The sequence below is a fragment of the Nonomuraea sp. NPDC059023 genome, assembly GCF_042740095.1.
GTDB lineage: Bacteria > Actinomycetota > Actinomycetes > Streptosporangiales > Streptosporangiaceae > Nonomuraea.
Map to the genome: position 1 here is coordinate 171,235 of NZ_JBHYIO010000008.1, position 56,209 is coordinate 227,443.

52 protein-coding genes and 1 tRNA gene (2 of these 53 running past the window's edge) are annotated in these 56,209 nt (G+C 70.8%); 20 read left to right on the forward strand and 33 right to left on the reverse strand.

Annotated features, from left to right (window positions below; all coding sequences use genetic code 11):
- Positions 1–398 carry the 5' portion of a spermidine synthase gene (locus tag ACFWYW_RS16390; RefSeq protein WP_379610465.1) on the reverse strand. It extends 424 nt beyond the left edge of the window, so only the first 398 of its 822 coding nucleotides appear in the window; it begins with the start codon at positions 396–398; its stop codon lies off the left edge, out of view.
- Between the two features lie 53 nt (positions 399–451).
- On the opposite strand from ACFWYW_RS16390, the gene ACFWYW_RS16395 reads away from it, so the two are divergent.
- From ACFWYW_RS16395 to lat, 5 genes are all read left to right on the forward strand, one after another.
- The gene (locus ACFWYW_RS16395) at positions 452–1,990 is read left to right on the forward strand and encodes a penicillin-binding transpeptidase domain-containing protein (RefSeq protein ID WP_379610381.1); all 1,539 of its coding nucleotides are present in this window, start codon (positions 452–454) and stop codon (positions 1,988–1,990) included.
- A gap of 41 nt (positions 1,991–2,031) precedes the next feature.
- On the forward strand, positions 2,032–2,679 hold the full coding sequence (locus tag ACFWYW_RS16400) for a hemolysin III family protein (RefSeq protein WP_379610379.1): 648 nt from the start codon (positions 2,032–2,034) through the stop codon (positions 2,677–2,679).
- Positions 2,676–3,041 carry a PPOX class F420-dependent oxidoreductase gene (locus ACFWYW_RS16405; protein WP_379610378.1) on the forward strand — a complete coding sequence of 122 codons (366 nt, stop codon included), beginning with the start codon at positions 2,676–2,678 and terminating at the stop codon, positions 3,039–3,041. The genes ACFWYW_RS16400 and ACFWYW_RS16405 overlap by 4 nt, the downstream gene beginning before the upstream one ends.
- Positions 3,042–3,087: 46 nt before the next feature.
- On the forward strand, positions 3,088–3,615 hold the full coding sequence (locus tag ACFWYW_RS16410) for an HdeD family acid-resistance protein (RefSeq protein WP_379610377.1): 528 nt from the start codon (positions 3,088–3,090) through the stop codon (positions 3,613–3,615).
- An 82-nt stretch (positions 3,616–3,697) separates the two neighbouring features.
- Positions 3,698–4,969 carry an L-lysine 6-transaminase gene (gene lat / locus ACFWYW_RS16415; RefSeq protein WP_379610376.1) on the forward strand — a complete coding sequence of 424 codons (1,272 nt, stop codon included), beginning with the start codon at positions 3,698–3,700 and terminating at the stop codon, positions 4,967–4,969.
- A 7-nt stretch (positions 4,970–4,976) separates the two neighbouring features.
- On the opposite strand, the gene ACFWYW_RS16420 is transcribed toward lat, so the two are convergent.
- A complete protein-coding gene (locus ACFWYW_RS16420; RefSeq protein ID WP_379610375.1) occupies positions 4,977–5,780 on the reverse strand; it encodes a helix-turn-helix domain-containing protein in 804 nt (267 codons plus the stop codon).
- 86 nt (positions 5,781–5,866) lie between these two features.
- Between ACFWYW_RS16420 and ACFWYW_RS16425 the strand changes: the two genes are divergently transcribed.
- Positions 5,867–6,199: a nuclear transport factor 2 family protein gene (locus ACFWYW_RS16425; protein ID WP_379610374.1), complete on the forward strand. Its 333-nt coding sequence runs from the start codon at positions 5,867–5,869 to the stop codon at positions 6,197–6,199.
- Between the two features lie 123 nt (positions 6,200–6,322).
- Here the strand turns inward: ACFWYW_RS16425 and ACFWYW_RS16430 are convergent, their stop codons facing one another.
- The 10 genes from ACFWYW_RS16430 to ACFWYW_RS16475 all read right to left on the reverse strand — a co-directional run bounded on the left by ACFWYW_RS16430 (position 6,323) and on the right by ACFWYW_RS16475 (position 17,860).
- Positions 6,323–6,550, reverse strand: a complete 228-nt coding sequence (locus tag ACFWYW_RS16430) for a helix-turn-helix transcriptional regulator (RefSeq protein WP_184960057.1) — start codon at positions 6,548–6,550, stop codon at positions 6,323–6,325.
- A 159-nt stretch (positions 6,551–6,709) separates the two neighbouring features.
- Positions 6,710–6,782, reverse strand: a tRNA-His gene (locus ACFWYW_RS16435).
- Positions 6,783–6,849: 67 nt separating this feature from the next.
- Complete coding sequence (orn, locus tag ACFWYW_RS16440) at positions 6,850–7,443, reverse strand: oligoribonuclease (RefSeq protein WP_379610373.1); 594 nt, start codon at positions 7,441–7,443, stop codon at positions 6,850–6,852.
- A 22-nt stretch (positions 7,444–7,465) separates the two neighbouring features.
- A complete protein-coding gene (locus ACFWYW_RS16445) occupies positions 7,466–8,845 on the reverse strand; it encodes a DUF2510 domain-containing protein (protein ID WP_379610372.1) in 1,380 nt (459 codons plus the stop codon).
- 37 nt (positions 8,846–8,882) lie between these two features.
- Positions 8,883–10,196 carry a hypothetical protein gene (locus ACFWYW_RS16450; RefSeq protein WP_379610371.1) on the reverse strand — a complete coding sequence of 438 codons (1,314 nt, stop codon included), beginning with the start codon at positions 10,194–10,196 and terminating at the stop codon, positions 8,883–8,885.
- Between the two features lie 24 nt (positions 10,197–10,220).
- A complete protein-coding gene (locus tag ACFWYW_RS16455; protein WP_379610370.1) occupies positions 10,221–11,984 on the reverse strand; it encodes a serine/threonine-protein kinase in 1,764 nt (587 codons plus the stop codon).
- Positions 11,985–12,072: 88 nt separating this feature from the next.
- Positions 12,073–14,364 (reverse strand): serine/threonine-protein kinase, encoded by a 2,292-nt coding sequence (locus tag ACFWYW_RS16460; RefSeq protein WP_379610369.1) that lies wholly within the window; start codon positions 14,362–14,364, stop codon positions 12,073–12,075.
- 293 nt (positions 14,365–14,657) lie between these two features.
- Entirely contained in the window at positions 14,658–15,428 is a 771-nt protein-coding gene (locus ACFWYW_RS16465) for an SDR family oxidoreductase (RefSeq protein ID WP_379641003.1), read from the reverse strand.
- Positions 15,425–16,456, reverse strand: a complete 1,032-nt coding sequence (locus ACFWYW_RS16470) for a phosphotransferase family protein (RefSeq protein ID WP_379610367.1) — start codon at positions 16,454–16,456, stop codon at positions 15,425–15,427. The genes ACFWYW_RS16465 and ACFWYW_RS16470 overlap by 4 nt, the downstream gene beginning before the upstream one ends.
- Before the next feature lie 9 nt (positions 16,457–16,465).
- Entirely contained in the window at positions 16,466–17,860 is a 1,395-nt protein-coding gene (locus ACFWYW_RS16475) for a PLP-dependent aminotransferase family protein (protein WP_379610366.1), read from the reverse strand.
- A 72-nt stretch (positions 17,861–17,932) separates the two neighbouring features.
- On the opposite strand from ACFWYW_RS16475, the gene ACFWYW_RS16480 reads away from it, so the two are divergent.
- A complete protein-coding gene (locus tag ACFWYW_RS16480; protein ID WP_379610365.1) occupies positions 17,933–18,571 on the forward strand; it encodes a pyridoxamine 5'-phosphate oxidase family protein in 639 nt (212 codons plus the stop codon).
- Between the two features lie 615 nt (positions 18,572–19,186).
- On the opposite strand, the gene ACFWYW_RS16485 is transcribed toward ACFWYW_RS16480, so the two are convergent.
- Positions 19,187–19,573 carry a hypothetical protein gene (locus tag ACFWYW_RS16485; protein ID WP_379610364.1) on the reverse strand — a complete coding sequence of 129 codons (387 nt, stop codon included), beginning with the start codon at positions 19,571–19,573 and terminating at the stop codon, positions 19,187–19,189.
- Entirely contained in the window at positions 19,570–22,578 is a 3,009-nt protein-coding gene (locus ACFWYW_RS16490) for a glycosyltransferase family 2 protein (protein ID WP_379610363.1), read from the reverse strand. The genes ACFWYW_RS16485 and ACFWYW_RS16490 overlap by 4 nt, the downstream gene beginning before the upstream one ends.
- 448 nt (positions 22,579–23,026) lie before the next feature.
- Between ACFWYW_RS16490 and ACFWYW_RS16495 the strand changes: the two genes are divergently transcribed.
- On the forward strand, positions 23,027–24,097 hold the full coding sequence (locus ACFWYW_RS16495) for a helix-turn-helix domain-containing protein (protein ID WP_379610362.1): 1,071 nt from the start codon (positions 23,027–23,029) through the stop codon (positions 24,095–24,097).
- A gap of 32 nt (positions 24,098–24,129) precedes the next feature.
- Here the strand turns inward: ACFWYW_RS16495 and ACFWYW_RS16500 are convergent, their stop codons facing one another.
- Positions 24,130–25,212, reverse strand: coding sequence for a glycoside hydrolase family 26 protein (locus tag ACFWYW_RS16500; protein ID WP_379610361.1), 1,083 nt, complete (start codon positions 25,210–25,212; stop codon positions 24,130–24,132).
- A 55-nt stretch (positions 25,213–25,267) separates the two neighbouring features.
- Positions 25,268–26,446 carry a DegT/DnrJ/EryC1/StrS family aminotransferase gene (locus tag ACFWYW_RS16505; protein ID WP_379610360.1) on the reverse strand — a complete coding sequence of 393 codons (1,179 nt, stop codon included), beginning with the start codon at positions 26,444–26,446 and terminating at the stop codon, positions 25,268–25,270.
- Between the two features lie 62 nt (positions 26,447–26,508).
- Here ACFWYW_RS16505 and ACFWYW_RS16510 point away from each other — a divergent pair, with 62 nt between their 5' ends.
- Positions 26,509–27,447 (forward strand): glycosyltransferase family 2 protein, encoded by a 939-nt coding sequence (locus tag ACFWYW_RS16510; RefSeq protein WP_379610359.1) that lies wholly within the window; start codon positions 26,509–26,511, stop codon positions 27,445–27,447.
- Here the strand turns inward: ACFWYW_RS16510 and ACFWYW_RS16515 are convergent.
- The 8 genes from ACFWYW_RS16515 to ACFWYW_RS16550 form a co-directional block, all read right to left on the reverse strand.
- A complete protein-coding gene (locus ACFWYW_RS16515) occupies positions 27,385–28,731 on the reverse strand; it encodes a lipopolysaccharide biosynthesis protein (protein WP_379610358.1) in 1,347 nt (448 codons plus the stop codon). The genes ACFWYW_RS16510 and ACFWYW_RS16515 overlap by 63 nt on opposite strands.
- Positions 28,724–29,518: a polysaccharide deacetylase family protein gene (locus ACFWYW_RS16520; RefSeq protein WP_379610357.1), complete on the reverse strand. Its 795-nt coding sequence runs from the start codon at positions 29,516–29,518 to the stop codon at positions 28,724–28,726. Before ACFWYW_RS16520 ends, ACFWYW_RS16515 begins: the two co-directional genes overlap by 8 nt.
- Positions 29,515–30,444 (reverse strand): glycosyltransferase family 2 protein, encoded by a 930-nt coding sequence (locus tag ACFWYW_RS16525; protein WP_379610356.1) that lies wholly within the window; start codon positions 30,442–30,444, stop codon positions 29,515–29,517. The genes ACFWYW_RS16520 and ACFWYW_RS16525 overlap by 4 nt, the downstream gene beginning before the upstream one ends.
- Positions 30,445–30,460: 16 nt before the next feature.
- Complete coding sequence (locus ACFWYW_RS16530) at positions 30,461–31,294, reverse strand: glycosyltransferase family 2 protein (protein ID WP_379610355.1); 834 nt, start codon at positions 31,292–31,294, stop codon at positions 30,461–30,463.
- Between the two features lie 149 nt (positions 31,295–31,443).
- A complete protein-coding gene (locus ACFWYW_RS16535) occupies positions 31,444–32,562 on the reverse strand; it encodes a GNAT family N-acetyltransferase (RefSeq protein WP_379610353.1) in 1,119 nt (372 codons plus the stop codon).
- A 415-nt stretch (positions 32,563–32,977) separates the two neighbouring features.
- Positions 32,978–34,513, reverse strand: coding sequence for a sigma factor-like helix-turn-helix DNA-binding protein (locus ACFWYW_RS16540; RefSeq protein ID WP_379610352.1), 1,536 nt, complete (start codon positions 34,511–34,513; stop codon positions 32,978–32,980).
- Positions 34,514–34,621: 108 nt separating this feature from the next.
- The gene (locus ACFWYW_RS16545; protein WP_379610351.1) at positions 34,622–36,280 is read right to left on the reverse strand and encodes a substrate-binding and VWA domain-containing protein; all 1,659 of its coding nucleotides are present in this window, start codon (positions 36,278–36,280) and stop codon (positions 34,622–34,624) included.
- A 252-nt stretch (positions 36,281–36,532) separates the two neighbouring features.
- Positions 36,533–37,168: a cation transporter gene (locus ACFWYW_RS16550; protein ID WP_379610350.1), complete on the reverse strand. Its 636-nt coding sequence runs from the start codon at positions 37,166–37,168 to the stop codon at positions 36,533–36,535.
- A 120-nt stretch (positions 37,169–37,288) separates the two neighbouring features.
- On the opposite strand from ACFWYW_RS16550, the gene ACFWYW_RS16555 reads away from it, so the two are divergent.
- Positions 37,289–38,050: a DUF4184 family protein gene (locus ACFWYW_RS16555; RefSeq protein WP_379610349.1), complete on the forward strand. Its 762-nt coding sequence runs from the start codon at positions 37,289–37,291 to the stop codon at positions 38,048–38,050.
- Positions 38,047–38,862 (forward strand): TrmH family RNA methyltransferase, encoded by an 816-nt coding sequence (locus ACFWYW_RS16560; protein WP_379610464.1) that lies wholly within the window; start codon positions 38,047–38,049, stop codon positions 38,860–38,862. The genes ACFWYW_RS16555 and ACFWYW_RS16560 overlap by 4 nt, the downstream gene beginning before the upstream one ends.
- On the opposite strand, the gene ACFWYW_RS16565 is transcribed toward ACFWYW_RS16560, so the two are convergent.
- Positions 38,859–39,698 carry a D-alanyl-D-alanine carboxypeptidase family protein gene (locus ACFWYW_RS16565; RefSeq protein ID WP_379610347.1) on the reverse strand — a complete coding sequence of 280 codons (840 nt, stop codon included), beginning with the start codon at positions 39,696–39,698 and terminating at the stop codon, positions 38,859–38,861. The genes ACFWYW_RS16560 and ACFWYW_RS16565 overlap by 4 nt on opposite strands.
- Positions 39,699–39,815: 117 nt before the next feature.
- Here ACFWYW_RS16565 and ACFWYW_RS16570 point away from each other — a divergent pair, with 117 nt between their 5' ends.
- Positions 39,816–40,007: a YegP family protein gene (locus tag ACFWYW_RS16570; RefSeq protein WP_379610346.1), complete on the forward strand. Its 192-nt coding sequence runs from the start codon at positions 39,816–39,818 to the stop codon at positions 40,005–40,007.
- 56 nt (positions 40,008–40,063) lie between these two features.
- Here ACFWYW_RS16570 and ACFWYW_RS16575 read toward each other — a convergent pair whose 3' ends face one another.
- Positions 40,064–40,579 carry a DedA family protein gene (locus tag ACFWYW_RS16575; RefSeq protein WP_379610345.1) on the reverse strand — a complete coding sequence of 172 codons (516 nt, stop codon included), beginning with the start codon at positions 40,577–40,579 and terminating at the stop codon, positions 40,064–40,066.
- A gap of 161 nt (positions 40,580–40,740) precedes the next feature.
- On the opposite strand from ACFWYW_RS16575, the gene ACFWYW_RS16580 reads away from it, so the two are divergent.
- Entirely contained in the window at positions 40,741–41,244 is a 504-nt protein-coding gene (locus tag ACFWYW_RS16580; protein WP_379610344.1) for a hypothetical protein, read from the forward strand.
- Here the strand turns inward: ACFWYW_RS16580 and ACFWYW_RS16585 are convergent.
- The 3 genes from ACFWYW_RS16585 to ACFWYW_RS16595 all read right to left on the reverse strand — a co-directional run bounded on the left by ACFWYW_RS16585 (position 41,213) and on the right by ACFWYW_RS16595 (position 46,515).
- Positions 41,213–44,581 carry a BTAD domain-containing putative transcriptional regulator gene (locus tag ACFWYW_RS16585; protein WP_379610342.1) on the reverse strand — a complete coding sequence of 1,123 codons (3,369 nt, stop codon included), beginning with the start codon at positions 44,579–44,581 and terminating at the stop codon, positions 41,213–41,215. The genes ACFWYW_RS16580 and ACFWYW_RS16585 overlap by 32 nt on opposite strands.
- A gap of 63 nt (positions 44,582–44,644) precedes the next feature.
- Positions 44,645–45,697: a YbhN family protein gene (locus ACFWYW_RS16590; RefSeq protein WP_379610341.1), complete on the reverse strand. Its 1,053-nt coding sequence runs from the start codon at positions 45,695–45,697 to the stop codon at positions 44,645–44,647.
- A complete protein-coding gene (locus ACFWYW_RS16595) occupies positions 45,697–46,515 on the reverse strand; it encodes a PIG-L deacetylase family protein (RefSeq protein WP_379610340.1) in 819 nt (272 codons plus the stop codon). The genes ACFWYW_RS16590 and ACFWYW_RS16595 overlap by 1 nt, the downstream gene beginning before the upstream one ends.
- A 39-nt stretch (positions 46,516–46,554) precedes the next feature.
- Between ACFWYW_RS16595 and ACFWYW_RS16600 the strand changes: the two genes are divergently transcribed.
- The gene (locus ACFWYW_RS16600) at positions 46,555–47,640 is read left to right on the forward strand and encodes a glycosyltransferase family 4 protein (RefSeq protein WP_379610339.1); all 1,086 of its coding nucleotides are present in this window, start codon (positions 46,555–46,557) and stop codon (positions 47,638–47,640) included.
- A 9-nt stretch (positions 47,641–47,649) separates the two neighbouring features.
- Here ACFWYW_RS16600 and ACFWYW_RS16605 read toward each other — a convergent pair whose 3' ends face one another.
- From ACFWYW_RS16605 to ACFWYW_RS16615, 3 genes are all read right to left on the reverse strand, one after another.
- Entirely contained in the window at positions 47,650–48,438 is a 789-nt protein-coding gene (locus ACFWYW_RS16605; protein WP_379610338.1) for an NAD-dependent epimerase/dehydratase family protein, read from the reverse strand.
- A gap of 252 nt (positions 48,439–48,690) precedes the next feature.
- Entirely contained in the window at positions 48,691–50,139 is a 1,449-nt protein-coding gene (locus ACFWYW_RS16610; RefSeq protein WP_379610337.1) for a DUF2079 domain-containing protein, read from the reverse strand.
- 85 nt (positions 50,140–50,224) lie between these two features.
- Positions 50,225–50,605: a hypothetical protein gene (locus ACFWYW_RS16615; protein ID WP_379610336.1), complete on the reverse strand. Its 381-nt coding sequence runs from the start codon at positions 50,603–50,605 to the stop codon at positions 50,225–50,227.
- Positions 50,606–50,714: 109 nt separating this feature from the next.
- Here ACFWYW_RS16615 and ACFWYW_RS16620 point away from each other — a divergent pair, with 109 nt between their 5' ends.
- The 4 genes from ACFWYW_RS16620 (at position 50,715) to ACFWYW_RS16635 (ending at position 54,257) form a co-directional block, all read left to right on the forward strand.
- Entirely contained in the window at positions 50,715–52,067 is a 1,353-nt protein-coding gene (locus ACFWYW_RS16620; RefSeq protein WP_379610335.1) for an APC family permease, read from the forward strand.
- A 68-nt stretch (positions 52,068–52,135) separates the two neighbouring features.
- Complete coding sequence (locus tag ACFWYW_RS16625) at positions 52,136–52,672, forward strand: hypothetical protein (RefSeq protein WP_379610334.1); 537 nt, start codon at positions 52,136–52,138, stop codon at positions 52,670–52,672.
- Entirely contained in the window at positions 52,657–53,079 is a 423-nt protein-coding gene (locus ACFWYW_RS16630) for a hypothetical protein (RefSeq protein ID WP_379610333.1), read from the forward strand. Before ACFWYW_RS16625 ends, ACFWYW_RS16630 begins: the two co-directional genes overlap by 16 nt.
- A gap of 74 nt (positions 53,080–53,153) precedes the next feature.
- Positions 53,154–54,257, forward strand: a complete 1,104-nt coding sequence (locus ACFWYW_RS16635) for an aromatic ring-hydroxylating dioxygenase subunit alpha (protein ID WP_379610332.1) — start codon at positions 53,154–53,156, stop codon at positions 54,255–54,257.
- Here the strand turns inward: ACFWYW_RS16635 and ACFWYW_RS16640 are convergent.
- Entirely contained in the window at positions 54,227–54,775 is a 549-nt protein-coding gene (locus ACFWYW_RS16640) for a DUF1707 domain-containing protein (RefSeq protein WP_379610330.1), read from the reverse strand. The two genes, ACFWYW_RS16635 and ACFWYW_RS16640, sit on opposite strands and share 31 nt — an antisense overlap.
- 180 nt (positions 54,776–54,955) lie before the next feature.
- On the opposite strand from ACFWYW_RS16640, the gene ACFWYW_RS16645 reads away from it, so the two are divergent.
- Both ACFWYW_RS16645 and ACFWYW_RS16650 read left to right on the forward strand, forming a co-directional pair.
- Complete coding sequence (locus ACFWYW_RS16645; protein ID WP_379610329.1) at positions 54,956–55,876, forward strand: anti-sigma factor RsbA family regulatory protein; 921 nt, start codon at positions 54,956–54,958, stop codon at positions 55,874–55,876.
- Between the two features lie 29 nt (positions 55,877–55,905).
- Positions 55,906–56,209, forward strand: partial view of a low temperature requirement protein A gene (locus ACFWYW_RS16650; RefSeq protein ID WP_379610328.1) — the beginning only. The gene runs 848 nt beyond the window's last position; the window shows 304 of its 1,152 coding nt (coding positions 1–304); the start codon lies at positions 55,906–55,908; its stop codon lies beyond the right edge, outside the window.

The following is a 56,209-nucleotide window of genomic DNA, read 5'->3' on the forward strand; positions in this document are numbered from 1 at the left end:
GCGCTCTCGTCCCAGACCTTCTGGGTGCCCTCCCTGCCCCCGGCGACGATCACCTTGAGCTTGGGGATCGAGCGCAGGTCGAGTTGCTCGCGCACGAGGTTGACCAGCAGGCCGTCGGGCTCGAGGACGATGTGGCGGGAGCCGGGGCGGGTGGCGGAGACGTAGCGGGGGATGGAGCACGCGCCGCCGCCGACGTGCAGACAGCTGATCGGCCCGTCGTCCATGACGTCGATCACATCGGCCATAAGCCGCACATATTCAAATTCCAGGAATGTGGGGTCTTGTAGGTCGATATATGACTGAGGTACGCCATCCTTGGACAGCACCCAGCCATCCTGCCTGTCCAGATCCCGGAGAAGCTCGACTTCACCGAACGTCACCGGGTACCGGCCGGGCATCGGCTCCCGCTGTCCACGTGCCACTTTCTGTCCCCTTTCCTGGGAGAAACGGTATGCGACGACGAAGGCTGATTGTCCTCCTTATTGCGCTTCTGGCGGTGATGGGGGCGGGAGCCTTCGCGGTCCTCGCGGCCAACAGCACGCACGGAAGCCCGGAGAAGACGGCCGAGTCGTACTTCACCGCCTGGCGCCGCGGCGACGTGCAGGCCATGAGCAGGCTCGTCTTCCAGGTGCCCGACGATTTCATGGCACGGCACCTGTCCCTGTCCAGTTCGCTGCGCGTGGACGCCATCGAGCTGACCCCCGGCACCCTCACGATGACCGGTGAGGAGAGCGCCGAGGTGCCGTTCACCGGGCGACGGAAATTACGCGAGCTCGGCTGGTGGGAGTTCCAGGGCACGCTGAGGCTGGCCGTACGCGAGAAGGGGTGGCACGTCCTCTGGGCCCCGGAGACCCTGCACCCGCTGCTCAAGGACAACGGCATCCTGGAGCTGGCCTCGGTGCAGGCGCCCTCGGTCGAGCTGGTCACCAGCGAGGGCGAGCGCTTCCCCGAGAACAGCTACGCCGAGTACTACCTGGAGAAGCTGGCCGACGCGTACCCGCACAAGAAGGGCACCGCGCTCCAGGCGATCCTGCCGGACGACAGCACCCAGACGCTGATCAGCAAGGTGTCGAAGCCCAAGGCGCAGAAGACCACGCTCTCGCGCGCCGTGCAGGCCGCCGCCGCGCGGGCCCTGGACGGCGTCTCGGACGCGGCCATCGTGGCGATCCGGTCGAGCACCGGCGAGATCGTGGGCGTGGCCGACCGGCTGGAGGGCGGCAACAAGGCGTTCACGTCGTTCTTCCCGCCCGGCTCGACGTTCAAGACCGTGGTGGCCGCGGCGCTGATGGGGACGGGGCTGTCCGGATCGTCGCAGGTCGAGTGCCCGGCCACCTATCAGATCCCCGGCTTCAGGTCCTTCAGGAACGCCGCCGCCGCCGACCGGGGCACGATCAGCTTCACCGAGGCGTTCGCGCACTCCTGCAACACCACCTTCGTCGAGGAGGCCACCACCCGCATGGAGCCCGGTGACCTGATCGAGGCGGCCGCGCCCTGGGGCTTTCGCGGCCTGCGGCTGCCCACCGGCGCGGGCGGCTCCTGCGGTCAGATCCCCGAGCCGGAGAAGATGAACCTGGACTGGTTCGGCGAGGCCGTCATCGGCCAGGCGAGCGTGCAGGCCACGCCGCTGTGCATGGCCGCCGTCGCCGCCGCGGTCGAGAGCGGCGTGTGGCGCTCGCCCCGGCTGCTGCCCGCCGACGAGGCGGCCGACCTGGAGGGCCCGCCCCTGCGCGACATCGAGCTGGACGCCGGCGTGGCCGAGGGGCTGCGGGAGATGATGCGGGCCGTGGTCGAGTACGGCACCGCCGCCGGCGCCGGCCTGCCCGAGGGCGTGGCGGGCAAGACCGGCACGGCCGAGGTGGACACGGAGAACGAGCACGGCTGGTTCATCGGCTACCGGGACGACCTGGCCTTCTGCGTGTTCGTCCGCAACGGCGGCTCGGGCCGCTCGGCCGCGGTCCCCATCGCGGCGCGGTTCCTGCAAGGACTGTAGGGGTTGCTAAGGGGTACCTAACCTACGGTACCGTAGGTTATATGACGACCGCTTTCGTGAAGCCCAGGCTGCGCGGCTGGTTGCACACGGGGGCGCTGCCCGTGACGCTCGTCGCGGGATTCGCGCTCGTGGCACTGGGCCCGACGCTGCAGGCACGGCTGGCCTCGGCGATCTACGCCGTCACCTCGGGGCTGCTCTTCGGCATCTCGGCCACCTATCACCGCGGCACGCTCGGCCCCAGGCTGGCGGAGGTGCTGCGCCGGTTCGACCACGCCAACATCTACCTGATCATCGCCGGCACCTACACGCCCTTCGCCCTGCTCGCCCTGTCCGGCGCCGCCCGCATCGCGGTCGTCTCGGTCATCTGGGGCGGAGCGCTGATGGGCGTGCTGTTCCGCGTCTTCTGGATGGGGGCGCCGCGCTGGCTCTACACCGTCCTCTACCTGGCGCTCGGCTGGGCCGCCATCTTCGTGATGCCCCAGCTGCTGGAGGGCGCGGGCCTCGCCGCCGTCGTGCTGGTGGCCGTGGGCGGCGTCTTCTACAGCGCCGGAGCCATCGTGTACGGCCTGCGCCGCCCGGACCCGTCACCCGCGTGGTTCGGTTTCCACGAGGTCTTCCACGCCTTCACCCTCGCCGCGTACCTGGTCCAGTACATCGCCGTCTCGATCGTGGTGTACTCCCACGTGTGAACCTCGGTGATGAGCAGTACGTGTCGGTGACCTCCTTCAAGCGCGACGGCACCCCCGTAGCCACCCCGGTCTGGTGCGCCCGCGACGGCGAGGCGGTCGTGATCTGGACGGTCGCCGACTCGTGGAAGGTCAAGCGCATCCGCGCCAACCCGCGCGTGACCGTCGCCCCGTGCGACCTGCGCGGCAAGGTGAGCGGCCCGGCCGTGGACGGCAAGGCGGAGATCCTCCCGGCCGGGGAGACCGAGCGGGTGCGCGGCCTGCTGCGGCGCAAGTACGGCCTGATCGGGCGGATCACCCTGCTGGGCAGCCGGCTCAGAAGGGGCGCCACCGGAACTCTTGCCATCCGGATCACCGATATTTGACCCCATCAGGGTCTCCATGAGTGATCTTTCTGGAAAGCATCGGGGCATGGAGCAAATCGCGCGCACGTGGTGGCTCGTACTCATCCGAGGCATCTGCGCCATCATCTTCGGCATCCTCGCGCTGGTCTGGCCGGGGATCACGCTGTACGTCCTGGTGATCTTCTTCGGCGCCTACGCGATCGTCAGCGGCCTCTTCTCGCTCTTCGCGGCCTTCGGCCACAACGTGCAGTCGAGGGCCTGGCTCATCATCTCCGGCATCATCGGCATCCTGGCCGGCATCGTGGCCTTCGCCTGGCCGGGGATCACCGCGCTCGCCCTGCTCTACGTCATCGCCTTCTGGGCGATCTTCACCGGCATCGCCGAGATCGTCGCCGGCATCGCGCTCCGCAAGGAGATCGACAACGAGTGGATGCTCATCCTGGGCGGCGCGCTCTCGGTGCTCTTCGGCATCCTGCTCATCATCTGGCCGGCCACCGGGATGCTCACGCTGACCTGGCTGCTCGGCATCTTCGCGATCATCTACGGCATCGCGATGGTCATCCTGTCCTTCAAGGTGAAGAAGCTGGCGCCGTGAAGCGGTGGGCACGGAAAGTTTACGGGTATTTACGGCATCTATAGGGAAGGTATGTCGTGTCTGGCTCACCCGGGAGGAAGACATGGATGTACTCGACCGCCTCGCCCGCCATCTCCTCGTCGACGGCTACCGGCTGGTGCTCGACCTCGAACGCAGCCAGGGCTCCTGGCTCACCGACCTGCGCACCGGCCGCAGGTACCTGGACTTCTACACGTTCTTCGCCTCGGCTCCGCTGGGCGTGAACCCCCCGTTCGACGCGGAAACGGCCCGGCTCCTGGGCGAGGTGGCGCGTAACAAGCCCGCCAACCCGGACATGTACACCGAGCACCTGGCCGACTTCGCCGACACCTTCAGCCGCGTGCTCGGCGACCCGGAACTGCCCCACCTGTTCTTCGTCGAGGGCGGGGCGCTGGCCGTCGAGAACGCGCTCAAGACCGCCTTCGACTGGAAGAGCCGGCGCAACGAGGCGGCCGGGCGCGGCCGTACCCTCGGGACCAAGGTCCTGCACCTGACCCGCGCCTTCCACGGCCGCAGCGGCTACACACTCAGCCTCACCAACACCGACCCGGCCAAGACCGACCGCTTCCCCACCTTCGGCTGGCCGCGCGTCGAGGTCCCCGCGATCCACCACGGCGATGTGGAGGCCGCGGAGGCACGCGCACTCGCCCAGGCCCGCGCCGCGTTCGAGGCCCACCCGCACGACATCGCCTGCTTCATCGCCGAGCCCATCCAGGGCGAGGGCGGCGACAACCACATGCGCCCGGAGTTTCTGCGGGCGATGCAGCACCTGTGCCACGAGTACGACGCGCTGTTCGTCCTGGACGAGGTGCAGACCGGCGCCGGGACCACCGGCACCCCCTGGGCCTACCAGCAGCTCGGCCTCGAACCGGACATCGTGGCCTTCGCCAAGAAGGTCCAGGTGGGCGGCATCATGGCCGGGCGCAGGGTGGACGAGGTCGCCGACAACGTCTTCCGCGTCAGCAGCCGGATCAACTCCACCTGGGGCGGCGGCCTGGTCGACATGGTCCGCTCCCGCGCGCTCCTGGAGATCATCGAGCGCGACGACCTCATCGCCCGCGCCGCCACGCTCGGCGAACAGGCACTCGAAGGCCTCACCAAGATCCAGGCCGAGCACCCCGACCTGATGTCCAACGCCCGCGGCCGCGGCTTCATGATCGCCTTCGACCTGCCCGACCCGGCCCGGCGCGACGCCCTGGTCGGCCGGCTGAGGGAGGACGAGGGCGTCCTGGTCCTGCCGTGCGGCGAGCGGTCGGTACGCCTGCGCCCCGCCCTGAACATCCCCGAAGAGGACCTGGACCACGGCCTCAAGGCGATCGCACGAGCCCTGACCTGAGCGCCCGCTATAGCCCTGGTTTGAGCGCCCGCCCGTGCTCTGGTTTGAGGGCCCGCTCGCGGAGGGCTGTCGCGGTGGCCGCGTCGGCCGGCAGGAACGCCTCCAGGTGCAGCTCGGCGACGGTCACGTCCATCGCGGTGGCGAACGAGGTGATCGTGGTCAGCAGACGTAGCTCGCCGTCCCGTGAACGCAGCCGCAGCGGGACGGCGAAGCCCAGGTGCTCGGGCCCCGGCGCCGCCACGGGCAGGTACGACTCCAGCTCCCCGATGTAGACGTCCAGCCGCGGATCCGGGCTGCGCAGCAGCTGGGCCCGCAGGTTCTCCACCACGTGCCGCCCCCAGTCGGCCAGGTTGGCCACCCGCGCGCCCATGCCCCGCGGATGCAGCGCCAGCCGGAACAGGTTGACCGGTGGCTCCAGCAGCTCCGGCGCCGCGCCCTCGGCGAGGACCTCGAAGGCCGCGTTGGCGGCGAGCAGCTCGCCGTAGGGCCGAACCACCACGGCCGGGTACGGCAGGTGCCCCTCCAGCACGCGCTCCAGCGCCTCTCTGACCGGCTCCAGCGCGGGATCGTCCAGGCTGGACTCCGGGAAGGCCGGAGCGTATCCAGCGGCCAGCAGGAGCCCGTTGCGCTCGCGCGGCGACAGCCCGAGCGAGTCGGACAGGCGGACCACGATCTCCCTGCCGGGCCGAGAGCGCCCGCTCTCCATGAAGCTGAGGTGCCGCTGCGTCGTGCCCGCGCGCCCGGCCAGCTCCAGCTGGCTGACCCGGCGGACGCCGCGCCAGTGCTTCAGCGCGCTTCCGAATCGTTCCACAAGCACTTTCTAGCCCAAACCGGGCGCTAGCCACGATTCCCTGCCGGGAATTGCCGCCCCCCGCGCCGCCGAGCACGATCGTCGGCATGACGAAGAACGTGATCGACGGTTTCAACGCCGCCTTCCGCACCCACGACCCCTCCGGCCTGCCCGCTTTGGTGGCCGATGACTGCGCGCTTGAGAACGTGGACGGCGCCGCCTACACGGGGCCGGGCGAGGCGCTGCGCTTCTGGTCGGCGCTGGCCGAGGACGAGTCGCTCACCTGGACGGTCGAGGACGTCAGCGTGCTGGGCGACGAGGCGGTCATCCGGTGGCGCTTCGCCTCGGGCGGCGCCGTCACCAGAGGCCTCAACCTCATGCGGCTGCGCGACGGTCTGATCGCCGAGGCGACCGGCTATCTGAAGGTGGGCATGGGGTGACCACCCGGCCGGTGCGCGGGCGCGCGTCACGGCGGTCAGGCGGTGCGGCGGAGGAGCGTCAGCCTGGAGGGCCCCCAGCCCTTGTGGCGGTTTGGGGTGGGGGCGGCTCTGCCGTACGGGGGACTAGTCGTCAGACCTTGAGTTCCACAGGCCTATGGCGGTGACGCGGGAATCCACGCCGAGTTTGGCGTAGATGCGATTGACGTGGTTCTTCACGGTCTTCTCGCTCAGGAACAAGCGCTGCGCTATCTGGCCATTGGACTGACCTGTGGCTATCAGATCCATGACCTCTGCCTCGCGCTTGCTTAAGGATGTGAACACTCCGCCGAAGGCGGTGTCGTCGACTCTCATCCGGCCTCCGTGGGCACGATGTCAGTCTGATCGCCGAGGGACCCCCGTGCTTCCGGCGCTAGCGGTAGACAGCGAGCATAACTCGCAAAGTCTTGGTTTGGGGACGATGCCGGAGAAAACGACGATGGCCGGTCCCTCAGGACCGGCCATGTCACCAAGGGTGAGTGACGGGACTTGAACCCGCGACATCCAGGACCACAACCTGGCGCTCTACCAACTGAGCTACACCCACCATGCGTGCCACATCGCGGCGGCACAGGAAAAGTGTAGCGGTGTTCGGGAGTCTTTACGCCACCCGATTAACCGCTGACACGTTCGGCGAGTCCACGGGCCGTCACCGAATCGGGACCGGGCTGGCCGACGAACACCGCCGCCCGATAGTAGCGCAGTTCCCTGATCGACTCGGTGATGTCCGCGAGCGCCCGATGGCCGCCCTGCTTCTCCGGCGCGGCGAAGTAGACCCGCGGGTACCAGCGGCGCACCAGCTCCTTGATCGACGACACGTCGATCATCCGGTAGTGCAGGTACGCGTCGACCGCGGGCATGTCACGCGAGATGAACGTGCGGTCGGTGCCGATCGAGTTGCCGCACAGCGGCGCCTTCTTCGACTCCGGCACGTGGCGGCGGATGTACTCCAGCACGAGCGACTCGGCCTCGGCCAGCGTGACCCCGCCGGCGAGCTGTGGCAGCAGGCCCGAGGCCGTGTGCATCTCGCGCACCACCTGCGACATCTGCTCCAGCGACTCTGGCGGGGGCTTGATGACCACGTCGACGCCCTCGTCCACCTGGTTGAGCTCGCTGTCGGTGATGACGCACGCCACTTCGACGAGCGCGTCACGACCCAGGTCGAGGCCGGTCATCTCGCAGTCGATCCATACGAGCAAGTCACTCATGGGCTCAGCCTAGTGCCCCTGCTCAGGCGGGCTTGAGCGAGCCGATAACCTTGTCCACCACATCGGTGCCCAGATTGTCGGGAACGGAGATGTAAATCAGCGCAGGACGCTCGCCCGGACCCCGGTCCATGAGCACCACCGCGCCGTTCTCCTTCTTCCACTTGTACTTCTTCTCCGCGGAGATCTTGGAGAAGTCGAGCTCGAACTGCAACACCCAAGCGTCCTTGTCGCCGATCTTGAGCGCCTCGTTCTTGACGATCTTGCGGGTGTGCGTGAGCTGGTAGTAGTTGCTGAACGAGGCCAGCACCGCTCCGGCCGCCGTCTGCAGGCTCTGCCCGTTCTCATAGGGGTAGAGCTCGTTCAGCGCGCCGGTGTAGACGTTGCCGATCCAGTTGGACTCGCCGTTGTACTTCTCGTGCGAGACCGCCTCGACCGCGCTGCTCCACCTCTGCTGCGTCGGGTCGGTGCCGTTGACCCGGTCGGCCGGGGGGACGGTCCAGCCCTCGGGCGCCTCGAAGGACACGCCCGCCTGGGGGTCGGTGATGCGGCCGTCCTGGATGCCGGGCATCTGCGAAGGCACCGGGTCCGGGGTGGGCGTGGTGCCCGGGTCCTCGGTCTCGGTGGGGCTCGGGAAGATGTCCGAGGAGGGCGGCGGGGACTCCTGGGCGGTCGTGCCGCCGGTCCTGTTGACCACGACGACCGCGGCCACCACGATCAGCGCCACCACGACCAGCACGCCCACTCCGCCGAGGATCCAGGGCAGGGGGCCGCCGGACTTCTTCGGCGGCTGGCCGTAGGCGGTGGGGCCGGGGAGCTGGCCGTACTGCCCGTACTGGGCGGTGGGCTGCTGGCCGTAGGGGGGTTGCTGGCCGTACTGGCCGGGCTGTTGGCCGTACTGGCCCGGCTGCTGGGCGTACTGGCCGGGCTGCTGGGCGTACTGGCCGGGCTGTTGGGCGTATTGGCCCGGCTGTTGCTGGGCGTAGGGGTTCTCGGCGTGTGACGGCTGCGCGTACTGGTTCGCGCCGGACGGGGGCTGGCCGTACGGGTTGGCGCCCGAGGACGGCTGGCCGTACGCGTTTCCGCCGGAAGGCGGCTGTTCGTAGGCGTTCGCGCCGGATGACGGCTGGGCGAAAGGCGTGGACCCGGGGGGCGGCTGCGGGTTCGGGCCGGACGACGCCTGGGGGTCCGGCTGGCCGTACTGGCTCTGGCCCTGCGTGGGCTGGCCGAACTGCAGCGTGGGGTTGGCCGGGTGGGCCGACCAGTCCGTGCCGCCCTCGACAAGGGTCGGGGGCGGCTGTTCCTGCGCGTGTGTGGCATCGGTCCACTGGTTGCCGTCCCACCAGCGGAGTTGGGGCGATCCGTAGGGGTCGGGGTACCAGCCCGCCGGGGTCTGCGAGGTCATGTCGCCAGAGTAGTAAGAACTGCTATGAGATGCATTGTCAGCACTTGTAGGTGAAGCTCGCCTTGTCCTGCAGACGCTGCGGCGAGACGACCGTCAGCGTCGCCGTGAGCTTGGCCGTGCTCTTGCCCGACACCTTCCACTTCAGCGGCACCGTGTAGGACGACTTGTCGGAGGTGATGCGCTGCGTCTGGCGGATCTTCTCCTTCCTGTCGCTCTGCGCCCACTCGTAGACGATCTCCCCTGAGGAGCCATTGGTGACGATCTTGCCGCTGATCAGCACGTCCGCGTCGCAGCCCTGCGCCTTCTTCGGCGCCGTCACGTCGACCGAGGTCACCGCCAGCGGCGTCGATGGCCCGCTCAGCCGGAACCACGCCAGCAACGCCCCCGCCACGATCACCGCGAACACCGCGGCGGCCAGGATCGTCCGCCGCCGCCGGGCCCGCGCGGCCCGCCCGCGCCGCTTGCCCGGTGTCCCGGCGGCGTCGGCCCGGCCCTCCCGCCAGATCCGCTCCGCCGTGGTGCCCAGGGACGGCGACACCCCGGGCCCGAAGTGCTGCTGCTCCAGCGCCGGAACGTGCAGCAGCGTGACGATCTCGCCCTCGTCGCGGTCCGGGATCGGGTTGACGCCGATCTCCAGCGTCGTCCGGTTACGCACCTCCTGGGCCAGCCGGTCGCGGGTGATCTGGCCGCCGGGCAGGACCTCGCGCTGGCCGAGCAGCACGTCCCTGGCCGCCGCCAGCCCGTGGAGCGTGGCCGTGGCCGCCGCCCGGTCGAGCAGTTGCGCGGACGGCGCCGGGCAGTCCGCGCCCAGCGCCCTGGCCAGCGACGCCCACGCCGCCACGTCGCGGTCCGGCTCGGCCCGCAGCCCTCTGATCGCGTCGGCCAGGCCGCGCTCGATCAGCACCGCGGAGCCGTCGTCCCCGATCACGATCGTGCCCGGGTGCAGGGCGCCGTGCGCCAGTCCCGACGCGTGCAGGGCCTGCAGCGTCTGCGCCGTCTCCACGAGTACGGCCGCCGCCCCCGGCGGATCCACCGCCCGCGCCGCCATGAGGTCGCCCAGCGACGGGCTGACCGGTCCGGCCGTGAGCAGCCACACCTCCTCGCCCGCCGCCACCACGTCGGCCACCTGCACCAGGCCGCTCAGCCCGTTCTGCGTCAGCGGCCGGTCGGCCACCACCGTGGCCACGACGCGCTCGCGCACGCCGGGCAGGCCGACCACGCCGCTGTCGAACCGCAGCGCGCCCGCTCTGCGGCCGGACGGCGTGATCGCGTCGAACCAGGTGCCGAGCTCGGTGATGCGGGTGTGGTCCGTGAGCCGGTAACCGGCGATGGACTCGCTCGCGTTGCTCATCGCCGTCGTAACCCCCGGGGTCTCCTAGCGCCTCCTGCGGTGCCTGCCGGACATGCGGCGCTTCACCGCAAGTGTGACGGGAACCGCGCCGGACGTCACCAGCTCGAAGGCCAGCACCGCCGCCACACCTCCTCCGTCGAACCCTTCCGAGGCGACCCCCTCCAGGGCCGCGTCACCGTCCCGCGACGTGCCGTCCTCCTGGGCGGCGGCCCGGGGCGCCGGCTGCGCCTGGGAGCCGGCCTGCTGGGAGTCCGTGTCCCGCTGGGAGCTCGTGTCCTGCTGGGCGTCGCCCTTCTCGCCGCGGGTCGGTTCGCCCTCAGGCGGCTGGGTCGTGGCCGGTGGGGTGGTGGACGGGCGGCCGGTGGGCGGCTGGCTCGTGGGCGGCCGGGTGGTCGGCGGGGCCGAAGTGGCCGGGGGCGACGAACTGGGCGGCGGCGAGGTCTCGTCGGCGCTGGAACGTCCCGTGATGCCCTCGTCCGGTGTCTCGCTCGGCGACGGCGTCTTGGTCGGCTTCTTCGTCTTGGTCGGCGTCGGCTTGGGCGTGGGTGTGGGCTTCGGGGTGGGTGTCTTGGTGGGCGGCTTCGTCGTCTGCGCCACGGGCGGCGGCGCCGCGGTCACCGTGTCGGACGGCTCCGGCGTCGGCTCGGGCGTGGTCACCTCGGGTGTCGGTTCCTCGGTGGTCTCCTCGGGGAGCGGCACGTCGAGCGATGACACGCTGGCGGTGGGCGTACTGCGTGCCGCCTGGAGGGTGGGCTCGTCGTCGGAGGAGTTGACCACCACGATCGCGACGGCCACGAGGACACCGGTGCAGACCGCGCCGATCGCGACCTTCGCCCCCAGCTTGCTCATGAGCTTGGCCGCCGGAGTCGCGAGGTCGGTGCGCGCCATCGACGTCGCGACCTCCGCCACCTCCTCGGGCGGGGTCGGGAACATGAGCAGCAGCAGCCCGGCCAGCCTGGCCAGACGCCGGTGCCCGCGCTCCTCCCAGCCCGGCCCGTACGCCTCGACCGCCACCGCCTCCAGCTCCGCCAGCAGCGCGTCGGCCGTCTCGGGACGCTCGGCGGGATGCTTGGCCAGCCCCCGCTCGACCAGTCCCCGAAGCGGCTCGGGAACCTCCTCGACCGGTGGCGGCGTGCTGTGGTGCTGGCGGGCCAGCGCGGCCAGGTTGGTCGCCCGGTAGGGCCGGGCGCCGGTCAGGCATTCGAAGAAGACGATCGTGGCCGCGTACACGTCGGTCGTGGGGGACGCGGGCGCGCCCGACCACTGCTCGGGCGCCATGTACGGCGGCGTGCCCGACGTGTTCGCCCCTTGCCCGGCCCGTACGGCGATGCCGAAGTCGACCAGCTTGCTGGTGCCGTCGCCCTGGACGATCACGTTCTCGGGCTTGAAGTCCCGGTGGACCACGCCGACCGCGTGGGCCTCGGACAGGCCGAGCAGCGAGCCCTTGAGCACCGTCAGCGCGGCCTCGGGCCCCGTGGGACCCTCCGAGCTGAGGACCTCGCGCAGGGAGACGCCGTTGACCAGGTCCATGATGATGGCGGCGCCCTCGCCGGTCTCGACGTAGTCGATCAGCCGGGCGTTGTACGGGCTGCGCATGGTGCCCAGCAGCCGGGCCTCATGGCGGAACCGCGCGACGAACGTGACGTCGGCGCGCAGCTCGTCCGACAGGTACTTGATGGCGACCTGCTCGCCGTCATGGTCCCGCGTGGCCAGGACTACGCGTCCCGACGCACCGGCCCCGAGTTCGCGTACCTCGGTGTAGCCGGGAACCCCCCAATGCCCATACATAACGCCTCTTCTCTGGAGTCGTCAGGGCCCCCACCCACAGCAGACGCTCGGCAGTGTAACCCGTCTTACTCCAGAGAAGTCGGATATTTCATCGTTCCGGTTTGGGGGTTTCCGACGTCTTCTCGGCGGGTTTCTGTTCTGTTGGCGTCTCCGACGGGCTTTCGGAGGGTTCGGAGGGGCAGGCGGGGGTTTGTCCGCTCGCGCTGTCCGCCTTGCCTCCGGCCGACGCCGTCACCGACCACCGGGACCCGCAGGGCGTCTTCCCGGCCGCGAACGAGACTGTTCTGGTGTAGGCGGTCTCACCGGCCAGGTCCATGGCGTCGCTGCCGATGGTCCGTCCGGCCACGGTGAACGTGACGCTCAGCCGTACCGCCTGCTCGTTGAGTGTGGTGACGGCGACCGTCGCGCTCGCCAGGCCGCGCGCGCCGAGCGCGGCGCGCAGCACGCTGATGCGCTGCACGCCCGCCGGACAGCCGACCGCCGCCCGTGAGGAGGCCTGCCGGTCGCCCGCGGTCACGGTGACGGTCAGCGTGCCGCCGCAGGGGCGCTTGGCGAAGCTGTGGCTGTAGGCGCGGGTGTAGGACGTGTCGCCGGACAGCGTCGTCTCCCGGGTCAGGACCGGCTCGCCGTTCAGGGAGAGGCTGGCGCGCATCGGGATCGCGGCCGTTCCGCTGGCCGCGGCCGAGATCCGCATGCTCACCGAACGGCCGGGGGACTCGGCCACCGACAGCGCCACGCGCAGGCGGGTGACGTCCGTGGGGCAGTCGGGGACGTTCACGCTCGCGCTCTTCGCCCCGCCCGTCGCGGCGGGCGAGGTGGAGACGGTCAGCGTGACCGTCTCGCCGCACGCGCCGTCGTCCAGGGTGTGGCTGAAGGAGCGGGTGTAGCTGAGCGCGCCGCTGAGGCGGGCCGTCGTGGTCTTGACGACCGCGCCGCCCACGGTGAAGCGGGCCGTCAGCGTGACCGGGCCCTTGCTCGTGGCCCGTACGGTGGCCGTTCCCGCGGCCGCGTTCCCGTTCGAGGAGGAGAGCGTCAGCTTGCCCAGGCCGATGCCCGAGACCGTCGCCGGGGGAGTGGGCGTCTTCGTGGGTTTCGGGGTGGGCGTCTTGGTGGTCGGTTTGGTCGTTGGCTTGGTGGTGGTGGGGGTGTTCGTGGTGGGTTCGGTGGTCTCGGCGGGTTCGGTGGCGTCCGGGCTGGATGGGCCGGACGCCGACGGGATCACCGCTATCGGCACGGAGGCCACCGCGCTCGGATCGACCACCTCGGGCGTTTCCGGGAGCGTGGTCGTCGGCGGCGTGCCCAGCTGGGCCGGGCTGAGCGGCGCCGGAGTCTGCGAGGCCGCGACCACGTCCACCGGAGTGGTCGACGGGCCGCGCGAGCTCAGGATCACCACCGCGGCGACCGCCACCGCGACCGCCAGGCCCGTGCCCACGCCCATCCTGACCGCGTTGTGCCGCATCGCCTTGAAGACCGTCCGCGTCACGGACGTGCCCACCTCAGGCATCGCCACCGGTTGCGGGACCGGCCAGAGCGCCGCCAGCAGGGCCACCAGCGCGGCCAGGCGGCGTTTGCCGCGTTCCTCCCAGTCCTCGCCGTAGCCCGCCCTCGCGGCCTCCTCCAGCTCGGCCACGAAGTCCGCCGCGCTGGCCGGGCGCTGGTCGGGATGCTTGGCCATGCCTCGGGTCACGAGGTCGCGTACGGGCTCCGGCGCGTCGTGGACCGGGATCGGCGCGTGCAGATGCTGATAGCCCAGCACGCTCGGCTCGGTCGAACGGTAGGGCCGGTGCCCGGTCAGGCACTCGAAGAAGACCGCCGTCGCCGCGTAGACGTCGGTGGCGGGGGAGGCGGGCCCGCCCGCCCACATCTCCGGCGCCATGTAGGGCGGCGTGCCCTCGGGATGGGCGGCCGTCCCCTCCCGTACGGCGATGCCGAAGTCGACCAGCTTGCTGACCCCGTCCTCGCGGACGACCACGTTCTCCGGCTTGTAGTCCCGGTGCACCAGCCCGATCGTGTGCGCACGGGCCAGCCCCAGCAGCGAACCCTTCAGCACGACCAGGGCCGCCTCGGGGCTCGTGGTGCCGTTCTCGCGGAGCAGGGCGCGCAGTGACACGCCGTTGACCAGCTCCATCACGATGGCGGCGCCGCTGGGCTCCTGGATGTACTCCCACATGGTCGCGATGTGCTGATCGCGTAACGTGGTGAGCAGCCGCGCCTCCGACTGGAACCTGGCCAGCGCGGCCGGATTCTGTCTGAGCCGTTCGGCCAAATACTTGATCGCGACTTTGACACCGGTGTCGTCATGCTCGGCCAAGACGACCCGGCCACTTCCGCCCGTACCGAGCTGTCGGATCTCGGTGTACCCGGGGGCACTCCACTCCATCGCCAACTCCCATCAGGAGGCGGCCCACCAGATTGGACGTGCGATCTAGCGGTCAGGTTTTCATGAAACTACTGCCATCTCCGGATGTGAACGGCTTTACCGATACCTTCTCTAACCGGTCCGCCCACCCACCCCCCTGACCAGGCCCAACCCCACCCCGCCCCGGTCACCCTCCGCACGGGCACCCAGGCTTTCCGTGACGCCCCCGCTCGCCCACCCGGGCTCCTCGCGTCCCGGCCCGCAAGGCACGGGCTCCCCACGGCTCCGGGGTTCTCCAAGGTTCCTGGATCCCGTCAGCCGCGGAGTGAGGTAGCGGGTGGGGTGGGCGGGCGTTCGCCGCCTGCCGGGCCCGGTACGCCGGCGAACCGGTAAGGGACGGGGGCGCGCCCTGGCTGGACGACCAGGATGGCGCCGGGTTCCTCGGAGTAGAAGGCCGACTCCACCGCCGCCGCCACGTCCTCCGCGTCCAGCAGCGGGAACCCGGCCCCCAGGAACACGTCCCGCATCCCGGCCACCAACGGCGTGTCGGTGAAGCCGGGGCACACCGCCCCGATCCGCACCCCGGACGCGGCAAGAGGCTTGGCCAGCCCTCTGACCAGCCCCACCACCGCGTGCTTGGTCATCGTGTACACCGGGTCCCCGTCATAGGCGACGAGCCCGGCCAGCGACGAGGTGACCACGATCGCGCCGCCGCCCCCGCGGGTGAGGGCGGGCAGGGATTCGGCCACGCCGTACACGACGCCGTCGATGTTGACGCCGACGGCCTTGCGGTACTGGTCGGGGTCGAACGCGGTCAGGTCCACGCCGCTGGAGATGCCGGCGTTGAGGTGGACGAGGTCGAGCCGGCCGTACGCGCGCTCGGCCGTGGCGACGGCCCGCGCGGAGGTCTCGCGGTCGGTGACGTCGCCCGCCACCGCGGTGCCGCCGAGCTCTTTGGCCAGCCGTTCCGCGCCGTCCGCGTCGACGTCGACGAGCACGCAGCGGGCGCCGCCGCGGGCCAGCCGCCTGGCGACGGCCGCGCCGATCCCGCTGGCGGCTCCGGTGATCAACGCGACCGTACTCATGGGGCCTCCTGGTCGAGCATGCGGTGGGCGCGGGCGATCAGCGTGGGTACGGCGGCGCCGATGCCGTCGAAGCCCTCTCCCACGGTCTTACCCTGCCGGAACCGGGCATGGATACCCTCGACGATGACGGCCAGCTTGAAGTTGCCGAACGCCACGTAGTAATTGATGTCGGAGATATCGCGCCCGGACACCTTGGCGTAGCACGCGGCGAACTCGGCCGCGTTCAGAAACCCCGGCGCCAGCGTGACATCCCCCGCCACGGGCACGCTCGCACGTTCCGCGTCGCCCGGATCCTGCCAGTACGTGAGCGTCAGCCCCAGATCGGCCAGCGGATCGCCGAGCGTGGACATCTCCCAGTCGACCACCGCCAGGATCTCCGGCGGATCCCGCCTGACCAGCGTGTTGTCCAGCCGGTAGTCGCCATGCACGAGCGTGCTCTCCGAGCGCGACGGCATGCGTTCGCGCAGCCGCCCCACCAGCCGGTCGTACTCGGGAAGGTCGGCCGCCTTCGATCGCTCCCACTGTTGTTCCCACCGGTTCAGCTGCCTGGCCAGGTACCCCTCCGGCCGCCCGAAGTCGCCCAGCCCCACCTGCCGGTAGTCGACGTCGTGGATGGCGGCGAGGATCTCCGCGAGCCGTTCCGACAGCCGTCGCGCCTGCTCGGGCGGCGGGTCGCCGAGCTCCGCCCGGGTGCGTACGGCGGCGCCGTCCACCTGCCCCATCACGTAGAAGGGCGCCCCGATGACCGCCTCGTCGGCGCAGAAGGCGAGCGCCTCCGGCACCGGAACCGGCGTGCCGTTCAGCGCGGAGATCACCCGCCACTCGCGGCGCATGTCGTGCGCGGTCGGCAGCACGTGCCCGAGCGGCGGGCGGCGCAGCACGACCGGCCTGTCGCGGCATTCGACGAGGTAGGTGAGGTTCGACTTGCCGCCGGAGATCAGCGATGCCGAGAGCGCCTCACCCGCGCCGGGCACGTGGGTGGCGATCCAGTCGGTCAGTCGGGGCCAGTCCAAGCCGGGAACGGTCATGGGACCACATTAGAACCTTGCTCTGGTCGGCGGCGCAATGAGGTCCGCGACAATCGCGCAGCCCTTGCGGACGTCGGCCAGCGACGCGGAGCCGTACCCGATGACCAGTCCGTGCACCCGCGGCGCGCCGTGGTGGTGGCGCTCCACCGAGTCCAGGCGCACGCCGCGCGCGGCGGCCTCGCGCATGATCTCCGGCACCACGTCCTCGGGCAGTTCGGCCAGGACGTGCAGGCCCGCCGTGTCGCCGTGCAGGCGGCACACCGGGCCCAGGATCTCGACCACGGCGGCCCGGCGGCGCGCGTACTCCAGGCGCATCCGCCGCAGGTGCCGGTCGAGGTCGCCGTGCTCCAGCAACGTCCCGACCGCCTGCTGCACCGGCCCGCTGGTACGGTCGCCCAGATCCTTCCTGATGCCCGCGATCCTGGCCAGAAGGTCCCGCGGCCCGACCAGCCAGCCGACGCCGACGTCCGGGGCGAGCGACTTCGACAACGTCCCCAGCAGCACCACCCGCGACGGATCGAGCCCGTAGAGCGCGGGCAGCGGCGCCACGTCGTAGCGGAACTCGGCGTCGTAGTCGTCCTCCAGGATCATCGCGCCGGTCCGCCTGGCCCACGCCAGCAGCCGCTCCCTGCGCGGGATCGGCAGCCGCCCGCCCAACGGGTACTGGTGCGCCGGGGTCGTGTACAGCACACTCAGATCCTCCGGCAGCCCCTCCACGATCACGCCGTCGCTGTCCACCGGGCACGGCACCACCTCGACGCCGCGCCCGGCGAAGACGTTCCGCGTGACCCGATAGCCCGGATCCTCCACCCCCGCCCGTCCGCCCCGCCCGAGCAGCGCGAGCGTGACGAGGTCCAGGCCGTTGGCGGTGCCGCGGGTGACAAGGACGTTCTCGGGCCCGACCGCCACGGCCCTGGTCCGTCTGAGGTGCGCGGCGAGCAGTTCTCGCAGGTACGGCAGGCCGTACGGGTCGGGGTCGTCGCCCGGTGGCAGATCGGCCGCCTTGCGCCAGGCCCGCTTCCACGCGGCACGGTCGAAGTCCCGCACCCAGGGCTCACCCGGCGCCAGATCGATCACCGGTTTCGCGGCGGCGGCGGGTGGCGGGGCCATGGTGGTCATGGGGGCGTCGACGGCCGGCGGAGGCGCGTACAACTGGGCCACGAACGTCCCCGACCCGTGCCGCCCGTCCAGCCATCCCTCCGCGTAAAGCTGCTGGTAGGCCTCCGTCACCACGGTACGGCTCACGCCAAGCTGCGCCGCCAGCCCCCGGCTGGACGGCAGCCGCTCACCCGGAGCGAGCGTCCCGCCCCGCATGGCCTCCCGCAGCCAGGCGGTCAGCTGGGCGGCAAGCGGCTCCGCCGAACCTCGGGAAAGAGCGACGGGCAGGTCAACAAGGCTGCGCACAGGAAGTGGTCTCCATGAATCGGCATTTAGTGGCCCTAATCTACAAGTCCACTTCCGAGCAGTATGGACCGCATGCTCTCCACCACACCCCGCACCACGCTCGGCCGCGAGAAGCACCGCGCCAGCACCGACCGCGCCGACCTGTACGAGGTGCTCGACACCGGGCTGATCTGCCACCTGGGCGTGGTGCACAACGGGCACCCGATGGTCGTCCCGACCGGTTACGGCCGCATCGACGACACCCTGTACCTCCACGGCTCCACGGGTGCCAAGTCGCTGCGCTCCGGCCAGGACACGGAGATCTGCGTGACGGTGACGCACGTGGACGGCGTCGTCCTGGCGCGCTCGGTCTTCAACCACTCGTTCAACTACCGCAGCGCCATGATCTACGGCACCGCCCGCCTGGTCACCGACCCCGACGAACGCATGGCCGGCCTCCGCGCCCTCACCGACCACCTGGCCCCCGGCCAGTGGGACTACGCCCGCCAGCCCAGCCGCAAGGAACTGGCCGCCACGTCGGTCCTGGCCCTGAGCCTGACCGAAGCCTCGGTAAAGCTCCGCACCGGCCCCCCGAGCGACGAGGACTACGACTACGCCCTCCCGATCTGGGCCGGCGTCCTCCCCGTGGTCACGACCTACGGCACCCCCATCCCCGACCCGGTCCTGGACCCCACCACCCAGCCCCCCACCCACATCCGCTCCCGCCACTAACCCCAACCGACCAGCGCACCCCGGAGAGCCAGCCCCGAGGAAGCCGAGGGTTCCCCCGAGACCCGAAAACCCGGGGGACTACCCGAAACCCGGGGGACCGATGGCTTGGGGAGCGGCGCTCAAAGGGAGGAGGTCCCCAGAGGGCGGGGGAGGCCCCAGGAGGAGGCTCGCGCGGGGCTGACCGCGGGACGCTAGGACCGGGGGACCGGGGGACCGGGGGACCGGGGGACCGAGAGGCCGAGAGGCCGGGGGACCGAGAGGCCGGGGGACCGCGAGGCCGGGGGACCGCGAGGCAGGAAGGCCGCGAGGCCGGAAGGCCGAGGTTGAGGGCCGGGAGGCCGGGAGGTTGAGAGGCCGGGAGGTTGAAGGGCGGGGAGCCGGGAGGTTGAGGGGGCTTTTCCTGGGCTTGTCCCCGCGCCGAGACGGCGGGACGGGGGACGGTGGTGTCCGGCGCGTTGTCGCGGCGGGCGGCGTGGGCCACGGGCAGTGGTCAAACATGCGGCGTAACGGCGAGCAACCCCGTCCGACTGCCGGCCGGCCTCGCACGGGTGCGAGCCCGCGACGGCGGGAGGCGCCCACCCGGCTTGCCGTAACGGATAGGAGAGAAGAAGACGATCACAGCCGACGACGGATGCCCTCGCGGCGCGCGCGGGAGGTGGTGATGAGGGCGGCGAGCGCGGCGGCGGAGGTGATGGCGGCGAGGGTGATCAGGGCGCGGTCCATGGTGAACGTCGAGGTGAGGAAGTACGCCTCGCTGACCAGCATCCCCAGCCCCACGCTGATCGCGAACGCCAGCGCCCCGCTCTCCATCGCGTCACCCGTGTGGTCACGCCGCCCCAGCAGTGGCCGGACCAGCCCCAGCACCGCCGCCCCCGGGCACAGCACCAGGAACAGGATCGTCACCACCACCCGCACGGCCGACCCCGCCGCCAGATGGCCGACCAGGACGGCGACCCACCCGGACAGTCCCAGCAACAACAACGACACCCGCGAGAACGTCATGATTTCTCCGGCAGCAGTTCGTAGACGTCCCCACCGGGATTGCTCAGCACCTTCTTGAACCGCTTCGACGCCTCCACCTCCCGTTTGAGCCGGTCGATGGTGCCCTTGGGCAGGATGCCGGGCGTCTCGGTCGCGGGGCGCTGGGTGCGGTTGAGCACGAGGTAGCCCTTGGCGCCGGGCGGGAGCTTGGACATGAGGTTGATCAGCGACGGCGCCGGCTTCTTGACGAACTCGGCGAGCGTCGGCACGTACGCGGGCAGGTTGGGCAGGGCCTCGCGCGAGGGCGGAAGTTCGTCGAGCCAGCTCTGGTCGAAGCGTTCGTACTGGTCGTAGGCGCCGGGCAGGAAGAAGGTGGGCGCGACGATGAGCGAGTTGACGGGCGCGATCCGGTGGAGTTCCTTGACCAGCTCGACCTCGTCGAGGGTGAAGTAGTTGCCCTGTTCCTTGCCGTAGTTGCCGAAGAAGAAGCCGGCGACCATCAGCAGCAGGACGACGGGCAGGATGGCCAGCCGTACGAAGGCGCGCTTGCTGGGCAGGAAGACGGCGGCGGCCAGGAACGCGGTCATCGGCAGCGTGAACAGGTAGACGCGGAAGAGGATCTCGCCGCCGTAGCTTCCCGCGGCGAAGAAGACCAGCGGCGCCAGCCCGATCATCAGCAACGGCAGGCCGGGGCGGCGCAGCCACTGGCGGCGCAGCACGGCGCCGGCGATGGCCAGCAGCCACAGGCCGACGGACAGGGCGCGGTCGGCGTAGGCGACGATCACCTGGCCGGGGGCGACGTCGCCGAGTGCGACGAGCCCGGCGTCGAGATTGCCGCCGGCGTCGCCGAGCGAGCCGACGATGAAGTTGATCTTGCTTTCGAGCACCTGCCAGGCGATGCCCATGGCCCAGCCGGCCGCCAGCGCCGCGCTCACCATGAGGATGCCGAAGTTGCGGTAGCGGCGCAGGATGAACAGCAGGCCGAGCGTGGCCACCAGCATGAGCGGCGTGAGCTGGTGGGAGGAGGCGATCGCGGCGATCGGGATGATCAGCAGCAGCGTCCAGGTGAGCCGCGCGTACGTCGTGGTCATGGGCGGCGGCTCGGCGGCCAGCCCGTGCGGGTCGTCACCGGCCCGGATGGGCCCGCGTCTGAACCTCCGTACGACCACGGCCAGCACGATGAGGTAGAGCACCAGCGTGGTGGCCTGCGGCGAGAAGTAGTCCTGCCCGACCCACGAGCAGGAGAAGTACACCCAGATGCCGCCCCAGATGAGCTGCCTGTTGCGGGTCACGGTCCTGAACAGCAACAGCAGCGGCAGCAGAGTGGCCACGTTGAAGACCAGCGGGCCCCACTTGGCGATGTCGAGCGCGTTCTCCAGCCCCGCCGCCTCGGTCATGAGCGCGAAGAAGGAGAAGAAGCCCGGCCACTGGTGGTAGGCCGACAGCGAGCCCGCGGCCGGGTCGGTGGCGCCGTGCCTGATCAGGTAGTCGATGACCGAGACGTGCTTCCACGCCCACGGATAGCGCAGCGTGGGATAGAGCAGGCTGGGCGTGGCGTGCAGGACCGCGATGAGGATGAGCGCGTACCCGGCGTGCCACAGCTCCAGCGCGTGCCGGTCGTTGAGCAGCGCCACGAACCCGACGATCATGACCACGATCGCGATCCAGAACGTCGCGGGCAGGACCGTGAGCAGTCCGAGGTCGGTCATCTGGTCGAGGTTGACCCGGCGCAGCGACAGCCCCCACAGGATCGTGGAGACCGGCAGCGCGGTGCGGGCCACGAACCAGGTCAGGTTCCCGGCGGCGGGGATCAGGTCGGCGCGCGTGGAGTCCATGCGGCCGCTCATGTAGCCGATGACGGTGGCGATCATCGCCAGCAGCCGGGTGATCAGCGCCTGCCCCGGCCGGACGTTGCCGGGCCCGGTGACGGTGATCGCCTGGAAGGTCGTGCGCGGCAGCGAGGACTTCACCTGCGCCAGGTGCACGCTGAGCGCCCGCCGCCCCCGCCCGCGGTGGGGGACCGCCGCCAGCGACTTGCCCTCGGCGACGCAGCGGGAGATCACGTACGCGCGCGTGGCCCGCCGGGCGGAGATGCCGGCGCGCAGGTGCGCGGAGGGTTCGTAGTGGACCCTGCCGTTGGGGTTGAGCTCCTTGAGCAGGTGGAACAGCTCGGCCTTCACGCCCCCCGGCGGCTCGGCGAGCACGTCGCCCGCCTGGTGGTCGAGGTCGGCGGGGAAGCCGCCCGCCTCGGCCAGCGCGGCACGGCGGAAGGCCACCCCGGCGCCGTAGAGGTCGTCGATCGGCCCGGCCTCCTCGGGCGAGCCGGTGCACGAGCCGCCCATGATCCAGGCGAGTTCCTCGGGGAACCATCTCGGCCGCCCCGCCACCCACCGCAGCGTCAGGTTGCTCCGCACGGCCAGCACCCGCCGCTCGTCGAAGGCGCGCAGCAGGCAGGTGGACCAGTCGGGCTCGGCGGCGGTCTCGTCGTCGTGGAAGGCCACGACGTCACCGGTCGCGGCCGTCAGGCCGAGGTTGCGGGCGGCGGCCACGCCGCGCTGCCCCTCGTTGTGCAGCACCACGACGTCGTCCAGCCCGCCGCGGGCCAGGTCGGCCAGCTCGGGGCAGTGGTCGACGACCACGATGATCTGCTCGGGCGGCTCCAGCTGGGCGCGCAGGGAGGCGATCGTGACGCGTAGCTGGTGCCAGGCGCCGACCTCGCCGGTGACGACGACCACCGAGAGCGTGGGCACCGCCTTCTCGTCGATCGGGGGCGGCGGCTCGGCCGTGATCTTCGGGATCGGACGGGTGCTGGTGGCGTCGTCCTCGTCCTCCGGGTCGAGCAGCTTGCGCGCGTCCCAGACCAGCACGCCGGTGGGCGCGTCGTCCTCGTCGTCCGTACGCGGCCTGGGCAGCCGGGCGACCTTCGTCGCGTCGTCGTCAGGTAAGGCCGCATCATCGGTGGCGGGCCGTTTCAGCTGACGTGTCGTCTCGTCATCGAGCGCCTCGTCGGCTTGCCTGCCCTCCACTGTGTGTACCTTTCCCGACCCAGAGCTGAACGACGGCTACCCGTGACTTTACTCGGTCCGAATCGCCTGATCGTCGTCTCGATCAGAGTGTTCCGAACAGTTCGGAACGTTGTTCGATCTTGGCAGCGGGCGGCCGGGTGGGCGAGCTTCTGGGTGGTCCTTGAAACCTTCCCGACGGAGGTCGCCCGATGCGCATCCCACGTCCGTGTCCGTTCCGGGGCGGTCAGGAAGCACGAAGCCGGAAACAGGGGCATCGGCTTCGGCTCTGGCTGAGGCGGGAGCCGCGCGGCAAGGCTCTACGCGGAGCCGACATCTGCTGCTGACGGGCCCGATCGAGCATCCCCCTGCCTCCACTTCCCTCGCCAAGGCAGGGGGATGACCCGCGTAAAGATCCTTTGTTAACATGACCGCCCGAGCCGGGAGTGGGCTCCGAGCGGAAGAAGCAGCGTTGGACGAGGACGGTCCCCCCGACCCGGCGCAAGCCACCACGGCCGCCGAGTACGTCGCCGCGCTGGCCCGATTACGCCGCTGGAGCGGCCTCACCTACCGGCGGCTGGCGAGCGCGTCGGGCGGCGCGCTCCCCGTGAGCACGGTGGCGGGCGTCCTGGGCAGGACGACCCTGCCCAGGGAGGACTTCGTTGCGGCCTTCACCGCCGCCTGCGGCCTGGACGAGGCGGAGACCGACCGCTGGATCCGCGCCCGCAGAAACCTGGCATCCGGCACAGGCGAGCAGCCCGGTCCGGGGCAGGGCATTTCGGGGCAGGCTGGCGCGGGGGAGGCCGGCACCGGCGAGGATCCTGGCGCGGGCGAGGTCGACCCCGACGCGGAGACAGTCGTGAGCCCGGCACCGGATCCGGCGGAGCCCGTCCCGCCGCGCCGGTCCCTGCAACGACGGTCCCTGGCGCGACGGTGGTGGCCGGCGATCGCCGCGGCCGCCGGTCTCGCGGTCGCGCTCCTGTTCGCCCCGACGCTCATCCGAGGCATGGGCGACATGCTGGAAGGCCGCGCCGCGGCCAGCCAGAGCGCCACCGCCCAGGCCCCGCAGGACGGCTGGCACCGGATCGTCCCCTCCCACGTCGCCGACCGCGGCCTGTGCGTGAGCGAGGGCCGCGAACGCTCGGGCAGGACCGACCGCCCGCTGGCCGTCCAGACCTCCTGCGCCGCCGAGGGCCCGGCCACCTACCTCAGAACCCTCGGCCCCGGCGTCTACGAGATCCAGTGGCACCACCCCAGGCAGGGCGTCGGCTGCCTGAGCGTGGACGACGCCTACCTCGGCGACGAGGCCCTGCTCGCCCCCAGCGACTGCATCGCCGCCGCCCACCAGCGCTTCCTGCTGGAGCGCGATCGCAACGGGTTCCGGCTGCGTCCCGTCCACAGCGGCAAATGCCTCGGTTCCCTGTACGGCGAAGCCGACATCCACCCCGGCGCCGAGATAGCCCAGCTCGCCTGCACCGGCAAACGCGACCAGATCTTCCGCTTCGAGCCCGTGGAACGCCCGTCCTGGGCGACGTCCGGCTAAGAACCCACGTCCGGCCAAGAACCCACGTCCGGCTAAGACCCCGGCAGGGTGACGGCGGTGGGCAGGCTCTGCCGTACGTAGGCCGCCTTCCCCGCCTGCCCGAACTCGGTCAGCGTGCCCGGCCCGGTGAGCGTGAAGTCGCACCCGTCGGCGTCCACGGCGTTCCACTGGACGACCGCCTTGATGTTGGGCAGGTCCTCCAGCACGCCGGGCACGTCGGCGTACCAGCGCCCGCGGGCCCGGTCGTCGCGCACGTTGTGCTCGCTGCCGTACTCGCTCAGGATGAACGGCTTCTTGCCGAACCCGTTGCTCACGAACCAGTCGTAGGTCGGCTTGATCGTCGTCCTGAAGTCCTGCCACTCGGCGTTGCGGCAGCGGGCGAAGTTGTAGGGGTCGTAGCTGACCCAGTCGACGTAGTCGTCACCCGGGTAGAAGGCCTTCCACCGGTGCCGGAACGGGTAGTAGCCGGTCACGCCCCACACCCAGGCCACGTTGGTGACGCCGAGGGTGCGGAAGCGGTCGACGATGTGCCGGTACGCGGCCACGTAGTCGGCAGGGGCGCCCGCGTTCTTGCGCATCTCCATCTCGCCGTCGAAGCCCAGCAGGACGGGCTTGCCGTACTCCTTGATGCGCCGCGCCTGGGGGTCGATGACGCTGTGGTCGGCCTCGCCGCGGGCGATGCTGGCCCAGGGGATGTTGTCGGAGGTGTTCCAGCGTTCGGACTCCCAGCCGAGCAGCAGGAGCCGGTCGCGGCCGAGCTGGGGCTCGTCGTCGCGCAGCATCCGGCCGTTGGGCGTCTCGGACATGTCGTGGTAGGCGAACACGACGTCGAACTTCCTGCCGACCTGGCGTTCCAGCGTGGTGACCGAGTTGAGCAGGCCGCCGCTGGCCGGCGGGGTGTAGATGCCCCACCAGGCACCGCACGCGGGGCCCTGCTTGAGCGTGGCGGGGGAACTGCACGGGCGGCCGCCGTCGGCGCCCGCGTCCGGGTCGGAGTAGGACGTGACGAACACGACGGTCCCGGTGGCGAGGACGGCGAGGCCGACGACCATACTCCACAGGACCCGGCGGCTCTTGCGGGGCACGGCGTGTTTTCCCGCCGATTCCTGAGGCATGGGGGCTCCGTACGGATGATGCGTGAATCGGCCTCCAGTGTAGGGAGGACCGCCTTCAATCGGCTGTACTGACGGCCGGCCGTACCGGCGCGGCGAGGGTGCGCAGCACGGGCAGCGCGCGGGCCGCCTGGAGCGGGTCGACGGGCAGCACGTGGCGGGTCCACCAGGAGGCCACCTCGGGGGTGGGACCGGGCTCGGTCAGCGGCGCGCCGAAGTCCTCGTCCAGCGGCGGCGTGTACAGCGCGGTGGTGATCACGCCGCGCCGTTCCAGCGCGCGGATCGCCGCGTCACGCTCCTCCACCAGCAGCGGTACGCGGAAGAGCGGCTGGTCGGCCAGTTCCCGCACCGGCGGGGCGGTCACCGGCAGCCCGGCCAGCATCCGCACACCCGCCACGCGCCCGGCCCGCTCACGCTCGGCGGTGCGCTGGCGGGCGGCGGCGAACCGGCGCTGCACGGCGCCGTGGGCGTTGCGGTAGCCGCCGGAGCCGACGGACATCCAGCGGTCGAAGGCGGGCAGGTCCTCGGCGCCTACGGCGGCCAGGTCGCGGGCGCGCGAGTCGTCGCTGACGTAGGTGGCCTCGATGCCGAGCGCGCGGGCCAGCCGCCAGGCCGGGGTGCTCAGGCGCAGCGCGTAGACGGCGTCGCGCAGGAGAGGAGCGGCGACGGCCCGCAGCTCACCCGTGGTGGAGGGGGCGAGCAGCAGCCGGTCGCGCAGGTCCGCGGCCCGCCGGGCGGCCTCGGCCTCGCGCAGCAGCAGAACGCCGCCGGAGCCCGCCCGCGCGTGCTTGGACAGGCTGAAGGCCGCCGCCGCGCCGAACGTGCCCACGTGCCGCTCGCCGAGCCGGGTCTGGAAGGCGTGGGCGCAATCCTCGACCAGGACCACGCCTCTGGCCGCGCACTCGGCGGCCAGGCGGTCGATCTGGCCCGGCAGGCCGTACATGTGCGTGGCGACGACCGCGCCGATCCCGGTCCAGTCGACGTGGTCGGCGTCGATGGTCGCGTCGTCCGGCGAGACGGGCGCCATGACCGGGCGCAGCCCGGCGGCGACCGCGGCGAAGAGCACGGTCTCGCAGTTGACCGGGGACATCAGCACCCGCTGCCCGCGCTCCACGAGAGCGCGGAACGCGAGGTAGAGCCCGAGCCTGGCGGAGGGCAGGTACACGCCGTGCAGACCGGTCCGCTGAACCAGCGGCGCGATCAGGACATCGTCCCGTTTTCCCTGGTTCTTCGGCACTCCTGGAACGATACGCTGTAACTTCAGCGATCGCAGGTCTTGTCTCCCAAGGCGGTCTATCCATGGAGTCTGGCACGTGGCCCGAAGTGGGCGTCGTGGTGTGTACGCGCGGTGACCGGCCGGAGATGATCAGAGACACACTCAAGGGCATCACCTCCCAGGACTATCCGGGCCGGGTCACCACCGTCGTCGTGTTCGACGGCGGCGACCCCGATCCCGAGCTCGCCTCCGACGACCCGTCCCGCCCGGTGCGGCTGGTCAGGAACGAGCGCTCGCGCGGCCTGCCCGCCGCCCGCAACAGCGGCATCCTCGCCCACGCCGGAAGCGTCGAGTGGGTCGCCTTCTGCGACGACGACGACACCTGGCTGCCCACGAAGATCACCGCGCAGGTCCGCGCGGTCCAGAAGCACCCCGACGCCGTCTTCGCCACCTGCGGCTCGCTCATCGTCCACGACGACTGGACCCGCCACATCCACCTGGAGAAGGAGCGGGTCCCCTTCGCCGACCTGCTCGACGGGCGCCAGCCCGCCATGCACCCCTCGGGCTTCCTCGCCCGCCGCTCCGCCCTGACCGGCGAGGCCGTCGGCCTGTTCTCCGAGACGATCCCCAGCGGCTACGGCGAGGACTACGAGATGCTCCTGCGCGCCGCCAGGTGCGCGCCCATCGTGCACGTGCCGGAGGAGCACCTCCACGTGCGCATGCACGCCCAGTCGCACTTCGCCGGCCGCTGGGACGTCATCGCCGAGGCCCTGCAATGGCTGCTGGAGCGCTACCCGGAGATCAAGACCTCCCGCAAGGGCTACTCCCGCCTGGCCGGGCAGGTCGCCTTCACCCGCGTCGCCGTGGGCCGCCGCTCGGAGGCCCTGCGCTGGTCGATGCGGGCCTTCACCACCGACCCGCGCGAGATCAGGTCGTACGGCGTCGCCGCCATCGCCCTGCTACGCCTGAGCCCCACCTGGGTCGTCCGGCGGATGGAGGCGCGCGGCCTGGGCGCGCCCTGAGGCGACCCGCCACAGCCCCGGCAGCACCGCCAGCGCGGTGATCGTCTGGCTGGCCAGAATGGCGAGGCCCACCCCGGTGATCCCGTAGACGGGCAGGAGCAGTTGCGCCCCGCCGATCGCCATCACGGCCATCCCGAACTGCACGAACACGATCATCCCCGCCCGCCGCAGCGCCCGCAGCGCGCCCAGGTAGAGCTCGACCACGGCGCGGGGCAGCGCCGCCAGCGCGATCAGCCGCATGAGGTCGGTGGCGTGCTGCGCGTACCCCTCGCCGAACAGCAGCAGCGCCACCGGCGCCAGCAGCGTCGCCACGACGACCAGCGGCGTCAGGATGAGGAACGTGCGCCGCAGCGCCCTGCGGCAGTTGTCGGCCAGCGTCGCCTTGTCGAAGGCGCCCTCCACGGTCAGCGAGGAGGCCATCGTGTAGCTGAGCATCTCCAGCATGGCGCCGAGGGTGATGGTCAGCCCGTAGTAGGCGTTCATCTCCTTGGAGACCTGGGCCGCGACCAGCACGGGCACGCCGTAGTTGAACAGCAGCGTGAAGATCGAGCCGGCGTAGTCGCCGGCCAGGAAGCGGCCGATCTGGCGCGGGGGCGGCAGCCTCTTGTCCGCGGTGAGCCGGGCGTGCTGGGGGATCAGCTTGCGGAAGACAGCCGTGTTGAGGCACAGGGAGACGACCAGGCCGGGAGCGATCCAGGCCAGGAAGACCGCCCAGGAGACCGAGACGCCGGCCGAGTTGCCCAGCAGCACGGCGCACACGGCCAGAACGCCGAAGCGGACCACCCAGAAGATCAGGTTGGCCACCGGCACCCAGGGGGCCTTGCGCAGCCCGGTCAGCACCACGTCCTGCAGCGTGCAGATGCTCCAGACGATCACCATGACCGTGAAGACCAGCCCGGCGGTCCAGCCGGACAGCAGGCTGTAGGTCTCGCCCCAGCTCGTCAGCGTGAGCAGGAAGATCGCGCAGCCGGCGACGGCCAGGCCGGTGGCGGCGCCGTAGACGGTGCCGACGAAGCGGGCGGTGTGCCGGCCGGCCTCGGGGACGAAGCGGGCGACCGTACCGACGAAGCCGAAGGAGGTGATCGCGGCCAGGAACCTCATCGCGGCCAGGATGGCCATGCCGACGCCGACGTCCTTCTCGTCGAAGACGCGCGCGGTCACGGTCCAGTAGGCCAGCCCGATGACGGCGCCCGCGCCGGCGTTGAGCATGAGGGAGTAGGCGCTGCGCAGCAGCGGGTCGTTGAGGTCGGCGGGCAGGAACCTCTTCAGGCCGCGCTCAGTCACCGGGGGACACCTGGCGCATCGCGTAACGCGCGCGGCGGACGATCGCGTAGCCCTTGGTCAGCGTACGTTCCCTCAGGTAGATGAGCGGCACGCCGCGGCCCTCGACGGCGCGGCGGAAGCGGTCCATGCTGGTGCGCCTGGCCACGGTCAGCCGCGGCACGGCCAGCACGTCGTGCCGGTCGGCGGCGATGGCGTTGCTGACCGCGCAGGCGGCGAAGTATCCGGCCTTGCGCACCTCGCGGCGCACCCGCGCGCTGGAGTAGCCGTAGGGGTATGCCATGGTCACGACGGGCGTGCCCACCTTGTCCTCCAGCAGGCCCTTGTTCCTGCGCAGCTCCTGGCGGAGCTCGGCGTCGGCAAGCTGGTCGAGCTGCGGATGGCTGTGGCTGTGCCCGCCGATCTCGATGCCGCTGGCGGCGGCCTCGCGGGCCTGTCCCCAGGTGAGCATGTCGTCCAGCGGGCGGCCCGCCGCGTCCTTGCCGGCGTCGGCCAGCCAGCCGCTGGTGACGAAGATCGTGGCGGGCATCCGGCGCCGCTCCAGGACGGGCAGCGCGTGGGAGTGGAAGTCGGCGTACCCGTCGTCGAAGGTGATCACGACCGCCTTCTGGGGCACCTGGTTGTGGTTGAGCGCCGCGACGAGGTCGGCGAAGGTCATCGGCGTGTACCCGCCGTCGGCCAGGTACGCCACCTGCTCGGCGAAGTCACCGGGTCGTACGGCCAGCGGCCTGGTCGCCTCGTTGGGCCGGTCGGTGACGGAGTGGTACATCAGGATCGGCACCCGGATCATCGCAGCCTCCAGGAGCCGACGGCGTAGCCCCACGCGGTCCAGGCCAGCCCGATGACGATCGCCCCGGCCCGGCCGAGCCCGCCCGGGTCGCCGCGCAGCGCCTCGCCCAGGCCGCGCAGGGCGCCCTTGGGCAGCGCCTTGAGCGCGTGGGCGCGCTCGCTTGACAGGCCGTCCTGCGCGCCCACCTCGCGGGTGACCAGCGCCTTGGACAGCCCTTCCGCGTAGCAGCGGGAACGGAAGTAGGAGAACGTCTCGCGCTGCCTCGGCACCTTGTGGCCGATCAGCGCCCGCGGCTCGAACAACATGACCGACCCGGGCCTGCGCTGGGTCAGCCGGATGCAGAACTCGGTCTCCTCGCAGCCCAGCGGCCGGCTCTTGCGCCCCTGGACGCTGCGGCCGATGCCGCTGTGGAAGCCGCCGACTCCGGTGACGGCCTCGCGTAGGAAGGCGGCGTTGCCGCCCATGACGTTGCGGACCGGAGCCCGGACCGCCGGCATGCCCCGGTAGCTGCAGCCGACGGTCCAGTCGAACTCGTGCGGGAACCACCGCGGACGTCGCTCGGACGCCCACAGCGGATCCGTACGCCCGCCGACGCCGACCACCCCCGGTTCCTGGAAGCCCTCCTCCAAAGCCTCCAGCCAGCCGGGATCGGCCACCGCGTCGTCGTCGAGGTAGGCGACGACGTCACCACTGGCGACACCGGCACCGGTGTTCTTGCCGCCCGACAGGCCCTGCTCGTGGGAGTTCTCCACGACGACGGCCTTCGGGTAGGCCCGGGAGAGCTTGAGGTGCAGGCCGGGGTTGTGGTCGACGACGAGGATCAGCTCGTGTGCCCTGCGGCGCTGGTTCTCGATCGACTCCACTGCCTGCCTGATGTCCTCCCAGCGCTCCTCGGTGTAGACACAGATGACGACGGATGTAAGCACGGGTGGGCCTTCGTGGCTAAGCGACGCCCCGGTCGGCGGCGGGTGCGGCAGTGGGTTCGGGCAGCTGGAGGCCGGGTGGCCGCCGCCATTCCCGCAGGATGGTGCTGAGCACCCTGAACCCGTCGCGGAAGGTGCGCAGGTTGCTCTGCCCGTGGATGCGGTGCCGTTCGTGGCTGGGCACCTCGTGGATCGTCAGCCCGGCCTTGGCGGCGCGCACGTTCATCAGGGTCTCCACCTCGAACCCGTCGCAGTCCAGGTCGAGCACGTCGAGGTGGTGGGCCCAGAAGGCGTTGTAGCCGTAGCACAGGTCGGTGTAGCGCGTGCCGTACATGAGGTTGACCAGCGCGGTGAGGGCCTTGTTGCCGACGCTGCGGCCGAAGGTCAGGTCGTCGCTGCCGCCGCCGGTGGCGTAGCGCGAGCCCTTGACGAAGTCGGCTCCGGTCACCAGCGCGCCCACGAACGTGATGATCTCCCTCCCGTCCATGGAGCCGTCGGCGTCGATCATCACGATGATGTCGCCCGTGCAGGCGGCGAAACCGGCGGCCAGGGCGTTGCCCTTGCCCTTGCCGGGCTGCGTGATGATCCTCAGGTTGGGGCGCAGGCGTCTGGCCACGGCGACGGTCTCGTCAACGGAGTTGCCGTCGACGAGCACGACCTCGTCGATCCATTGGGGCAAGGTGGCGAACAGATGCGGCAGGTTCTCCGCCTCGTTCATCGCCGGCACCACCACGCTGACTCTGGGCGATATCGCCAGGTGGGGTGTCACAGGGGTGAAACGCTCAAGCGGCGGCATGGACCGCAGTGAGGTCACCTGCGCCTTGCCGTTGTGCCTGATGTTCTCGGGACTCATTTCGGGAACAATCCTTCCGGGACCACCCGCCGCAGGCCACGCTCGGCCATACCCGGGTGCTGTGGGGGTGCCGAAAGCGGTAAACGATGCATTGCCGGTCCAGTGGGAGTGAGGGTGCTGGTGTTGTGCTGCCGAGGGGATGGGAGCGCTTAGAGCGCTCCCGATGGTTCTTTGACGTCTGACTCCTGGCCTCGAGTACTACGCATACGCCCAAAGCCCTTCAACACAAGGTCCGCCGCTCTATAGAGAGACGGCGAATCGGTGACAATTGTTCGCGCCTTGTTGAAGGGAACTCTGCCGATCCAGTGGGCGGCGGCCGCCGCGGACGGCCGCGAGATGCGGCCCTCCGAGACGTGGAGCGTGCCGCTCTTCAGCCAGTGCTTGTAATCCTTGCCACCCTTGCCCATGTCGACCGTGTGCAGGCCCGCGCCGGCGGCCGCCTCCGCCATGCGGAGATGGTGGACGATGCCGGGCGAGTACTTCCCGAATTCGGAGTCGTAGGCGGGGAACCAGCCCACAAGGGTCGTGGCGGTGCGCAGGCCGAAGTGCCCGGCCACGGGGACGTCGCCGGCGTAGAGCATGGTGAGCACGCCGGCGAAGCCGGGGGAGCGCTCGGCGTGCATCTGCTCGGTCAGCTCGACGATCCACGGCTGCGCGAACCGGTCGACCCGGCCCGTCCTGCGGTACTGGTCGGATTTCCAGGCGAGCAGCTGGCGCAGCTCGCCGTGGTCGGTGGACGCCCAGGACAGGCGCAGCTCGCCGTGTTCCCTGGCGAGCTTGCGTTCCTTGTAGCGCCAGGTCTTCAGGTTCTTGGCGGAGTTCTCCTTCACCTGGGCGAGCCAGGCCTCGTAGCCCGCGGTGAAGTCCATGACCGCGGCCGGGCGCACGTCGCTCTCGTACGGGGCGAACGTCGGCTGGCCGGCGACCATGTGGTCGAAGGCGAAGACGTTGAGCCCGCACGCGCGCAGCAGCGCCTTGGCCTCGACCTTGACCTCCCGCACGCCGATGAGGCCGTGGCAGGTGGTGAGGAAGCCGCCGAGAGGCTTGCCGATGCCGAAGTGGTGGCGTTCGTAGGGGAAGAATCCGACGATCTCGCCGGCGTCCTCCACGACCGCCGTCCTGACGTAGTCGCGCAGACCGTCCATCGCCAGGGCGAACTCCACCGAGAGGAAGGGGTTGTCCAGGCTCGGGTCGGCCTTCTGCAACTCCCGCCAGCGCGACCTTTCGGTCTCGCCGAGGTCTCCCGGGCGAACGACGGTGATGTTCACCTGGCCCCCACTTCGGTCAGCACGGTCTTCCCCCGACAGTTGCCCCGGCTCCTCCTGATAGAGCGGCGAATAGATCACGATCACGCAACAGACCGACGGTAGCCGCAACGGGATGGCTTGTCAGCCGCGTCCCAGAGGCGTGATCGGGCATCTTGGCTCGTCTCTCCTGGCTCTAAAAACGGTGATGGCACGATTGATCGCCCATTCATGGGACCAATCGTGCTGTGGGCGCGTCAATGGCGACGCCTGGTGGCCCGTGCCGGTTTACCCTGGCCACCAGGTTTCTCGCATGCGCTGGAGAGTGCGAGAAATGTGAGCCTTGGTCCCGATACGCGCCCCAAGCCTCCCAGGATGCCCTATCACGGAGGGGAAGTTCGACCTAGGGCCGGATATATCCCTGAACATCACCTAAATGTCACTCTGGGGCTTCTCCAGGTGTTTCGGTGGGTTCGCCGGTCGGAGTCGGCTCCTCGGAGGGGGTGGGCTCCTGGGTGGGCGCCTGCCGTCCCCGCCAGGAAAGGGCGCAGGTGGCGGCGCCGCCGTTCGAGCTGAAGGTGACCGTGCCCGAGCCGGCGGCCTCGGGATCGTCCACCGTCACCCAGATGGACGCCGACGCGCCCGCCTTGATCGTCCCGCTCGCGGGGAAGACGCCCAATCCCTCCGACGGCCCGGACGTCCAGGACACGCTCGCGTTCCGCGCGGTCAGTCCGACCTTCGCGGCGCCGCTGATCGAACCGGGGCAGCTCACCGTCAGCCGGGCGCCCGGGGCGGGCCGGCGTGTCCTGGTCGGCTCGCTCGCCGGCTTGGTGGCCGGCGGGGCCGGCCGGCCGGTGGGCGTCACCCGGGGCGCCGGGCCGGAACGCGTGGGCTCCGGTGTGGTCGGGTCCGGGGCCGGCTCCTCGGTGAACTCCTCGTCCACCGGCTCGTCGGTCGGCACCGACATCGGCGCCCGCGACTGCGAGGGGGAGGACGTCGGCATGGCCGCAGCCGGGGCGCCGCTCTCGCCGTTCATCAGCGCCATCGCGCCCGTGCCCGCCAGCACCGCGACCCCGGCCAGCACGACCGGGGCGAGCCTGCGCGGGCGCCGCCGCCGCGAACCGCGCCCGCCGCGCTGCTCGACCGGGAACCCGGTGCGGTCGAAGCTGTCGCCCCGCTCCATGATCAGCGTGCGCGCGTGGTCGAGCTCGGGGTTGACGCAGGTGTCGACGACCCGGCGGCGCAGCGAGATCGGCGGGTAGGCGACCGGCACCATGTCCAGCAGCTTCGCCGCGGCCACCTGCCGGTGGCGCCCCTCGGTGCAGACCTCGCAGCCGCCGATGTGCCCCGACAGCCTCCGGCGCAGCATGAGCGTGAGCGGACCCTCCCACGAGTCCACCATCGCCGACAGGTCAGGGCAGTGCGCCCGGCCCGTCCTGGCCAGCAGTACGGCGGCCGCCGCGTTCTCCAGATGGTCGCGCGCCCGCCCCAGCCGCGTCGCCGACTGCCGCGAGGTCAGCCCCAGCACCGAGCCGACCTCCGCGGGCGTCAGCCCGTGCCGCGACGACAGCTCCAGGACCTCCCGCTCGTTCTTGCTGAGCTCGCCCAGCACCTCGTACACCAGCGCCGTCAGCTCGGGGTCCTCCGGCTCTTCGAGCACCGGCGGCGGCGGGCCGGCGGGCGCGCCGTCCTTGCGCGCCATCCTGGCCGCCGCCTGGAAGCGGGTCAGCGCGTAGAGCCAGGCGCGCAGCTTGGCGGCCTCCTGCAGCCGTGCCGCGCCGCCCTGGGCGGTGACCAGCGCGTCGTGCACCGAGTCCGCCGCGCTGTCGCGGTCGCCGGTCAGCGAGCAGGCGTAGTCGTGCAGCCGTTCGGCGTAGGCGTCGTAGAGCTTCGCGGGAGCGTCGGTGTCGCCGCGACGCAACCCCTGCGCCAGCTCATGGTCGTCGGCGCGATCGACGTTAGGCCATCCAGCCACAAACCCTCCCCGCAGGTGCAAGTCCCGGGTGGAGGACGCCGCCTTTCAGGGAGGGGTTGCCACCTCATGCCGATCCGGCATGAGGTGGGAAAGGTGTGACGGGCGAGGTCAGCCGTCGCAGCGCGGCGCGCACAGGCGCCGGGCCATCCCCTGGGCGAAGAAGTCGCGCACCTGGAGGATGTTCTTGGCGATGTACGCCTCGCCGCCGGTGGCCTTGGCGAGCGTGTCCATCTCGGCCCGGCCCTTCGGGGCGTCGGGGCCGAAGGCGATCAGCAGGATGCTCACCGGGCGCTTGGGGTTGTAGGTCTTCTTCAGGTAGCTCAGGATCTCGGCGTTGCTGATGCCGCCCTCGGGGTCGTCGTTGCCGGCTCCGTCGGTCAGGATCAGGACGGTGTTGATCTTGTCGTCGGCGTATTCCTTGGTCATCTGGGCGTAGGCGGCCTTCAGGGTGTCGTTCAGGCCGGTGTTGCCCGTCGGCTTGGCCTGGATGCTGCCGAGCTGGGTGGAGAAGGCGTCCTTGCGCAGCACGCCGTTGACCGACTCGCTCAGCGGGCCGACCGAGATCAGCTCGCGCCAGTCCTGCGTGCCCTGCAGGTGGGTGGAGAAGGCCCACACGCCGATCTCCGAGTCGGCCTCGAACAGGCCGAGCCCTTCGCTGGCGATCTTGGTGATGGCCTGCATACGGGTCATGCCGGCGCCGGCCACCGGGTAGGCCATGGTGCCGGAGACGTCCAGCAGGGCCAGCATCCGGGTTCCGAGGCTGAGCCGGGACCACGACTGCGCCATGGCGGCGATGGTCTTGGCGTCCGGCGCCTTGAGCGCCTCGGGGTTCTTGGGGTCGAAGCCCTTGTCCTTGGTCAGGACGTCGCCGGCCTTGCCGTCGGGGCTGCGGAAGCCGTGCTCGCGCAGGGTCTTCTGGGCCGACTGCCCGGCCAGCTCGGCCTTGAAGGCGTCGGCGGCCTTGCGGACGTCCGGGCTCTTGGTGGTGATCACGATCGGGTAGTCGAGGCTGAGCGTGCCCTCTTCCGGATAGAGCGGGACGATGAGCGAGTCCGGCTTCTTCTGGTTGTGGGCGTAGATGGCCTGCTCGGGGGCGACGCCGACCGGCACCTTGCTGCCCGACTTCACCGCGAGGCTGGCCAGCAGCGCGTCGGGGCTCGGGACCACCTGGTCCGACAGCTCCTTGAGCGCGCCGACCATGGCCTTGTCGTCGAGCTCGGCCTCCTTGGCGGCGCCCGAGGCGGCCAGCAGCGCGCCCAGCCCGGCGGAGTTCTTCTTCGGGTCCAGGGCCAGCACGCGGACCTTGCGGCCGGGGCCGTCGGGGTTGGCCACGTTGGCGGCCGAGATCATTCCGGCCCAGCTCGGCTGCAGGCTGCCGGAGAGCTTGCCGGCCATCGACTTGGCCGCGGCCAGCACGATCGGGGACCTGGCCACGGAACCCGACGGCTCCGGCATCGCCGCGCCCGCCGTGCTGGCGCGTACCTCGGAGACCATCAGGCTGGAGTCGGCGATCCACACGTCGGGGGTCAGCTTGCCGGAGGCCATGTTGTTGGCCGCCTTGAACGGGTTCTCCTTGGTGACCTTCACCTCGACGCATTTGCTGTCGATCGACTGCAGCGACTTGTTGTAGTCGCCGGCGATCTTCTGCAGCGCGGGCTGGATGTCGGGGGCGGCCACCACGTTCAGCGGCAGCTTGCCGCCGGAGCAGTCGTGGTCGCGGTTGAAGATGACGAACGCGGCCACGCCCAGGAGCACCGCGAGTGCCACCGCACCTGCCAGCGGGACCAGTACCTTGCCACGCCCGCTGCCACGGCTGCGCCGGCGCGGGCCCGGATCCTGGCCTCGATACCCGTCATCGAGTTCGTCTGTGCGATGTCGCCCCACGATGTCCTCTTCGGTGTGTCGAGACCTTTCGGAGATCCTGGCGGTAGATGCTCCTTTAATACTCCGGGAACGATACTCGGTGGACTTGGCGCAACAAAACAGCTCTTTTGGTGTGATGATGACCCTGCGTGTGCGTCAGTGGCAGCATGCGTGACCGCGCCACGCGCGCACTCCTTCGCGTACGGCGAGCGCCGCGAGCACCAGAGCGACGGCCGGATCCACCCACCACCAGCCCAGCGTGTTGGCCCACAATCCGAGCAGCACCCCCGCGGCCATCACCGCGCAGATGAGGTTCTGCGCCGCCTCGCCCGCGGTCGCGCCGGAGCCCAGCCGCCGGGCCAGGCGCCGCTTGAGCGCCGCCAGAGCCGGCATCGTGACCAGGCTCACCGCCGTCACCGCGATGCCGAGGGCGCTGGGCGCGGCCCGGTGGCCGGCGTCGAGGTCGTGGGCCACGTGCACCACGAGGTAGGGGGCCAGTACCCAGAAGCTCACCGCGATCGCCCGGCGCGCGGTGTGCTCGGCCGAGGGCGACAGCGTGCGCGAGCCGGTGAAGCGCCACAGCACGATCAGGCTGGCGCCCGCCTCGGCCAGGGCCGACAGCCCCCAGCCGATCAGCGCCACCGAGTGCGCGGAGAACCCCGCCGCCAGTCCGAGCGAGCTCTCCGCCGCCAGCCATGCCAGCGTGACCAGGCTGAGCAGGCGGGCCCGCCGCGCGTCGCGCAGCCAGTCGACTGACGCGGCCGGATGCGCATGAACCAGCTGGTCAGGCACCTTAACCCCCGAGATCCCACGTCCGGCCGCCGACAGCGATCCGTAACATACCCACTACTCAAGGTCACCTTAGGGGGTTTGCGCAAAGAAAGGTCAAGATTCGCCGGGTAGGGTGTCCCGGTGCCGTTCACCCCCGCTCACGTGGCCGCCGTGCTGCCCCTGATCTCGTCCGCCCGGCTGCGCGCCTGGCTGGACCCGTGGGCGCTGGCGATCGGGACGATGGTGCCCGACCTGCCGATCTTCCTGCCCTTTCTTCCGGCCTACGCCGACTGGCACTCCTGGCAGGGCATCCTCACCCTCGACCTGCTCTCCGTGGTCGTGCTCGTGTTCGTCTTCCACCGGGTGTTCAGGGAGCCGCTGATCGCGCTGCTGCCCCCGGCGCTGAGCGGGCGGGCCGCGACGCTCAAGCCGTCCTACCGCCTGCTGCCCATCGTCCTTGGAGCGCTCCTCGGCGCGGCCACGCACGTGTTCTGGGACTCCTTCACCCACTCCTACAGCGTGGACGTGTGGGGCTGGAGTTTCTTCGACGCGCGGGTGCTCGGCGTGACCACCGTCTTCCGCGTGCTGCAGTACCTGTCCTCGGCCGCCGGGCTGGCGATCGTCGCGTGGTGGGCGGTGCGCGGGCTGTCCAGGATGGCGGCGGTCGCCGTACCGGACCATCTGCACACCCCCCAGCCGGTACGGCGGGCCGTCCTGTGGGCCTGCGCCGCGGGCGTCGTGGCGGGCGGGGCGCTCTGGCCGTTCCTCGACCACCCCGACCACGGCAGCCTGGCCAGCCTGTTCACCAGGATCGGCGCGGGCACCCTGATCGGGCTCGGCCTCGTGCTCACCGGCTACTCGGTCGTCTGGCAGGTCAGGCGGCGCGGGGTGCGTACCATCTGAAGGTGCTTGAGTACGTGAGCGACGCGGCCGACCCCCGGCTGGCCGACTACACCGGTCTGCGTGACGTCGGGCTGCGCAAGAGCCTGGAGGCCGAGCGCGGGTTGTTCCTGGCCGAGGGCGAGAAGGTGATCAGGCGGGCGGTCGGCGCCGGGTATCCGGTGCGGTCGGTGCTGACCACCGAGCGGTGGCTGCCGGCGCTGGCCGACGTGCTCGGCGACGCGCTGGTCTACGTGGTGAGCGACGAGATCATGACGGGTGTCGCCGGGTTCCCCGTGCACCGGGGCGCGCTGGCCTCCATGGAGCGCCTGCCGCTGCCGCCGGTGGAGGAGGTGCTCGCCGGCGCCTCGCGGGTCGTGGTGCTGGAGGACCTGGTCGACCACTCCAACATCGGCGCGATCTTCCGGTGCGCGGCGGCGCTCGGGGTGGACGCGATCGTGTTGTCGCCCCGGTGCGCCGACCCGCTCTACCGGCGCTCGGTCAAGGTCTCGATGGGGTCGGTGTTCTCGATCCCGTACGCGCGGATGGGCAACTGGTTCGACGGGCTGGCCCGGCTGCGTGAGCTGGGGTTCCGTTCGCTGGCGCTGACGCCCGACCAGTCGGCGGTCCCGCTGGACGCGGTGAAGATGGGTGATCGGGTGGCGCTGCTGCTCGGCTCGGAGGGCGACGGCCTGTCCTCGCGCTGGCTGCGCGAGGCCGACGAGGCGGTCTGCATCCCGATGAGCGCGCAGGCGATGGCCGCCGGGGTCGACTCGCTGAACGTGGTCGCGGCGGCGGCCATCGCCTGCCATGGACTGATGCGCAGGGACGCCTAGCCCGCGGCGATCTGCTCCCCGGCGTAGTCGAGCAGTTCCTCCGCCTGCGTGAACCGGCGCTCGTTGGTGTCGCCGAGCAGCACGCCGACCACCTGCCTGCCGTGGCGCTCCGCGGCGAAGACCAGGCAGAACCCGGCCGCGCGGGTGTAGCCGGTCTTGATGCCGAGCACGCCGTCGGTGCGCTCCAGCAGCTTGTTGGTGTTGCGCCAGGTGTGGGCGCGGTGCGCGCCGGACTTGGCGACCTTGTGCACCTTGGCCGAGGCGACCTGGGTGAAGACGGGGTTCTTCAGCGCGATCTGGGCGAGCTTGACCTGGTCGACGGCGGTCGAGTGGCCGCCGTTCGCGGGGGTCGGCAGGCCGTCGGCGTTGGTGTAGCGGGTGTCGGCCAGGCCCAGACCGCGCGCGGTGGCGTTCATCTTGGCGATGAAGGCCTTCTTGCCCGGTCCGTAGACCCTGGCCAGCGCATTGGACGCGTCGGCGCCGGAAGGCAGCATGAGGCCGTAGAGCAGGTCGCGGACCGTCAGCCGCTCGCCCTTGCGCAGGGCGGCCGTGGTGGCGCCGTTCACGGCGGCGTGCCGTACGTCGGCGGCGGTGATCGTGACGGTGTCGGTCAGCTTGGCCTCGCGCAGCACCACGTAGGCGGTCATCACCTTGACCAGGCTGGCCACCGGGACCCGCTTGGTCTGGCGCTTGCCGTAGTGGATCGTTCCGGCCGAGTCGACGACGTAGGCCTGCTTGGCGCCGACGTCGGGCTTCGCGGTCGCGTGCGCGGGACTCGACGTCAGACCCACGAGTACGGCTACCGCGGCAGAGGCGAAGATTCCCCCAATATGCATGTCAGCCATGGTGACAGGTGATCTAAGGTCCGTTTGCCGAACTTGACTCCATGGCGGGAAAACAACAGCTAGATGGGGGTAAATGATCGTTACATCGGGCAATCCGGGGGGTTCATCATGGCTGGGAAATTCGTCATTTCCAAGGACAAGCGGGACGAATACCGCTTCAAGCTGGTCGCCGGCAACGGCCAGACGATCGCCGTCAGCGAGGGCTACACGACCAAGGCGGCCTGCGTGAACGGCATCGAGTCCGTACGCAGGAACGCCGCCACGGCCGAGATCGACGACCAGTCGCTCGCCGCCGTCTGAAAAACCGCCGTCTGAAAAACCGCCGTCTAGTAGCCGCCGTCTGAACAGCCGGGCCGTCAGGCGGCCAGGGCCTTGTCCGCCTTGCGCCGCCTGCGTCTGACGACCAGGAACACGATCACCGCCACCGCCACCACCGCCACGACCAGCGCCGTGATGGGGGAGTGGGTGGCGAGCTGGAACCAGCCCCAGATCACCCCGTACAGCGCGAACGACGTCACCGGCACCCACGTGAGACACCCCAGCGCGCTGGCCACGACGTACCAGGGGTAGGAGATGCGCAGCACGCCCGCGACCCATGGCAGCGTGTGGCGCAGCACGGGCACCCAGAAGCACCCGTAGACGGCCAGCGCCCCCCACTTCTCCACGACCTTCTCGACCCGGGCGATCTGCGCGCGCGGCAGCCGCCGGCCGATCCGGGAGTCGTAGAGCTTCTCGCCGAGCTTGTGCCCGATCCAGTAGTAGGCCTGGAAGGCGCCGAAGAGCGCGATCGCCCCCACCAGCACGATGACCCAGTACGGCAGGCCGAAGAACGACGCTCTCGTGGGATCAGGGATGCCCGCAAGGTACCGCATTCCAGACATCACCCCACCAAGCGAATATAAGGCCAGGCTTACCTTATTTGATCCCCCGAGCCCGTGTCACCTCGCCAGTCTTCCCCGATTGCAAGTGCGCGACAAGCAACCCTCAACCCCCCGCGCGTACACCTGAGGGTGAGAACGAAGGAGTGGTGACCATGAGCAAGGCAACCACAGCGGCGCTCACCGCCGGATCGGCCAACGCCGTCAAGCTGTTCGTCGCCGCCTTGGCCGCCACCGGCGCGTACGCGGGCGTCACCGCCTACGACGCCGCCAGGTCGGCCCCGCGGCCCCAGCAGGCGATCACGCTGCAGGCCCGCGAGGTGCCGATCACCTCACAGACCGCCGCCGTCGCGCCCGGCGCCATCTCCGTCACCGCCAAGTCCGGCGGGCAGGGCTGCGACCGCGCCTACCTGGCCAGGACCGTCGTGGTCAACCCCGACCCCGCGCAGACCGTGCTCTACCGCTGGCAGCTGTCGCGCTGGAGCCCGTACACCAAGCGGTGGAGCGTCTACCTGGTCGACCACTCCGGGTTCGGCGCCGCCCGGCGCACGATCTCCTGGCAGGCCAGGGTCGCCGACAACCCCGGCTGGTACCGGGTCGAGTTCGCCGTCCAGGGTCAGAAGACGATCAAGAGCGACCGTTTCCAAGTGAGTTGCTGACCGAACGCCGCGCCGCCTCCACCCAGCGGGCCACGCCGACCCGCTCGGCCACCTCCAGCGCCTTGCGGTAGTGGTCGAGGGCGGCGTCGGGCTGGCCGAGCCGTACCGCGAGATCTCCCAGCGTCAGCGCCACGGGCCAGAGCGCCACGACGCCCGTGCCCGCGCCGGCGACGCGGTCGGCGAACGGCTTGAGCTTGTCGTAGCAGTCGACCATCCGCGCGCGGTCGTCGAGCAGCATCCCGGCCAGGGCCCGCCAGGTCATCGCCAGCTCGTACAGGAAGTCTGGCCGCACCGGCGGGCGCGTGGCCGCCACCGCCTTGGCGTCGGAGATGTGCCCGGCCGAGGCCAGCGCGAGCGCGTAGGGGTCGAGCGTCCACTTGGAGCCGCCCAGGTGCTTCTCGCTCAGCAGCTCGACCGTCTCGGCCGCGCGCCCGTCGACCAGGCGCAGGCAGAACGTGGTGATCAGCGGCAGGTCCTGGCGGCCTTCGAGCATGCCGACCCGCGCGGTCATCCTGGCCGCGTCGCGGTAGGCGCGCTCGGCGCCCGCGTAGTCGCCGGCGATCATCAGCCGCTGCCCGGCGTACCAGGCGCAGACGGCGGCGGGGGCCGACAGGTCGTACTGCTTCGACAGCTTCTCGGCCGCCGCCGCGTGCTGGTCGGCCGCCGCGAACTCGCCGCGCGCCGCCGCGCACTCCAGCAGCACCAGGTGGGCCAGCGCCTGCGTGGCCATCTGGCCGGAGCGCTGCGCCACCTCCAGCAGCTCGCGTCCGATGCTCTCGCGCGTGTCGACGGCGGGGATGTCGTAGGACTGGCGCAGCCGCCCGCTCAGCGCCGCCGCGATCAGGGCCGGGTCGCCGCTCTGCCGGGCCAGTTCGAGCGCCTCCAGCGACGCCTGACGGCCCCGCTCGGGCGAGGAGGAGCCCTCCAGCTCCAGCGCCAGCGTGGTCAGCAGGCTCGCGCGCAGCGTCTGCTCGCCCTCGGGCAGCTCGATGAGCGCCTTCTCGGTGACGTCGACGATCTCCCACGCGGTGCGGGTGAAGTCGCGCGCCATGCCCTTGTGCGGCACCGCGAGAGACGCCGCCACCCGCGCGGTGATCTCCAGGTCCTGCAGCGGCAGCGCCAGGTCCATCGCCTGGCGGCGCAGCAGCCTGGCCGCGGTCATGTCGCCGCAGACCGCGAGGGCCTTGATCTGGCGCAGCATCAGCTGCAGACGTTCCTTGGTGTCGCCGCCGGTGCGCTCGAAGGCCGCGATCGCCTGCTCCCACAGCCGCGCCGCCTCGCGGTGCGCGAAACGCCGCTCGGCCTGCTCGGCCGCCAGCCCGGCGTAGTGGACCGCCTTCTCCGCGGCGTCGGCGAGGAAGTAGTGGTGGGCCAGCGCCGCCACGTCCGCGGGGCTGCGCTCCTCGATCTCCTTCGCGACGGCCGCGTGCAACCGGGTACGGCGCAGCCGCGAGGCGTCGGAGTAGATCGTGTCGCGCACCAGGTCGTGGTCGAAGCGCAGCAGGCCGGGGCCCGGTTCGGTGACGAGCCCGGCCAGCAGCGCCGCCTCGACCGCCTCGACCACCGGCTCCTCGGCGCCGGCCACGCCGATGAGCACGTCGATGTCCACGTCGCGGCCGATCACCGCCGCCTGCAGCAGGATCTGCTGCGCCTCGGCCGGCAGCCGCGAGATGCGCCGCCGCAGCACGTCCCGCACGCCGGACGGCACCCGCGACAGCACCGCGGTGGTCGTCGTCTCACCGGCCGCCGCGGCCTCGGAGTCGAGCAGGCGCACGGTCTCGCGGACGAAGAACGGGTTGCCGCCGGTGCGCTCGACGATCGACTCGACCGCGTCCTCGTCGATCTCGCGTACGCAGGTGGCCCGCACCAGCTCGGCCACCGCCTTCGGGTCGAGCCCCGACAGCCCCACCCGGACCGGGCCGAGCCTGGCCAGCGCGGCCAGCACGTCGGACTGCCCGTCGTCCAGCTCGCTCTCCCTGCACGTGACCACGAGCATGACCCGGCTGGTGGCCAGCAGGCTCGGCAGCGCGCGCAGCAGCGCAAGCGTCTGGTCGTCGGCCCAGTGGAGGTCTTCGAGGGTGAGCAGCACGGGGGAGCGGCGGGCCACTCCGGCCAGGTAGCCGCCGACCGCGCGGTGCAGGCGGAAGCCGCCGGACAGCTCGTCGTCGTCGGGATCGGGGTCGGCGTCGTCGAGCAGGGGCGCGAGCAACTGGGCGTACTCGCCGGCGCCGGTCACGCCGACCAGCGTGCGCAGGATCTCCACCCAGGCCCAGCCGGGCGGGGTGGCGGTGGAGTCGGGGCAGGCGCCGGAGGAGGTGATCCAGCCGTCGGAGGCGAGCTTGCTCTCCAGCTGGCTCAGCAGCGTGGTCTTGCCGGCCCCCGCCACGCCGGTGACGATCGCCACCTGGAAGCGGCCCGTGCGGGCGGCGGCCTGCGTCAGCCTGGTCAGCTCGGCGTCGCGGCCGACGAACGGCTCCGGCTCCAGCGGCGGCGGCTCCACGGGCGCGGCCGGACGCGGCGGCCAGGTGTCGTTGACCGGCTGCGCCGGGCGGGACGGGCGGGCCGACGGGACCAGTTCAAGGCCGGGCGCCTGGGCGAGGATGTCGGACTCCAGCTTGCGCAGCGCCGGGCCGGGGTCGATGCCGAGCTCGTCGGCCAGGATGCCGCGGGCCCTGCGCAGCGCGGCCAGCGCGTCGCCCTGCCGGCCGCTGCGGTACAGGCCCAGCGACAGCAGCCGCCACCCCTCCTCGCGCAGCGGGTGCTCGGTGGTCATCGCTTCCAGGTCGGGCACGGTCTCGGCGTTGAGCCCGAGGCGCAGCCCGGTGTCGGCGTGGCGCTCGCGCGCCACCAGCCGCAGCTCGGTCAGCCGGTTCACCTCGGCCTCCGCCCACGTCTGGTCGGCGAAGTCGGAGTACGGCGTGCCGCGCCACAACCCGAGCGCCTTCTCCAGGAAGGTCCTGGCCGCCTGAGGATCGTCGCCCTCCAGCCGCTCTCCGGCGCTGCGTACCAGCTGCTCGAAGCGGAGCGCGTCGACCTGGTCGGGCGCGACGCGCAGCGCGTACCCGGAGGCGACCGTCACCAGCAGCCGGTTGGGACCCCCGCGCGGGCGGCCGGGCTCCAGCACACGGCGCAGCCGGGAGATGTAGACCTGCAGGCCCGACTGGGCACCCTTGGCGGTGTCGTCCGCCCACAGGTCGTAGAGCAGGGTGTCGACCGGAACGACCTGACCCCTGGCCACCAGCAATCGGGCGAGGACGGCTCGCTGCCGCAACCCGCCGAGGTCGAGTTCGTCGTTTTCGTACGCCTCGACTGGCCCCAGAACTCGAAACGCCACCATGTCAGCCGCCACGCTATGCGCGCTTCCGAATCACGCACAAGGTCTTTGAGGGGTTTGGAAGGGTCACTGCGGGGCCTTCATACTCTCGGACGGGGATTTCGCGGCACCGTTGCGGCTGTCGCGCCTGCGCAGAAGCGCCCACGCGCCCAGAGCCAGGCCGCCGAACGGGATCTCGATAGTGTAAGTCCAGAAGCCGAACAACAGTGCGGTCGCGGTCGCGGGAGCCGTGGGGATGCCGAAGGAGACGAGCAGGAGCACCACCCCGCCCTCCATGATCCCGGCGCCGCTCGGCGTGATCAGCGCCGCGGTGAGCACCCGCGACAGCGCGAAGACCGCGATCGACTGCGCCAGCCCGGGGTACGCGCCGGTGGCCTGCATGCAGACCACCATGATCCCCCACTGGAGCACCAGGAACGCGATCATCGCCAGCGACAGCCCCGGCCAGCGCGTCCTGACGATCCCCGCGGTGTCGGCGCGCAGCTTGTGGAACGACGGCGCGATCTCCTTCTTGAACGGCCTGCCCAGCCCGTCGAGCACCTTGCCCAGGAGCACCGCCGCGCGGTCCCAGTACAGCGCCGCCGCCACCACGACCACGAGCACCAGGATCGAGATCGCGCCCGCCCAGCCCGCCCGCTCCACGGTCGTGTTGACCACCTCGCCCGCCATCAGCAGCGCGATGATCCCGACCGCGGGCAGGACGAACCGGAACAGCGTGTTCCACACGCCGCTGACCAGCGTCATCACCACGATCGACCGGTAGCCGAACCCCCAGCCCTTGCACATGGCGAACGTCAGCGCCACGCCCGCGGCGCCGCCGAACGGCAGCAGGTTGCTGACCGCGCTGCCCGCGGCGTTGAGCGTGAGGCCCTGCAGGTTGCTGAGGCCGGGCTGCGAGTTGGTCAGCACGAACGTGTAGGCCAGCAGGCTCAGCAGCCACAACCCGGCCATCAGCGCGATGGTTCCGGCGCCGAGCTGGCCGAACTCCGCGCCGATCTCCCGCCACGAGACCGGCTTGCCGGTCAGCGCCTGCACGATCTGCGGCAGGTAGACCACCAGCAGGACCGCCAGAGCAAGGGACAGCACGGACAGAGTGACCTGCAGCCACTTGTTCTTCATCACACCTGCTCGAAGGGGTGGGTGAGCCGGGTGCCCGGGGGCACGTCCCTGCGGACGAACCACTCGGTTCCGAACACCAGGCGGTAGAGGGGGCCGGGGATCTTCAGCATCACGGCCAGAGTACGGTCGCTGTCGCCGCCGCTGGCCTGTGAGACGTGCGCCTCCATCGACGCCCGCTTCTGCTTCGTGTACTTCCTGACGTTCACCCGATGGGTGATCTGATCGCCCGCAGTGTAGGCGCTCTCGAACGTCCGGGGATCGAACTCCGGCGGAAACCGGTATACCTTCCCCGCCAGCTTGAGCGCCTTGAGCAACGGATCGCGGTTCACCGTCGCCTCCAGGACGATCTCCGTCCCCGCCATCTCCGCCGCGCGCCTGCCCACCCGGTGCACCTGGACGTGGTCCGGATGCCCGTACCCGCCGGCCGGATCGTAGATCGCCAGCAGGTCGGCCGCCTCGTCCTTGAGGATCTCGGCCAGTTGCCTGGCCGCCTTGTCGGTGTCGGCGTCGATGAAGGCGTTGTCCGGCCGCTCCTCGGCGACGCCGCCCTTGGGGCTCAGCCCCGAGTCGCCGTAGCCCAGGCACTCCACCCGGGCGCAGCCCAGCAGCGCGGCCGAGGTGTAGAGCTCCTTGAGCCGCGTCTCGCCCAGTTCGTCGCCCGGATCCATCTCCGCCAGGCCGCGCTCGCCCGCCGTGGCCACCACCAGCACCACCCGGTGCCCCTCGGCCGCGAGCATCGCCATGGTGCCCGCCGTCAGCAGGGCCTCGTCATCGGGGTGGGCGTGGAAGAACACAGCTGTGCGTGGCTTTGTTGGCACAGGGCCCAGATTAGTCTGGGAGAGGTGCGGATCTTTCACGTGAGTGACTGTTACCTGCCGCGGCTCGGAGGGATCGAGGTCCAGGTGGCCGACCTCGTACGCCAGCAGCGGGAGGCGGGCCACGAGGTCGAGGTGGCCACGGCCACCCGCGGCGAACCCCTCGACGGCGTGCGCAGGATCGTCGCCAGAATGCCCTTCGACCTGCCCGTGCACCCGCGTGGTGTGGGACATGTCACCCGCCTGCTCACCTCCTCCCGTCCCGACGTCGTGCACGTGCACACGGGGGCGGTCTCGCCGTTCGCCTGGATGGGGGTACGCGCGGCCGTACGGGCCGGACTGCCCGTGGTGGTGACCGTCCACAGCATGTGGGACCCGGGCACCCGCGCCGTCTACCGCCTGCTCCGCCTCGTGTACGAGTGGCACCGCTGGGGCGTGGTCGCCACCACCGTGAGCAGCGCCGCCGCCGTCCCGATCCGCCGGGTCGCGGGCCGGGGGGTACCGGTCCACGTGGTCTCCAACGGCCTCGACCTGACCGGCTGGCGACCGTCGGACCTGCCCTCCGGCTCGGCGGGCAAGGACGGCGTCCACATCGTGGCGGTGGGCAGGCTGGCTCCGCGCAAGCACCCGGTGCGGCTCCTGAAGGCCCTGCACACGGCCCGCGCCCGGGTCCCGTCCGGCATCCCGATGCGCGCGACCATCGTCGGGGACGGCCCGGCGAGGAGCTCGATGGACCGCTACCTGACCCAGCACGACATGACCGGCTGGGTGACGCTCCCCGGCCGCCAGACCCGCGAGGAGATCGCCGGGCTGCTGGCCTCCGCCGACATGTTCGTGGCGCCCGCGCCCCTGGAGTCCTTCGGCATCGCCGCCCTGGAGGCGAGGGCGGCGGGGCTGCCGGTGATCGCCCGCGAACGCAGCGGGGTCGCCGACTTCGTCCGGCACGGCGAGGAGGGCCTGCTGGCCCGCAACGAACCGGACCTGGCCCGCTGCGTCGCCCGCCTGACCACCGACACGAAGCTCCGCGAGTCGATCGCCGCCCACAACCGCGAAACGGAGCCGGCGGCAGGCTCCTGGAAGTCGGTCCTGGAGGGCTTCGACCGGGCGTACAAGCAGGCGATCGGCTGACTTCGTGGGCTAGCGCAGGTGGGGGAGGGTATAGGCGGGCGCGGCGAACGAACCGCCCTGGGGCATGCCGGCCACGAAGAAGGCGTCGGCGCCGGGGAAGCGGGCGGCGAACGCCTCGGCGTTGTCCAGCGGGGTGTAGCCGAGGTCGGGCAGTTCCCAGAAGCGGCGGGCGTTGGCCGAGACCGCGTAGCCGGCCACGAAGCCGGTGACCGGGGTGGTGAGGGCGGCGGCGAAGTACCCGGCGCAGTCGCGCGGGCTGAGCCAGGTTGCCAGGTGGCGGGCGTCCTCGGGTTCGGTTTCGAGGCTGCCGATCCGCAGGCTGACGATCTGGAGGCCGAACTTGTCGGCGTAGAGGTGGGCCAGGGCCTCGACGGCCGCCTTGGAGACGCCGTAGAGGCCGTCGGGGCGGGGCGCGAGATCGGGGGTGAGCGTCCGCGTGACGGGATAGTGGCCGGTCAGGCGGTTACTGCCGGCCAGCACGACCCGCGGCACCCCGGTCAGCCGGGCGGCTTCGAAGACGTGGTGGGTGCCGAGCACATTGGCCTGGAGCAGATCCGGCAGCGGCGCCTCGTCGGGAATCCCGGACAGGTGCACGACCACGTCGGCGCCGCGCACCACCTCCAGCACGGTGGAGAGGCCGTCGAGCTCGGTGGTGACGACCTCCTCGTTACCGGCTCGCGCCTCGATAGGCACCCGGTCAACCAGCACCAGCCGCTCGGCCCGCGCCCGCAGACCATCCCGGATCGCCGCTCCCACCCGCCCGGCGGCACCGGTCAACACGATCTTGCCCAGCCTCATGGGGAGGAGTCTGCCGAACGCCACCGACAGATTCCCGCACGGGCGCGGTGAAGGCTTCCCATACGGGGGGCCGTGACGGCGGGGACCATGTCCGACGTGAGAAGCGACCCCCACGATCGGCGCCCGCCGGCGTCGGCGGGTGGCGTGGGGGCGGCTTGCCGTAACCCCAAAGAGAGCCGCACGTCAACCCCAAAGAGAGCCGCACGTCGCGAGCGGCCGCAAACCACCCACACGCCAGAAGAGCCAAAAAGGTCAGCGGCGGAGAACAACAACGCCGTCGCGGTCGAAGACGCGCGTGTAGCCCTGCGAAACGAGAGAGTCCACCTGGGCGCGTTGGTCGTCGGCCGAGCCGAAGGGGAACTCCCAGCGGGACGTGTCCGCGATCACCCAAGGCGCGTTGTGTGATTTGGCCGTCCACAGCAGCACCGTCGTACGCCCCGTCAACGCCGGCCCGAAGCTGTTGGCCGCCTCGACCACCACCCCGTCCGGGATCTTCGCCACCGCCTCCCGAGCCGCCACGATCTTGGTCTGGTCGCCCTTGTAGAAGTCGGGGTGGTAGAGCTGGTCAAGGGCGAAACGGGGCACAAGGGTAACGGCGACCACCAGCACCGCCGCCGACCACACCACCGCCAGGTCCTTACGCCCCAGCCACCGCTGCAGCCGGGCAAGACCATCCACCCCCGCGCAGAACAGGATGATCACCGTAAACGCGCTGTACTGGAAGTCGGCCTGCCACCACAACTCCCGGTCCGACAGCATCCGCTCCAGCACGTGCGGCAGCGCGATCAGCGACAACGGCGACAGCAGGCACAGCAGCAGCGTCGGCCACACCAGCAGGAACAACGTGTCGACCTTGGCCTCGGCGCTGAAGGGCAGCAGCAGCGTCCCGAGCGGGTCGCGCAGGATGCCGAGCAGCGCGCCCGGCAGGTCGGGCCCGAGGTGGTTGTAGGCCCAGAAGTCGGAGGTGTCGCCGCCGAGCATGGGGATGATCGCGCCGCGGGTGAGCATGACCCCGGCCGCGCCGATCACCGCGCAGCAGATGCCGCGGAAGCGGTCACCGGTGACGAACAGGTAGAGGCCGAACCCGATCACCATCAGCCCCATGTCCTCCTTGACCAGGAGGAGCCCGAACATCGCCAGGAACGCGGGCAGAAAGCGTCCCGCCTGGTAGCGCTCGATCATGATGGCGGTCAGCACCGGCACGAACATGACCTCGTGCGCGTCGAACGCGATCGCCTGGGCCACGGGCCACGACAGCGCGTAGGCGACGGAGACCAGGTACGCGGCCCCGATCCCGAGCACCCGCCGCGTGAACAGCCACAGAAACGGAATGGCCGCCGCGAACAGCAGCGCCTGCGCGACGATCAGCGACCCGGGCCCGTCGTGGATCCAGTAGAACGGCGCCAGCAGCGCGTAGATCGGCGAGAAGTGGTCGACGATCTGGAGATAGTCCATGCCCCGGTCGTGCCACCCGCCCACGACGGGAATGTACGGCGGCCGGAAGCGCGAGTAGTTGCGCACCGCCTGGTCGACGATGACCAGATCGTAGGTACTCGCCCTGAACGTGGCCAGCTTCACCAGCCCGATCACGGAGTACGCCGCCGCGGCCACCAGGACGATCAGCCCGACCCGGTAGCGGTGCCGCGGAAGGCGGCGGCCGGGTGTCGTCACGGTTTCCGCCGTCATGGTCTCCGCCGTCACGGGCAGCAAGAGTAGTGCCAATGCGTCACGGCCGCCGCGCCGCGCTGCCCCCCACAGGCGGTGCGGCGGCCGTGGGCTCAGGGGGTCAGCCGCAGGCGCTCTGGATCTTGGTGGTGAAGCCCTGCAGCTTGTTGACACCGTCCATCGCCGAGGCGGGGTTGTTCTTGTCCATCTTCATGTCCTCGAATCCGCCGGCCAGATCGTTGAGCGCAGCGGCGAGTTCGCCGTCGTACTTGCCGGCCAGGGTCTTGACCTTGCCCGCGGCCTCCTCGCTCGCCTTGTTGAAGGCGTCGGGGTCGGTGGCGGCGGTGGCCATGGACTGGGTGAACTCGTTGGAGATCTTGGTGACCTCCTGTGCCGCCGTGTTGCAGTCCACGGCCTTGTCGACCGCGCCGCAGGCGGTCGCGAGCCCGGCAAGAGTCAGCGTCGCGATCGTGATGGCGATGCGACGGCGGGAGGAAGTCATGGTTGTGCCCTTCGTAGGTGTGGAGACGAAGGGACATTATGGACCATTCCTTGAATCTCGCTTGCACATTGCCAACATCAGTGGTGACAGACGTGGGTAGTCCAAGGTCATGAGCACTGGTCAGGCAGAACAACACTCACTGAAGCGGGTCATCGGCCGCAGGGTCCTGCTGCTGTTCGTCGTCGGCGACATTCTCGGCGCGGGCATATACGCGCTGGTCGGGAAGGTCGCCGGGCATGTCGGAGGGGCGTTGTGGCTGCCGTTCCTGGTGGCTTTCGTCCTCGCCGCGCTGACCGCGACGGCCTATGCCGAACTGGTCGGTAAGTACCCGCAGGCGGCCGGAGCGGCGCTGTATGTCAATAAGGCGTTCGGCATCCCGTTCGTCACTTTCATCGTCGCGTTCACCGTGATGATGAGCGGCATCACCTCGGCGAGCGCGGCGGCCAGGGCCTTCGGCGGTCGCTACCTGGCCGAGTTCGTGACGCTGCCGGTGCTGGTCGGCGCGTTCATCTTCCTGGGCCTGGTGGCCCTGGTGAACTTCGCCGGAATTTCGGAGTCCGTCAAGGTGAACGTGGCCCTGACGATCATCGAGGCGTTCGGCCTGCTGGTGATCGTGGCCATCGGCATCTTCGCGCTCTTCACCGGGGACGGCGAGCCCGCCAGGGCGATCGAGTTCCACCCGGCCAACGGCGCCTTCCTCGGCATCCTCGGCGGCACCGCGCTGGCCTTCTACGCCCTGCTCGGCTTCGAGGACTCGGTCAACCTGGCGGAGGAGGCCAAGAACCCGCAGAAGGACTTCCCCCGCGCCCTGTTCGGCGGCCTGATCGTGGCCGCGGTCATCTACATGGCGGTGGCGTTCACGGCGACCATGCTCGTCGACACCAAGACGCTGATCGAGTCCTCCGGCCCGCTGCTGGAGGTGGTGAAGGTCGCGGGGCTGGCCTTCCCGCCCAAGCTCTTCGCGCTGATCGCGCTGCTCGCCGTCGGCAACACCGCGCTGATCAACATGCTGATGGCCTCCAGGCTCGTGTACGGCATGGCCCGCCAGCGCATCATCCCCCCGTTCTTCGGCACGGTTCACCCGACCCGGTCCACTCCGTGGATCGCCATCGTGTTCACGATCGCCATCGCGGCGATCCTGGTCTCGACGGGCGACGTGGCGCCGCTGGCCGACACCACCGTGCTGTTGTTGCTGCTGGTGTTCGCGCTGGTCAACATCTGCGTGCTGATCCTGCGCAAGGAGGACGTCGGCCACGACCACTACCGGGCCCCGACCTGGGCGCCGGTGCTCGGGGCCGTGGTCTGCCTGTTCCTGGCGCTGCCGCTGACCGGCAGGTCGGCCGACATCTACCTGCGCGCGGCGGCCCTCATCGTGCTGGGCGTCATCCTCTGGGGCATCAACTGGATCTTCGTGGGCCGGGTCACTCAGGTGGATCCGACCAAGATCACTCCGGAGGACTGAATCCCTGACGCGTGGGCGGGCCGTACAACAGGTGCGGCTGTCCACGCGTTGGAGGGATGATGACCGCCATGCCGATGTCCACGGGCCTGACCGGGACGCTCAACGGTCCCCGTCACCGGACCGCGCTGAACGTGTTCCTGTTCGTCGTGCTCGCGCACTGGGCGGAGCACATCGTGCAGGCCGTGCAGATCTGGGTGCTGGGCTGGCCCGTGCCCGAGGCCAGGGGAGTGCTGGGGCAGTTCTTCCCCTGGCTGGTCACCTCGGAGGCGCTGCACTACGGCTACGCGCTGATCATGCTCGCGGCGCTCTGGGTACTGCGCAAGGGCTTCACCGGGCGCGCCCGGCTGTGGTGGAACATCGCCCTGGGCATCCAGATCTGGCACCACGTCGAGCACCTGCTGCTGCTCATCCAGGTGCAGTCGGGCTGGTTCCTGGCGGGCCGGCCGGTGCAGACGAGCGTGGCGCAGTTGCTCTTCCCCCGCGTGGAGCTGCACCTGTTCTACAACACGGTGGTCTTCGCCCCGATAGTGGTCGCCATGATCCTGCACGCCCGGCCGGACAAGGAGGAGCGGGCGCGCATGTCCTGCTCGTGCGCGCGGGCGTGAACAGCCGCTTCACCGTCGTCGTGGCGACGGTGACCGCCGTGCTGCTGCTGGCGCTCGCCGTCCCCAATCTCGGGCCCGTCGTGCGCGCCGCGCGGGCCGAGGGAACCTGGGGCACGTTCACGGCGAGCCGCCTGTCGTGCGTGACGCATCCGGGGGGCCACGAGGCCTGCGCGTGGTACGGGCGGTTCGCCACCGCCTCGGGCGCGCGCGAGGTCTCCCTGTACGGCAGCGCCCGCGACACCATGGCCCAGGGCCAGGCACTCAAAGCCGTGGACGTGGGCCGCCCCGCGCAGGTCTACACCGAGGGCGGCTCCAACGAGTGGATCCTGACCTTCGCGCTGGTCCTGGTCGGCCTCGGCCTGCTCTATCCGCTGCTCTCCCGCCTGCGCCGGCGGAACACCTATTGACAGGCTCGCGAGCCCGACCCGACGATGTCGCATATAGAGCAACTCGTCGCGTAATACGCAACAAGCGGGTGAACATGTCGAGTCTGGTCTCCACCCTTCCCGGCCGCTCCTACACCGACCCCGAGATCTTCCGCGAGGAACAGGAGAAGATCTTCGAAGACCTCTGGTTCTGCGCGGTCAGGACCGACGAACTCTCGCGACCCGGCGCCTTCAGGACCGTCAGGATCGGCAGGGAGAGCGTGATCGTCGTCCGCGGCCGCGACGGCGTCTTACGCGCCTTCCTCAACGTCTGCCGGCACCGGGGCGCGCAACTGTGCGCCGAGCCGGAGGGCGAGGTCAAGCGGACCATCCGCTGCGTCTACCACGCCTGGTCCTACGACCTCGACGGCAGGCTCGTGGCCGCGCCCAACCTGGTCAAGATGCCGGACATCGACCGGGTCGAGTACGGCCTGATCCCCGTCCACCTGCGCGAATGGCTCGGCTACGCCTGGCTCTGCCTGGCCGACGCCCCGCCCTCCTTCGAGGAGACGGTCACCGGCGCCGCCACGGAGCGGCTCGGCGACCCCGCCGCGATCGAGCATTACCACGTCGACAAGCTGGCACTCGGCCGCCGCGTCGTCTACGACGTACAGGCGAACTGGAAGCTCATCGTCGAGAACTTCATGGAGTGCTACCACTGCGCCACCATCCACCCGGAGCTGACCGCGGTGCTGCCCGAGTTCGCCGGGGGCTACGCGGCCCAGTACTACGTCGGCCACGGCGCGGAGTTCGCCGAGCGCGTCGAGGGGTTCACCGTCGACGGCAGGGCGGGCTTCGGCAAGCTGCCCGGCGTCTCCGCCGAGCAGGACCGGCGCTACTACGCGATCACCGTCAAGCCGCAGGTCTTCATCAACCTCGTGCCGGACCACGTGATCATGCACAGGATGTTCCCGCTGGCCGCCGACCGCACGGTCGTGGAGTGCGACTGGCTCTACCATCCCGACGTGGTGGCGGCCGGCGCCGACCTCACGCACTCCGTCGAGCTCTTCCACCGGGTCAACGAGCAGGACTTCGACGCCTGCGAACGGACCCAGCCCGGCATGTCCTCACGCGCCTACCGCGCGGGCGGCGTGCTGGTGCCCAGCGAGCACCACATCTCCGCCTTCCATCAGTGGGTGAACCATCGCTTGCGCGGATAGCGCACGCGCAGCGCGCCGTACTTGCTCTCGCCGCTGATCCTGATGTGCGGTACGCCGGGCCGCGGCCGGCTCGGGACGTCGGAGGAGGTCGAGCCCCACTGGTTGGCGAAGGCGTCCACGTTGGCCGAGGCGCCGGGCGGCAACACGACGCTGGCGGAGCCGTACGTGAGATCGAACACGACGTCCACCACGGGATGCGACAGGACCGCCTCGGAGAAGTCGAGGTCGACGCTGCCGTACTTGGACGTGACGCGCAGGTGGCGCGGCACGTCCCAGTCACCGGAGCGCTTGACGTGGCCGTTCTTCGTCTCCAGATGGACGGTCTCCTCGGCGACGCGCGGCGCGGGCAGATCCGCGACGACCGCGAGCAGGTCGCCGTAGGTCCGGCCGGAGAAGACGAGGCTCAGGCGTTCGTCCAGCTCGGCGGGGGTGAGGCGGCCCTCGGCGAAGGCGTGTTGCAACTGCTGGGCGGTGCGATCCCGATCCTCGTCGGCGACGCGCACGTGCAATTCCGACATGGTTCGAGCATAGGTTCGCAGTCCTCAGAACGGGAGCTTCCTTCCCGAGGGCGTGCGCAGATCGAGGGGAAGCGGCCGGCGCGGGAGGTGGGGGCGCCGCACGATCTGGATTCTCTTCACACCGGAGAGATACCCATCGGGAAGCCTTGAAGTCATCCGCTCGGAGTAACGTGTGGCTTGATGCTGGCGGACCCGTTCGCGCACCCGGCCCTCTTCTATCGGGGCGACCGGGAGTACGTCGCTGCCATCACCTCGTTCGTGCGCGAAGGGCTGGCGAGCCTGGAGCCGGTCGCGGTCGCCGTCCCCGCGGAACGGCTGGCCGTCCTCGTCCCCGCCCTGGCCGCGGACGCCGAGCGGATCATGCTGGTGGACATGGCCGACGCCGGGCGCAACCCCGGCCGGATCATCCCCGCGGTGCTGACCGACTTCGCCGACCGCCACCAGGGCGAGCGGGTGCGGATCGTCGGCGAGCCCATCTGGCCGGGACGCTCCTCCGTCGAGTACCCCGCCTGCGCCCAGCACGAGGCGCTGATCAACTACGCCTTCGTCGGCCGCCAGGCCACGATCCTGTGCCCCTACGACGCCGAACGGCTCGCGCCCGGCGTGCTGAGCGAGGCCGAGCGCACCCACCCGGTGGTACGCGAGACCGGCGGCGAGCGCCACAGCCACGCCTACGCGCCCGAACTGGTCATCACCTGGCACAACCGGCCCTTCCCCGAGCCGATCGAGCCGATCTCGCTCCGCTTCGACAGCACCAACCTGGGCTCCGCCCGCGCGCTGGCCGCCTCCCAGGCCGCGCTGGCCGGCTTCACCGGTACCCGCCTCGACGACGTGCGGCTGGTGATCGCCGAGCTGGGCGCCAACAGCCTCGACCACGGCGGCGGCACCGGCCTGGTCCGCATCTGGACCGAGGACGGCCACCTGGTGTGCGAGGTCAGCGACGCCGGCCACATCACCGACCCGCTGGCCGGCCGCCGCCCGGTCGACCCGCGCATGGCGGGCTCGCGCGGGCTGCTCATCGTCAACCTGCTCAGCGACCTGGTCAGGGTCCACACCTGGGCGGGCGGCACTGTGGTGCGCACATACTTCGCCGTGACCTGATCCTGTCCTGGCCGGGGTAGACCCGACTCATGAACGGCCTGCGCCCGATGCGCCCGCGCGACACCGCCGAGTCGCACCGCGTGGCGACCCCGCTGGAGCTCTTCTTCGACCTGTGCTTCGTGGTCGCCGTCTCCTTCGCCGGGAGCCAGCTGCACCACGCGCTGTCCGAGGGGCATCTGGCTCAGGGGCTGAGCGGCTACCTGACGTGCTTCTTCGCCGTCTGGTGGGCGTGGATGAACTACACCTGGTTCGCCTCCGCCTACGACGTGGACGACTGGTGGTACCGGATCACGACGCTCGTGCAGATGTCGGGCGTGCTGGTGCTGGCCGCGG

What these genes read in the sequence shown, in the direction of transcription:
- ACFWYW_RS16395 (WP_379610381.1), top strand. Translation starts at nt 452, where the DNA reads ATGCGACGACGAAGGCTGATTGTCCTCCTTATTGCGCTTCTGGCGGTG.
- ACFWYW_RS16400 (WP_379610379.1), top strand. Translation starts at nt 2,032, where the DNA reads ATGACGACCGCTTTCGTGAAGCCCAGGCTGCGCGGCTGGTTGCACACG.
- ACFWYW_RS16410 (WP_379610377.1), top strand. Translation starts at nt 3,088, where the DNA reads ATGGAGCAAATCGCGCGCACGTGGTGGCTCGTACTCATCCGAGGCATC.
- lat (WP_379610376.1), top strand. Translation starts at nt 3,698, where the DNA reads ATGGATGTACTCGACCGCCTCGCCCGCCATCTCCTCGTCGACGGCTAC.
- ACFWYW_RS16425 (WP_379610374.1), top strand. Translation starts at nt 5,867, where the DNA reads ATGACGAAGAACGTGATCGACGGTTTCAACGCCGCCTTCCGCACCCAC.
- ACFWYW_RS16430 (WP_184960057.1), bottom strand. Translation starts at nt 6,550, where the DNA reads ATGAGAGTCGACGACACCGCCTTCGGCGGAGTGTTCACATCCTTAAGC.
- orn (WP_379610373.1), bottom strand. Translation starts at nt 7,443, where the DNA reads ATGAGTGACTTGCTCGTATGGATCGACTGCGAGATGACCGGCCTCGAC.
- ACFWYW_RS16445 (WP_379610372.1), bottom strand. Translation starts at nt 8,845, where the DNA reads ATGACCTCGCAGACCCCGGCGGGCTGGTACCCCGACCCCTACGGATCG.
- ACFWYW_RS16450 (WP_379610371.1), bottom strand. Translation starts at nt 10,196, where the DNA reads ATGAGCAACGCGAGCGAGTCCATCGCCGGTTACCGGCTCACGGACCAC.
- ACFWYW_RS16455 (WP_379610370.1), bottom strand. Translation starts at nt 11,984, where the DNA reads ATGTATGGGCATTGGGGGGTTCCCGGCTACACCGAGGTACGCGAACTC.
- ACFWYW_RS16460 (WP_379610369.1), bottom strand. Translation starts at nt 14,364, where the DNA reads ATGGAGTGGAGTGCCCCCGGGTACACCGAGATCCGACAGCTCGGTACG.
- ACFWYW_RS16465 (WP_379641003.1), bottom strand. Translation starts at nt 15,428, where the DNA reads ATGAGTACGGTCGCGTTGATCACCGGAGCCGCCAGCGGGATCGGCGCG.
- ACFWYW_RS16470 (WP_379610367.1), bottom strand. Translation starts at nt 16,456, where the DNA reads ATGACCGTTCCCGGCTTGGACTGGCCCCGACTGACCGACTGGATCGCC.
- ACFWYW_RS16480 (WP_379610365.1), top strand. Translation starts at nt 17,933, where the DNA reads ATGCTCTCCACCACACCCCGCACCACGCTCGGCCGCGAGAAGCACCGC.
- ACFWYW_RS16485 (WP_379610364.1), bottom strand. Translation starts at nt 19,573, where the DNA reads ATGACGTTCTCGCGGGTGTCGTTGTTGTTGCTGGGACTGTCCGGGTGG.
- ACFWYW_RS16500 (WP_379610361.1), bottom strand. Translation starts at nt 25,212, where the DNA reads ATGCCTCAGGAATCGGCGGGAAAACACGCCGTGCCCCGCAAGAGCCGC.
- ACFWYW_RS16510 (WP_379610359.1), top strand. Translation starts at nt 26,509, where the DNA reads ATGGAGTCTGGCACGTGGCCCGAAGTGGGCGTCGTGGTGTGTACGCGC.
- ACFWYW_RS16520 (WP_379610357.1), bottom strand. Translation starts at nt 29,518, where the DNA reads ATGATCCGGGTGCCGATCCTGATGTACCACTCCGTCACCGACCGGCCC.
- ACFWYW_RS16530 (WP_379610355.1), bottom strand. Translation starts at nt 31,294, where the DNA reads ATGAGTCCCGAGAACATCAGGCACAACGGCAAGGCGCAGGTGACCTCA.
- ACFWYW_RS16565 (WP_379610347.1), bottom strand. Translation starts at nt 39,698, where the DNA reads ATGCATATTGGGGGAATCTTCGCCTCTGCCGCGGTAGCCGTACTCGTG.
- ACFWYW_RS16570 (WP_379610346.1), top strand. Translation starts at nt 39,816, where the DNA reads ATGGCTGGGAAATTCGTCATTTCCAAGGACAAGCGGGACGAATACCGC.
- ACFWYW_RS16575 (WP_379610345.1), bottom strand. Translation starts at nt 40,579, where the DNA reads ATGCGGTACCTTGCGGGCATCCCTGATCCCACGAGAGCGTCGTTCTTC.
- ACFWYW_RS16580 (WP_379610344.1), top strand. Translation starts at nt 40,741, where the DNA reads ATGAGCAAGGCAACCACAGCGGCGCTCACCGCCGGATCGGCCAACGCC.
- ACFWYW_RS16585 (WP_379610342.1), bottom strand. Translation starts at nt 44,581, where the DNA reads ATGGTGGCGTTTCGAGTTCTGGGGCCAGTCGAGGCGTACGAAAACGAC.
- ACFWYW_RS16590 (WP_379610341.1), bottom strand. Translation starts at nt 45,697, where the DNA reads ATGAAGAACAAGTGGCTGCAGGTCACTCTGTCCGTGCTGTCCCTTGCT.
- ACFWYW_RS16605 (WP_379610338.1), bottom strand. Translation starts at nt 48,438, where the DNA reads ATGAGGCTGGGCAAGATCGTGTTGACCGGTGCCGCCGGGCGGGTGGGA.
- ACFWYW_RS16615 (WP_379610336.1), bottom strand. Translation starts at nt 50,605, where the DNA reads ATGACTTCCTCCCGCCGTCGCATCGCCATCACGATCGCGACGCTGACT.
- ACFWYW_RS16620 (WP_379610335.1), top strand. Translation starts at nt 50,715, where the DNA reads ATGAGCACTGGTCAGGCAGAACAACACTCACTGAAGCGGGTCATCGGC.
- ACFWYW_RS16625 (WP_379610334.1), top strand. Translation starts at nt 52,136, where the DNA reads ATGCCGATGTCCACGGGCCTGACCGGGACGCTCAACGGTCCCCGTCAC.
- ACFWYW_RS16635 (WP_379610332.1), top strand. Translation starts at nt 53,154, where the DNA reads ATGTCGAGTCTGGTCTCCACCCTTCCCGGCCGCTCCTACACCGACCCC.
- ACFWYW_RS16640 (WP_379610330.1), bottom strand. Translation starts at nt 54,775, where the DNA reads ATGTCGGAATTGCACGTGCGCGTCGCCGACGAGGATCGGGATCGCACC.
- ACFWYW_RS16645 (WP_379610329.1), top strand. Translation starts at nt 54,956, where the DNA reads ATGCTGGCGGACCCGTTCGCGCACCCGGCCCTCTTCTATCGGGGCGAC.